The 56286-nt window shown below is 63.7% G+C and carries 52 protein-coding genes, 1 tRNA gene and 2 pseudogenes (2 of these 55 running past the window's edge); 28 read left to right on the top strand and 27 right to left on the bottom strand.

Annotated elements, in window-relative coordinates:
• A protein-coding gene (locus IVB42_RS23060; RefSeq protein ID WP_247299325.1) for an aldehyde dehydrogenase family protein crosses the window boundary here: on the bottom strand, positions 1 to 433 show its beginning. It extends 1064 nt beyond the left edge of the window; 433 of the gene's 1497 nt are visible here — the first part of the coding sequence; it begins with the start codon at positions 431 to 433; its stop codon lies beyond the left edge, outside the window.
• A 194-nt stretch (positions 434 to 627) separates the two neighbouring features.
• On the opposite strand from IVB42_RS23060, the gene IVB42_RS23055 reads away from it, so the two are divergent.
• Complete coding sequence (locus IVB42_RS23055; protein WP_018453373.1) at positions 628 to 1473, top strand: SDR family NAD(P)-dependent oxidoreductase; 846 nt, start codon at positions 628 to 630, stop codon at positions 1471 to 1473.
• 164 nt (positions 1474 to 1637) lie between these two features.
• On the opposite strand, the gene IVB42_RS23050 is transcribed toward IVB42_RS23055, so the two are convergent.
• From IVB42_RS23050 to IVB42_RS23025, 6 genes and pseudogenes are all read right to left on the bottom strand, one after another.
• Positions 1638 to 1844: a hypothetical protein gene (locus IVB42_RS23050; protein ID WP_007615092.1), complete on the bottom strand. Its 207-nt coding sequence runs from the start codon at positions 1842 to 1844 to the stop codon at positions 1638 to 1640.
• Between the two features lie 71 nt (positions 1845 to 1915).
• Entirely contained in the window at positions 1916 to 2329 is a 414-nt protein-coding gene (locus IVB42_RS23045) for a Rieske (2Fe-2S) protein (protein WP_018453372.1), read from the bottom strand.
• A gap of 14 nt (positions 2330 to 2343) precedes the next feature.
• A pseudogene (locus IVB42_RS23040) lies at positions 2344 to 3455 on the bottom strand (amidohydrolase family protein).
• A 13-nt stretch (positions 3456 to 3468) separates the two neighbouring features.
• A complete protein-coding gene (locus IVB42_RS23035; RefSeq protein ID WP_018453370.1) occupies positions 3469 to 4533 on the bottom strand; it encodes an amidohydrolase family protein in 1065 nt (354 codons plus the stop codon).
• Between the two features lie 224 nt (positions 4534 to 4757).
• Positions 4758 to 5033, bottom strand: coding sequence for a YiaA/YiaB family inner membrane protein (locus tag IVB42_RS23030; protein WP_007615098.1), 276 nt, complete (start codon positions 5031 to 5033; stop codon positions 4758 to 4760).
• Between the two features lie 39 nt (positions 5034 to 5072).
• A complete protein-coding gene (locus tag IVB42_RS23025) occupies positions 5073 to 5768 on the bottom strand; it encodes a PspA/IM30 family protein (protein WP_018453369.1) in 696 nt (231 codons plus the stop codon).
• A gap of 103 nt (positions 5769 to 5871) precedes the next feature.
• On the opposite strand from IVB42_RS23025, the gene IVB42_RS23020 reads away from it, so the two are divergent.
• From IVB42_RS23020 to IVB42_RS23010, 3 genes and pseudogenes are all read left to right on the top strand, one after another.
• Positions 5872 to 6480 carry a TetR/AcrR family transcriptional regulator gene (locus IVB42_RS23020; protein ID WP_026232519.1) on the top strand — a complete coding sequence of 203 codons (609 nt, stop codon included), beginning with the start codon at positions 5872 to 5874 and terminating at the stop codon, positions 6478 to 6480.
• Positions 6481 to 6592: 112 nt separating this feature from the next.
• Positions 6593 to 8047, top strand: a complete 1455-nt coding sequence (hydA, locus tag IVB42_RS23015; RefSeq protein ID WP_018453367.1) for a dihydropyrimidinase — start codon at positions 6593 to 6595, stop codon at positions 8045 to 8047.
• Between the two features lie 10 nt (positions 8048 to 8057).
• Positions 8058 to 8732, top strand: a pseudogene (locus IVB42_RS23010) (HAMP domain-containing sensor histidine kinase); the annotation flags it as partial.
• On the opposite strand, the gene IVB42_RS23005 reads toward IVB42_RS23010, so the two are convergent.
• Positions 8689 to 8829: a hypothetical protein gene (locus IVB42_RS23005; protein WP_007597071.1), complete on the bottom strand. Its 141-nt coding sequence runs from the start codon at positions 8827 to 8829 to the stop codon at positions 8689 to 8691. The pseudogene IVB42_RS23010 and the gene IVB42_RS23005 overlap by 44 nt on opposite strands.
• Positions 8830 to 8908: 79 nt before the next feature.
• Between IVB42_RS23005 and IVB42_RS23000 the strand changes: the two genes are divergently transcribed.
• From IVB42_RS23000 to dctP, 4 genes are all read left to right on the top strand, one after another.
• Positions 8909 to 9478: an alpha-ketoglutarate-dependent dioxygenase AlkB gene (locus IVB42_RS23000; RefSeq protein WP_018453365.1), complete on the top strand. Its 570-nt coding sequence runs from the start codon at positions 8909 to 8911 to the stop codon at positions 9476 to 9478.
• A 230-nt stretch (positions 9479 to 9708) separates the two neighbouring features.
• Positions 9709 to 10203, top strand: coding sequence for a hypothetical protein (locus tag IVB42_RS22995; protein WP_018453364.1), 495 nt, complete (start codon positions 9709 to 9711; stop codon positions 10201 to 10203).
• A 134-nt stretch (positions 10204 to 10337) separates the two neighbouring features.
• Positions 10338 to 11267 carry a carboxylesterase family protein gene (locus IVB42_RS22990; protein WP_018453363.1) on the top strand — a complete coding sequence of 310 codons (930 nt, stop codon included), beginning with the start codon at positions 10338 to 10340 and terminating at the stop codon, positions 11265 to 11267.
• A 274-nt stretch (positions 11268 to 11541) separates the two neighbouring features.
• Complete coding sequence (dctP, locus tag IVB42_RS22985) at positions 11542 to 12519, top strand: TRAP transporter substrate-binding protein DctP (RefSeq protein WP_247299323.1); 978 nt, start codon at positions 11542 to 11544, stop codon at positions 12517 to 12519.
• Positions 12520 to 12530: 11 nt separating this feature from the next.
• Here the strand turns inward: dctP and IVB42_RS22980 are convergent, their stop codons facing one another.
• Both IVB42_RS22980 and IVB42_RS42305 read right to left on the bottom strand, forming a co-directional pair.
• Entirely contained in the window at positions 12531 to 12791 is a 261-nt protein-coding gene (locus tag IVB42_RS22980) for a hypothetical protein (RefSeq protein WP_240543323.1), read from the bottom strand.
• A gap of 99 nt (positions 12792 to 12890) precedes the next feature.
• The gene (locus tag IVB42_RS42305; protein WP_240543322.1) at positions 12891 to 13052 is read right to left on the bottom strand and encodes a hypothetical protein; all 162 of its coding nucleotides are present in this window, start codon (positions 13050 to 13052) and stop codon (positions 12891 to 12893) included.
• On the opposite strand from IVB42_RS42305, the gene IVB42_RS22970 reads away from it, so the two are divergent.
• The 4 genes from IVB42_RS22970 (at position 13020) to IVB42_RS22955 (ending at position 19992) form a co-directional block, all read left to right on the top strand.
• Complete coding sequence (locus tag IVB42_RS22970; protein ID WP_256469929.1) at positions 13020 to 14516, top strand: EAL domain-containing protein; 1497 nt, start codon at positions 13020 to 13022, stop codon at positions 14514 to 14516. The genes IVB42_RS42305 and IVB42_RS22970 overlap by 33 nt on opposite strands.
• A 152-nt stretch (positions 14517 to 14668) precedes the next feature.
• Positions 14669 to 16051: an HlyD family secretion protein gene (locus IVB42_RS22965; protein ID WP_143273909.1), complete on the top strand. Its 1383-nt coding sequence runs from the start codon at positions 14669 to 14671 to the stop codon at positions 16049 to 16051.
• Complete coding sequence (locus IVB42_RS22960; protein WP_247299319.1) at positions 16048 to 17991, top strand: glycosyltransferase; 1944 nt, start codon at positions 16048 to 16050, stop codon at positions 17989 to 17991. Before IVB42_RS22965 ends, IVB42_RS22960 begins: the two co-directional genes overlap by 4 nt.
• A gap of 777 nt (positions 17992 to 18768) precedes the next feature.
• Complete coding sequence (locus IVB42_RS22955) at positions 18769 to 19992, top strand: ABC transporter substrate-binding protein (RefSeq protein WP_018453357.1); 1224 nt, start codon at positions 18769 to 18771, stop codon at positions 19990 to 19992.
• 233 nt (positions 19993 to 20225) lie between these two features.
• Here the strand turns inward: IVB42_RS22955 and IVB42_RS22950 are convergent, their stop codons facing one another.
• Positions 20226 to 21788, bottom strand: coding sequence for an adenylate/guanylate cyclase domain-containing protein (locus IVB42_RS22950; protein ID WP_018453356.1), 1563 nt, complete (start codon positions 21786 to 21788; stop codon positions 20226 to 20228).
• A 178-nt stretch (positions 21789 to 21966) separates the two neighbouring features.
• On the opposite strand from IVB42_RS22950, the gene IVB42_RS22945 reads away from it, so the two are divergent.
• Positions 21967 to 23058: an enolase C-terminal domain-like protein gene (locus IVB42_RS22945; RefSeq protein WP_247395374.1), complete on the top strand. Its 1092-nt coding sequence runs from the start codon at positions 21967 to 21969 to the stop codon at positions 23056 to 23058.
• A gap of 68 nt (positions 23059 to 23126) precedes the next feature.
• On the opposite strand, the gene IVB42_RS22940 is transcribed toward IVB42_RS22945, so the two are convergent.
• Entirely contained in the window at positions 23127 to 23549 is a 423-nt protein-coding gene (locus IVB42_RS22940; protein WP_018453354.1) for a RidA family protein, read from the bottom strand.
• Positions 23550 to 23668: 119 nt separating this feature from the next.
• On the opposite strand from IVB42_RS22940, the gene IVB42_RS22935 reads away from it, so the two are divergent.
• Entirely contained in the window at positions 23669 to 23806 is a 138-nt protein-coding gene (locus IVB42_RS22935) for an NUDIX domain-containing protein (RefSeq protein ID WP_018453353.1), read from the top strand.
• Between the two features lie 135 nt (positions 23807 to 23941).
• Here IVB42_RS22935 and IVB42_RS22930 read toward each other — a convergent pair whose 3' ends face one another.
• On the bottom strand, positions 23942 to 24202 hold the full coding sequence (locus IVB42_RS22930; protein ID WP_018453352.1) for a hypothetical protein: 261 nt from the start codon (positions 24200 to 24202) through the stop codon (positions 23942 to 23944).
• Positions 24199 to 24684, bottom strand: coding sequence for an L-2-amino-thiazoline-4-carboxylic acid hydrolase (locus tag IVB42_RS22925; RefSeq protein ID WP_018453351.1), 486 nt, complete (start codon positions 24682 to 24684; stop codon positions 24199 to 24201). The genes IVB42_RS22930 and IVB42_RS22925 overlap by 4 nt, the downstream gene beginning before the upstream one ends.
• Positions 24685 to 24900: 216 nt before the next feature.
• Here IVB42_RS22925 and IVB42_RS22920 point away from each other — a divergent pair, with 216 nt between their 5' ends.
• A complete protein-coding gene (locus IVB42_RS22920) occupies positions 24901 to 25425 on the top strand; it encodes a nuclear transport factor 2 family protein (protein ID WP_026232516.1) in 525 nt (174 codons plus the stop codon).
• 189 nt (positions 25426 to 25614) lie between these two features.
• Here IVB42_RS22920 and IVB42_RS22915 read toward each other — a convergent pair.
• Both IVB42_RS22915 and IVB42_RS22910 read right to left on the bottom strand, forming a co-directional pair.
• Positions 25615 to 25689, bottom strand: a tRNA-Val gene (locus tag IVB42_RS22915).
• 73 nt (positions 25690 to 25762) lie between these two features.
• Positions 25763 to 26122 carry a response regulator gene (locus IVB42_RS22910; protein WP_007597092.1) on the bottom strand — a complete coding sequence of 120 codons (360 nt, stop codon included), beginning with the start codon at positions 26120 to 26122 and terminating at the stop codon, positions 25763 to 25765.
• Between the two features lie 363 nt (positions 26123 to 26485).
• Here IVB42_RS22910 and IVB42_RS22905 point away from each other — a divergent pair, with 363 nt between their 5' ends.
• The 3 genes from IVB42_RS22905 to IVB42_RS22895 all read left to right on the top strand — a co-directional run bounded on the left by IVB42_RS22905 (position 26486) and on the right by IVB42_RS22895 (position 29679).
• The gene (locus tag IVB42_RS22905) at positions 26486 to 27376 is read left to right on the top strand and encodes an N-formylglutamate amidohydrolase (protein WP_018453348.1); all 891 of its coding nucleotides are present in this window, start codon (positions 26486 to 26488) and stop codon (positions 27374 to 27376) included.
• 537 nt (positions 27377 to 27913) lie between these two features.
• Positions 27914 to 28696: a histidinol-phosphatase gene (gene hisN / locus IVB42_RS22900; RefSeq protein WP_018453346.1), complete on the top strand. Its 783-nt coding sequence runs from the start codon at positions 27914 to 27916 to the stop codon at positions 28694 to 28696.
• Between the two features lie 17 nt (positions 28697 to 28713).
• Positions 28714 to 29679 (top strand): tripartite tricarboxylate transporter substrate binding protein, encoded by a 966-nt coding sequence (locus IVB42_RS22895; protein WP_018453345.1) that lies wholly within the window; start codon positions 28714 to 28716, stop codon positions 29677 to 29679.
• 42 nt (positions 29680 to 29721) lie between these two features.
• On the opposite strand, the gene IVB42_RS22890 is transcribed toward IVB42_RS22895, so the two are convergent.
• Positions 29722 to 30612 carry a LysR substrate-binding domain-containing protein gene (locus tag IVB42_RS22890; RefSeq protein WP_018453344.1) on the bottom strand — a complete coding sequence of 297 codons (891 nt, stop codon included), beginning with the start codon at positions 30610 to 30612 and terminating at the stop codon, positions 29722 to 29724.
• Between the two features lie 89 nt (positions 30613 to 30701).
• Between IVB42_RS22890 and IVB42_RS22885 the strand changes: the two genes are divergently transcribed.
• Complete coding sequence (locus IVB42_RS22885) at positions 30702 to 31454, top strand: sulfite exporter TauE/SafE family protein (protein WP_018453343.1); 753 nt, start codon at positions 30702 to 30704, stop codon at positions 31452 to 31454.
• 6 nt (positions 31455 to 31460) lie between these two features.
• Here the strand turns inward: IVB42_RS22885 and IVB42_RS22880 are convergent, their stop codons facing one another.
• Positions 31461 to 32093 carry a LysE family translocator gene (locus tag IVB42_RS22880; protein ID WP_018453342.1) on the bottom strand — a complete coding sequence of 211 codons (633 nt, stop codon included), beginning with the start codon at positions 32091 to 32093 and terminating at the stop codon, positions 31461 to 31463.
• A gap of 245 nt (positions 32094 to 32338) precedes the next feature.
• Between IVB42_RS22880 and IVB42_RS22875 the strand changes: the two genes are divergently transcribed.
• Together IVB42_RS22875 and IVB42_RS22870 are read left to right on the top strand one after the other, a co-directional pair.
• Positions 32339 to 34135, top strand: a complete 1797-nt coding sequence (locus IVB42_RS22875; protein ID WP_162496403.1) for a tetratricopeptide repeat protein — start codon at positions 32339 to 32341, stop codon at positions 34133 to 34135.
• 174 nt (positions 34136 to 34309) lie between these two features.
• Positions 34310 to 37075: a di-heme-cytochrome C peroxidase gene (locus IVB42_RS22870; RefSeq protein WP_085350689.1), complete on the top strand. Its 2766-nt coding sequence runs from the start codon at positions 34310 to 34312 to the stop codon at positions 37073 to 37075.
• Between the two features lie 79 nt (positions 37076 to 37154).
• Here IVB42_RS22870 and IVB42_RS22865 read toward each other — a convergent pair whose 3' ends face one another.
• On the bottom strand, positions 37155 to 38102 hold the full coding sequence (locus IVB42_RS22865) for an alpha/beta hydrolase (protein WP_018453339.1): 948 nt from the start codon (positions 38100 to 38102) through the stop codon (positions 37155 to 37157).
• A gap of 219 nt (positions 38103 to 38321) precedes the next feature.
• Between IVB42_RS22865 and IVB42_RS22860 the strand changes: the two genes are divergently transcribed.
• Together IVB42_RS22860 and IVB42_RS22855 are read left to right on the top strand one after the other, a co-directional pair.
• Positions 38322 to 38783: an Hsp20 family protein gene (locus IVB42_RS22860; protein WP_026232515.1), complete on the top strand. Its 462-nt coding sequence runs from the start codon at positions 38322 to 38324 to the stop codon at positions 38781 to 38783.
• 316 nt (positions 38784 to 39099) lie between these two features.
• Positions 39100 to 39870, top strand: a complete 771-nt coding sequence (locus tag IVB42_RS22855) for an alpha/beta hydrolase (protein ID WP_018453337.1) — start codon at positions 39100 to 39102, stop codon at positions 39868 to 39870.
• Positions 39871 to 40111: 241 nt separating this feature from the next.
• Here the strand turns inward: IVB42_RS22855 and IVB42_RS22850 are convergent, their stop codons facing one another.
• On the bottom strand, positions 40112 to 40861 hold the full coding sequence (locus IVB42_RS22850; protein ID WP_018453336.1) for a hypothetical protein: 750 nt from the start codon (positions 40859 to 40861) through the stop codon (positions 40112 to 40114).
• A gap of 492 nt (positions 40862 to 41353) precedes the next feature.
• Between IVB42_RS22850 and gltB the strand changes: the two genes are divergently transcribed.
• Both gltB and IVB42_RS22840 read left to right on the top strand, forming a co-directional pair.
• Entirely contained in the window at positions 41354 to 46087 is a 4734-nt protein-coding gene (gene gltB, locus IVB42_RS22845; RefSeq protein ID WP_026232514.1) for a glutamate synthase large subunit, read from the top strand.
• Between the two features lie 148 nt (positions 46088 to 46235).
• A complete protein-coding gene (locus tag IVB42_RS22840) occupies positions 46236 to 47687 on the top strand; it encodes a glutamate synthase subunit beta (protein WP_018453334.1) in 1452 nt (483 codons plus the stop codon).
• Positions 47688 to 47848: 161 nt separating this feature from the next.
• Here the strand turns inward: IVB42_RS22840 and IVB42_RS22835 are convergent, their stop codons facing one another.
• Together IVB42_RS22835 and IVB42_RS22830 are read right to left on the bottom strand one after the other, a co-directional pair.
• The gene (locus IVB42_RS22835) at positions 47849 to 48115 is read right to left on the bottom strand and encodes a hypothetical protein (RefSeq protein ID WP_018453333.1); all 267 of its coding nucleotides are present in this window, start codon (positions 48113 to 48115) and stop codon (positions 47849 to 47851) included.
• Between the two features lie 12 nt (positions 48116 to 48127).
• Complete coding sequence (locus IVB42_RS22830) at positions 48128 to 49897, bottom strand: outer membrane beta-barrel protein (protein WP_247299314.1); 1770 nt, start codon at positions 49895 to 49897, stop codon at positions 48128 to 48130.
• Positions 49898 to 50087: 190 nt separating this feature from the next.
• On the opposite strand from IVB42_RS22830, the gene IVB42_RS22825 reads away from it, so the two are divergent.
• Positions 50088 to 51095: a KpsF/GutQ family sugar-phosphate isomerase gene (locus IVB42_RS22825; protein WP_247395376.1), complete on the top strand. Its 1008-nt coding sequence runs from the start codon at positions 50088 to 50090 to the stop codon at positions 51093 to 51095.
• A 95-nt stretch (positions 51096 to 51190) separates the two neighbouring features.
• Here IVB42_RS22825 and IVB42_RS22820 read toward each other — a convergent pair whose 3' ends face one another.
• Complete coding sequence (locus tag IVB42_RS22820; protein WP_018453330.1) at positions 51191 to 51748, bottom strand: carboxymuconolactone decarboxylase family protein; 558 nt, start codon at positions 51746 to 51748, stop codon at positions 51191 to 51193.
• 72 nt (positions 51749 to 51820) lie between these two features.
• Between IVB42_RS22820 and IVB42_RS22815 the strand changes: the two genes are divergently transcribed.
• Positions 51821 to 52159: a helix-turn-helix domain-containing protein gene (locus IVB42_RS22815; RefSeq protein WP_204512442.1), complete on the top strand. Its 339-nt coding sequence runs from the start codon at positions 51821 to 51823 to the stop codon at positions 52157 to 52159.
• A gap of 112 nt (positions 52160 to 52271) precedes the next feature.
• Here the strand turns inward: IVB42_RS22815 and IVB42_RS22810 are convergent, their stop codons facing one another.
• From IVB42_RS22810 to hemH, 4 genes are all read right to left on the bottom strand, one after another.
• Complete coding sequence (locus IVB42_RS22810; protein WP_007597152.1) at positions 52272 to 52718, bottom strand: NfeD family protein; 447 nt, start codon at positions 52716 to 52718, stop codon at positions 52272 to 52274.
• A 70-nt stretch (positions 52719 to 52788) separates the two neighbouring features.
• Positions 52789 to 53790, bottom strand: a complete 1002-nt coding sequence (locus IVB42_RS22805) for an SPFH domain-containing protein (RefSeq protein ID WP_007615156.1) — start codon at positions 53788 to 53790, stop codon at positions 52789 to 52791.
• Between the two features lie 274 nt (positions 53791 to 54064).
• Positions 54065 to 55039 carry an ABC transporter substrate-binding protein gene (locus IVB42_RS22800; protein WP_018453328.1) on the bottom strand — a complete coding sequence of 325 codons (975 nt, stop codon included), beginning with the start codon at positions 55037 to 55039 and terminating at the stop codon, positions 54065 to 54067.
• 25 nt (positions 55040 to 55064) lie between these two features.
• Complete coding sequence (gene hemH / locus IVB42_RS22795; RefSeq protein ID WP_018453327.1) at positions 55065 to 56102, bottom strand: ferrochelatase; 1038 nt, start codon at positions 56100 to 56102, stop codon at positions 55065 to 55067.
• Positions 56103 to 56183: 81 nt separating this feature from the next.
• On the opposite strand from hemH, the gene IVB42_RS22790 reads away from it, so the two are divergent.
• Positions 56184 to 56286: the beginning of an MAPEG family protein gene (locus IVB42_RS22790; RefSeq protein WP_018453326.1), read on the top strand. The gene runs 296 nt beyond the window's last position; 103 of the gene's 399 nt are visible here — the first part of the coding sequence; its start codon is at positions 56184 to 56186; the stop codon falls past the right edge of the window.

Raw genomic sequence — 56286 nt, 5'->3', positions numbered from 1 at the left:
GCGAGTTCTCGATGGTCTCGCCATGGATCGCGGTGGTCTGGCCGGCATAATAGCGCAGCATGCCGACGGCGCGCAGGCGATAGGCACGGGTACGGCTGAGCGGCGCGCCCATGTCGAGCGTGTCGAGCTGCGACAATTCGTCGAAATTCTTCTCGACGAGGTCGGCAAGCTTCAGGAGCAGATTCTGCCGCTCGAACGGCTTGACCTTGCTCCAGGGCCCTTCGAAGGCGCGGCGAGCGGCAGCAACTGCGCGATCGATATCTTCCTTGTCGCCCTCGGCCACTGTTGCGAGCAGTTCGCCGGTCGCGGGGTTGTGGGTCTCGAAGCGCTTGCCTGAGGCAGCATCGACCCACTTCCCGTCGATCAGCATCTGCTTGTAGGATCCGTTGGCGAATGGATGGCGCGTGATCGGAATAGCCTGCGACACAGCCATGGCTGAACTCCCTGTCAATGATTGATTGGTTCGATCTGGGTGGGATCGTTGATCGATAGAATACTGCGATGCCGGACAGGCGTAAAGTAGAGGCGTAGAGTCGGCGCGGAACGAACACCTCCCATGCCGACTTGTGCGGGGTCGCGCGAGTGCCATGTTATAGCACGACCGAGCCCCTCCCCGGAGACCGATCCATGCCACATCCCGCGATCATCAAAGACAATGTTGCCGTGATCACCGGTGGCGCGTCCGGCATCGGATTCGCCGCCGCCGCAGCCTTCGCGCGAAACGGCGTGAAGGTGTGTATCGCCGATGTGGATCAGGCGCGGCTGGCGGACGCCGCGACAAGACTCTCATCCCTCACGTCCGCCGCACATGTGATGACCTTCGCGATTGACGTCAGCAAGGCCGAGAGCGTGATGGAACTGGAGCGCGCCGTCCACGAGCGCTTCGGCGGCACCGACATCCTCATGAACAATGCGGGCATCCAGCCCGGCAGCACGCTGTTCGGCGAACCCAACAACTGGCAGCGCATCATCGGCGTCAACATGTGGGGCATCATCAACGGCTCGCGCACCTTCGCGCCCAACATGATCGCGCGCGGCAGCGCGGGGCTCATCATCAACACCGGGTCGAAGCAGGGCATCACCACCCCGCCCGGCGATCCCGCCTACAACGTCTCCAAGGCAGGCGTGAAAGCTTTTACGGAAGCGCTCCAGCACGAGCTGCGCAACACTGCGGGTTGCCGCATCACCGCGCATCTGCTGATTCCCGGCTTCGTCTTTACGGGCCTTACCGCGAAGGGCCGCACAGAGAAGCCGGCCGGCGCCTGGACGGCCGAGCAGACCGTGAATTTCATGTTGGCGCGGCTGGAGGCCGGGGATTTCTACATTCTGTGCCCGGACAACGATGTCCCGCGCGCGCTCGATGAAAAGCGCATGCTGTGGGCCGCCGGCGACATCGTGGAGAACCGCCCGCCGCTGTCACGCTGGCACCCGGACCATGCGGATGCATTCGCGAAGTTCGTGAAGGGGGATTAGGCGTTTTTCCTTCTCCCCTTGTGGGAGAAGGTGGCGCGAAGCGCCGGATGAGGGGTTGCATCCGCAAATTCAGGAGCAGTGTCTCTCGCAGAGAGAAACCCCTCGCCCGTCTCGCCGCTATGCGGCGAGCCACCCTCTCCCACAGGGGGAGAGGGCGAAGAAACCTACAGCGTCTCTTGCTGATGCCCGCAATTCTTGCAGGCGAACTTGATGCGGGTCTGGCCCTTTGGCGCCTGCACACGGTTCGGGGCGCCGCATTTACCACAGACGGCCTCGATGCGAGTATCGCCCTGCTTGACGACGACGGTTTTCTTTTCCATCGATTCGCGGATCAGGCGCTCGGCCTCCTCACGCAGTGATTGTTTCGACAAAGCTCGTCTCCGCCATAAATGCGGGCGAGGCTTATCCCACCTGCGGCGAAATCACAATCCGAAACGGCTGCTCAGACCTCGACAATCACGTAGCTGTCCTCGACATGCACCGGAAAGGTCTCGGCAACATACGGGCCTTTCTGGAGTTCCTCGCCTCGCTCCACCGCGACCGGATATGACTTAATCTTGACGCGCTTCGGGTCGAACCAGGATTGGCCGTTGCGCATGTCGAACTCCCAGCCATGCCAGGGACAGCGCAGCATCTCGCCGACGCGCGAGCGCTGATAGATGCCGGGCTCGGGCGAGGTCAGTCGCGCGACACAGGCCGCTTTCTCCAGCGGCGCGCCTTCGTGCGGGCAGCGGTTCAGCAAAGCGAAGAACTCGCCATTGACGTGGAACACGACAATGTCGCGGCCGGCGACATCGACGACCTTGTTGCCACCGGGTGGGATCTCCGAGGTGGACGCGACGATGTGACGGGCCATCCGTGCAGACCTTCTCAGAACTTGTAGACCGCGCGGGCATTGGTGCTGAAGATCTTCCTTCGCTCGGCCTCCGTCAGTGGCGTCTTGAACGCAAAGCGCGGATCGTCAAAATCCCAGTGCGGATAGTCCGACGAGAACAGGAGACGGTCGATGCCGACCCATTCGATCAACGAGCGCAGGTGCCGGGCTTCGTCAGGTTCGTCGATCGGTTGCGTCGTGAACCAGAAATGCTCGCGGACATATTCCGACGGCTTGCCTTGAGATGCGGCACCTCGCTGCGAAACCGCTCAAAATGCTGGTCCATTCGCCACACCGCGGACGGGATCCAGCCGAAGCCGCCCTCGATAAAGACAAACTTCAATTTCGGAAAACGCTCCGGCACACCCTCGATCACGAGGCTGGCAAGCTGCGCCGCAATGGTGTGCGCGTTGGACTGGTGCTCCTCGACATAATAGGACGGCCAGCCGCCACCGGTCGGCGCATGCCCGCCATAGCCGCCGACATGGATGCCGAGCGGCAGGTCCAGTTCTTGGGCACGCTCGTAGATCGGCCAGTAGCGGCGGCGGCCCAACGGCTCGTTGGCGCGCGGCGAGACGTTGATCTGGACGTATTCGCCGATTTTCGCGCAGCGTTCGATCTCGGCAATGGCGAGATCGACGCCGTCCTGCCCGACCAGGATCGAAGCCTTCAGGCGCGGGTCGCGATGCGACCAGAACGCCAGTTGCCAGTCGTTGATGGCACGCTGGATCGCGGCGCCGAATTCGAGGTTCTGCTGCGAGAAGATGAAGAGATCGAGCACCTGCAAAATCCCGAACTCGACATCGAGCGGATCGAGATGCTGCTTCTGCATGAAGGCGAGATCCGAACCGGGCGGCCCGCCGGTCGGCGGCCAGGCATCGCGCCGCGCGATCAGCGGCGAAGAGCGCGGATAGGGCGTGGTGAACAGATAGGGCGTGCGCAAATGGCTGCCATATTCCTTCAGATGCTGCTGCCAGCGCTTTGGCAGAAACTCGTTGAGATCGTCGAACGAATGCAGGCTCGGATGAACGTCGCAATCGACGATGCGCAGCCGCGAAGCGGCAGGCTTTTCGTCTTCTCGTAGTGGGCGGTCGATGACGTCACTCATGCGAAACTCCGGTCTAGTTGGCGAGCGACAGCCGCGGAAACGTCTCCAGCGGGTTGTCGACGCACATCTTCGAGATGATGCTGTTCGGCAGGTCCGGCGGGATCGGATCGTCGCCGTCGAACTGCCAGTGCGGATAGTCGGACGCGAACAGGAACATCTTGTCCGAGCCGATCTGGTCGATGATCTCCTCGACGCTTTTGGCGTCGCCCGGCGCGTCGAACGGCTGCATTGTGACACGAAAACTGTCGCGGATGATCGCTGCCGGCTCGCGCTCGACCCAGGGCACCTCGACGCGCACGCCGCGCCAGGTCTTGTTGGCGCGCCACATGAAAGCCGGGAGCCAGCTCACGCCGGATTCCATCAGCACGACCTTGAGGTCCGGAAACTTGCCGAACACGCCCTCATAGATCAGGCTCAGGATCTGCGCCTGAAATGCCTGCGCCTCGACGAAGTAATATTCGTAGCGGTGCGACGGCCATCCGGCCGAGCTCGGCGCCTGCCGATATTGCGTGCCGGCGTGGATCGCGAGCGGCAGCTTGTACTTTTCCGCGAGCCGATAGACCGGCCAGAAATGCCGGCGTCCCAGCAGCGTCTCGCCCTGCGCCAGCACGAGGATCGACACGAAGCGGTGATCGCCGGCGCGGCGCTCGATCTCCTCGACCGCCAGATCCGGATCCTGCATCGGCACCACGATCGAGGCACGCAAGCGCGCATCGCGCGACAGCCACTCAGTCGCGATCCAGTCGTTGATCGCCCTGCAGAAGTCGGCCGCCATGTAGGGATCGAACACGGCCTGAGCGCCGTAGAGCACGTTGAGAATCGCGTGGCTGGCACCCAACTGCTCGAATGCGCCCTTCTGTACCATCGCAAGATCGGAACCAGGCTTTGCGCCGTTCGCCGGACGCCAGTCGGCGCGGCCCGCCAGCGGCATGCTGGGCGGATAGGAGGTGAGATCGAGCCCGTCGATGGCGCGGCTCACGACCTGCTCTTTCCAGTGATCGCTGAGATACGGCAGCAGCGTCGTGCGCGTGCCACCAACCGCCGGGTGGATGTCGCAGTCGATCCGCGTCACCGCCATGAAGTTCCTCGCCGAGATCTTGTAAGCACATCTTTTTGGCGGCATTCTTTGTGTGCCGCTCGTGCAGAGTGCTCCGGCCGCTGCCGGTGCGCAAGAGCGCACGCCCGCGCGATCCGTCATGGCTCGGTTGCATTTCGCTGGCGCGATAAGGTTTGACGGAATGCATCCGGCGCGAAGCAGCGGAACAAATTGCTCCGCTGCTTCCTTGCGTATTGTCATGCCTCTCAGGCCGCCTTGGAGACTTCCATCAGCAGACGTTCCGCCTTGGCATCCTCGATGCGGTTCACCATCCGGCTACTTTCATGGTTGTCCCGGACCGTCTTGGTCAGGGTGATGCAAGTCTGGATCAACATGACGATGCCCATGGTGAGATAACCCTTCATCCAGAGGTCGATCGGCAGGAAGAAGATGCCGATGGCGATGAGGAAGGCGGAGGCTGCGAAGGACACGTAAGTGAAAGTCACCCAGGCGCCGCTGTGGGGCTGGCCATTCTGGTTCATGATGGTCTCCTGTTGGTTCGAATGATGATGGGTTTGGGATCAGACCGTCGGCGTGCGCTTGGACTTCAACCGTGCCAGCACGTCGTCCGCGGTCGTCTTGAGCCTGGGGCCAAAACCCTGCTCGGCGAGTTTTTCGGCGGTGGCGAGCGGACCGGTGGCCGCATCGAGCTCGACCAGCGCGTCGTCGGCGGCCTGGGCTTCCATCTGCCGCTCACGAAGACGCCTCAAAGTGCTCTCCGCCTCCGGCAGCGTGGATTCGTAGGGGCGTGCCGCCTCGATGCCGCTGCGGCGAAGCGAGCGCACCGCTTCCGAGGCACGGGCGACGCGGCGGCCGCGGTCGAGCTCGGTGATGCGGGCCTGCGCGCTTGCGACGTGCCGCTTCAGCCGCGCGATTTCGGTTGCGAACAGTGCGCGGGCCGTCAGCGCCGCATCGCGATCGGCCTCCAGGCCCGCGATGGCTTCGGCAGCATCGTTGGCGAGATCCTCGCGGTCCCCGTCGAGCGCCGCGACCGCGCGCATCTCGAGATCAGCGATGCGGGCGACGGTCGCCTCGAGCTTGCGAGCTTCCTGCTGGTCCTGCGCAATCGCCAGCGCAAGGGTCCGTTTGCCGCGCTCGACGGCCGCGGCCGCGTCGCGCATCTGTTGATCGAGGATCAGAAGGGCCGTCCGGTCTTCCAGCTCCTCGCTGGCGGCGGCCACGCTGCCGCGGAAAAGTGTCACTACGGTCTTGAACATCTGAAGCTCCCTGTTATGAGCGTTGCTCACGGATGGTTTGTAGCAAGAAACTTGAACATCGTTCAAGGAATATTTGAGCGACGCTCAAGAATTTGGTTTGCAGATGACTAAGCCATTGGAACGCCGAGAGAAACTTCGATCCGATTTGATCCTGGCGGCGGAACGAATGATCGCCGACAGGGGATTGGCGGGTTTAAAGACCCGCGATCTCGCCCGCGAGATCGGCTGCGCCAACGGCGCGGTCTACAATCTCGTCGCCGATGTCGATGAACTGATCCTGCGCGTGGGCTCGCGCACTTTGCTTCGGCTCGACCGGGCCCTGAGCGCGGCGGAAAGCGCGCGCGAGCCGTCGCCGCAGGAGACCCTGGTCCGCATTGCTCTCGCCTATTGCGATTTCGCCGCGGAGAATCTCGAACTGTGGCGCGCTCTGTTCGAGCACCGCATGGCAGCCGACAAGCCCCTCCCCGACTGGTCCATCGACGACCAGCTGCAGCTGTTTCGCCACGTCTACCAGCCGCTGGCCGCGCTATTTCCAAAACGCAGTCGGGAGGAGCTCGGCATCACCGCGCGCAGCCTGTTCTCGGCGGTGCATGGCATGGTGGCGCTGGGACTGGAGCAGAAACTGGTCGCGGTGCCGCTGCCGGCGCTCCGGAAGGAAATCGCGGGCCTGGTGCGCGCGATGATTGACGGGCTGATCGCGCGGGCGGCGTAGGGGCCGAGAGAGCACGGCTCAACTGTCGGCGTGCCTGACTAAAATTTCACCTGTCGCGTCGTGTGCCGCGCGCTTAGCTTCGCGAGGTCCACTTTCCTCTCCGGAGCATCCAATGCCCCTCCTCATCCGCGGCGGCACCGTCGTCAATCATGATCATTCGCGCCGCGCGGACGTGCTGATCGACGGCGAGACCATCGTCGCGGTCGGGCAATCGCTCGATGCGCCGACGGGGTGCGAGGTCATCGATGCCGGCGGCGCCTACGTCATCCCGGGCGGCATCGATCCGCACACTCATCTCGAAATGCCGTTCATGGGCACTGTCACCGCCGACGATTTCGAATCGGGGACCAAGGCGGCGCTGGCCGGCGGCACCACCATGGTGGTGGATTTCTGCCTGCCCGATCCAGGCCAGCCGATGCTCGCGGCCTATCAGGAGTGGCGACACAAATCCGAGAAGGCGGCCTCCGACTACGGCTTCCACATGGCGGTAACGTCGTGGTCGAAGCAGATCCATGACGAGATGGAGACCGTGGTCAAAACCTACGGCATCAACACCTTCAAGCACTTCATGGCCTACAAGGGCGCGCTCATGGTGAACGACGACGAGCTCTACAACTCGTTCGCCCGCTGCGCCCATCTCGGCGCCATGCCTGTCGTGCATGCGGAGAACGGCGACGTCGTCGCCCTGATGCAGGAGGCGCTGATCGCGGGCGGCGTCACCGGGCCCGAGGGACACGCTTATTCACGGCCGCCGGAGGTCGAGGGCGAAGCCACCAACCGCGCCATCATGATCGCCGACATGACGGGGACGCCGGTCTATATCGTGCACACGAGCTGCCGCGAAGCGCATGAGGCGATCGCGCGCGCACGTGCGGCGGGCAAGCGCGTCTATGGCGAGCCGTTGATCCAGCACTTGTTGCTGGACGCCGGTGAATATCAGAACAAGGACTGGGATCATGCCGCGCAGCGCGTGATGTCGCCGCCGTTCCGCGACAGGTCGCATCAGGATAGTCTTTGGGCCGGTCTGCAAGCCGGCTCGCTGCAGGTGGTCGCGACCGACCACTGCGCCTTCACCACCGAGCAGAAGCGGTTCGGGTTCGGCGATTTCAGAAAGATCCCGAACGGCACCGGCGGCCTCGAAGATCGCCTCGCCCTGCTGTGGACCGCGGGCGTCGCCACGGGACGGTTGACGAAGGAAGAATTCGTCGCAGTCACCTCGGCGAATATCGCCCGCATCCTCAACATCTATCCGCGCAAGGGCGCGGTCGCCGTCGGCTCGGATGCAGATATCGTGGTTTGGGATCCCAAGGCGAGCAAGACCATCAGCGCGAAGCGGCAGATGAGCCGGATCGATTACAACGTGTTCGAGGGGTTTTCCTGCACCGGCGGACCGGCGGCGACGCTGTCGCGCGGCCGAATCGTCTGGAAAGACGGCGATCTGCGCGCCGAGGCCGGCGACGGCCGTTATGTCGAGCGCCCGGCGTTCTCGCCCGTGCATGTCGCCAATTCGACGTGGAAGGAGCTGACCGCCCCACGCGCCGTGCCCCGCGGAGCGGTGACGCCGTAGAATTGATGGCCGCGGCCTCGGCGTCCACGTGTTTTCGGCAATGCCTGTCATCGTCAACAACCACGTCGCGGGGGTGATCTACACGACGCGGACGCTTCAGGGCAAAGCGGGCAGCCTGACGCCGGCCGAGCAGGAGACGTTCATCGCCAACATCCTGTCCGACACAAAGCGGCTGGAAGCGATGGCGCAGCGGCTGCGCGAACTCGCGCGTGCCGAAAGCCTGCCGCAAAACGAGCGCACGGAATTGGCGCCGGTGATTGCCGACCTCAGGAGCCGATTTCCGGCGAGCTCGATAGAGGCCAGCGGCAGCCTCGACCTGATGATCGGCATGTCGGCCGAGAAGGCGCTCATCGTGCTGTCGCATCTCGCCGATAATGCGATGCGACACAAGGCTGGGACAATCAGGCTGAAAGCGATCGACGAGCGTACGACCCTGCGTGTGACGGTAAGCAATGACGGCGAGCCGATCTCGACGCCGAACCGTGACAGGATCTTCGACGCGTTCTTCACCACGCGCCGCGACCAGGGCGGCACCGGGATGGGGCTGGCGATCGCGCGCGCGGTGATGGCGAGCCATGGCGGCTCGATCAGGCTCACGCCGACCGATCAGGGCGCGGCGTTCGAGCTGCAGTTTCCAATGGCTAGATCGCGAACACCCAGGCGGCGACGATGGTGCCGATGGTGACCAGACCGGCGATGGTCCAGCCGGCTGCGTATTCCAGCTCAGGATGACCGGTCGCCCGCATGATCTCTGCCGGATCGGCGGTATGCTTCTCTGCCATGACAGCCTCGCATGTTACTTTCCGCGTCATATGTAAGTCGCATCAGCCACCATTAGGTTCCATCACGGAAATGCGAGGAATGACGCAGCTTGGCTTGTTCGACGATCCGCACGCAGGGCCCGCCGGCCTTCGCTATGCCGATGACTTCGTCGAGACCGCCGTCGAGCAGGCGCTCATCGGCCGCATCGCAGCATTGCCGCTCCAGCGCTTCCAGTTCGGCGCCTTCGAGGGCAACCGCCGGGTGGCGTCCTTCGGCTATCGCTATGACTATTCGCTGCAGCGGCTGGCCGAGGCCGAGCCGATCCCGGACTGGGTCCTGCCCGTCGCGCGGCAGGTCGAGGCATGGGCTGGGCTTGCCGGCGGCAGCGTGCGGCAGGTGCTCTGCACCGAATACGAGGCCGGCGTCGGCATCGGCTGGCATCGCGACAAGCCGCATTTCGACAAAATCCTCGGCATGTCGCTGGGCTCGTCCTGCAAATTCCGTTTCCGCCGCCGTAGCGGCGACAAATGGGAGCGCCACACGCTCGAAGCCCGGCCGCGCTCGCTTTACATGATGGACGGCGAGGCGCGGTCGCAATGGGAGCACAGCATCCCGCCGGTCGAGGCGCGCCGCTATTCCATCACCTTCCGGACGATGAAGCAGGCCTGACAGGTCGGCCAAACAAAAAAACGCGAAAACAACCCCATGCACAGTAGAACGGCCGTCTCGGCGCGGGGCTCGGCCCCGCGGCGTAACCGTTTGACACCTCGGAGCAAAACAGCCGTAGCGCGCGAAGGCGCGAGGCGAGGCGAACTTGCCTTCCAATTCGGATTTACATGCTAATCTGGTTCCGCGCGCTTCTCGGAGGGAAGCCGCGATTGCAGGTCCAGGGAGGGAAGATGAAAGCCGGTCGATTGATCTTCGCCTGCACCCTCGTCCTCGCAGCCGCCTCCGGCGTCGCGGGAGCCTCCGACGCGACGCCCGCAAAAGTCTCGGGCGCGACGGCGCTGGCGCTCGCGGGGGTGATCGCGCCGCTGTCGTCGGTCCTGTCTGGCGCCGAGAAGAAGGCAATGGCGATGCTGTTCGCCGCCAACAGCGACATTCCCTACAAGAAGCCGATCATGGTGACCGCCGATCGAATCGTCTGTCGCGCCGGCAATGTCGACATCACCGTCCGGAACTGCGAGGTCACCTTCGGCAAGAAGACCCGGACGGTGAATGGCTCCACGGCCAACGAGATCTTCGCCACCGAAGCTCTGGCCGGCATTCCGGCCGACGGCGCCGCAGGATCGAATTTCGAGAGCCTGACCAAGCTGAGCTGCACGATCGACCCCAATGCCATCCGCCGGAAGGACGGCAGCGGGGCGGATTGCACGTTCCAGCCGGGGAATTGAACCACGCGTGGAGGACGAGCCGAGAGAACCATGGGTGCCGCGAAATCGCCTCATGACCAACTAACTAATAAGGCGAATTGAAAAGACGGGCCAAACGCGCGAGCCCATATCGGGCACGCAGGGCCACCACCGACATGAAGAATTTTCTCGCATTTTTTCTGATTCTGGGCCTGACGGCAGCCTCCGCGCACGGCCCCTTGCCGCCGCGGCCGGCTGCGCCGTCCGATCTTGTCCAGGTCGGCCTCACAGATAGCGACACCACCGCAGGCGGCACCGCGCGGCTATGCGAGCAGGTCACCTTCTCGCGCGGCCTGCGCTACGGCGAGAGCGAAGCCAATGTGCTCGATGTCGCCACCGCCACGACCAAGGCGGATACGCCGCGGCCGGTGCTGCTGTTCGTGACCGGCGACACCTTCACTGGCGACCGCGCCGCGCCGGAGCTGTCGCGCCAGATCCAGGACCAGGCCATGTGCTTTGCCGCGCGCAACGACATGATCGGCGTGCGCGTCAACTACCGGCTGGCGCCCTCGGCGACGTGGCCGGCGGGTGCGAGCGACGTGGCGGCGGCGCTGTCCTGGGTCTACGGCAATATCGACCTATTCAACGGCGATGCCCGCGAGATCGTCGCAGTCGGCTACGGCGCCGGCGCCTTCCACGTCGCCACCCTGCTGGCCCATCCCGAACTCCAGACCGACCGCGCCGATGTCGCGGCGGTCGTGCTGGTGTCCGGGATCTACCGCGCCGGCAAGGACGCCAGCGACAGCGAGAAGGCCTATCTCGGCAGGGACGCCAGCCAGTACAACAAGCGCTCGGTCTTCCCCGGCATCCTCAATGTGGACGTCCCGATCGTGCTGGCCTGGGCCGCGGATGATTCCGCCGGCATCACGGCGCAGGGCGAAACCCTGAAGAAGACGCTCTGCGGCGCCGGCCATTGTCCGCGTAGCGCGCTGCTGCGCAGCCGCGACGGCATCGCGAGCGCCTTCGGCCTCGACGGCTCCGGCGACAGCCTCGCCGAGCCGACACTGCTGCTGGTGCATCAGCTCGAGGCGCGCGGTCTGCCGTAGCGGCGTGTTGCCGGCAGCGCGCTGATAACGTCCACCTTTAGCTGGGTTGCCCTCTCGCGGCCGCGCGCTCTCAGACAATTGTCTCGCCGGCGTTAGCACGCTTCAAACTACGATTCGCGATCTGGTCGCCGCCCGGATCGCCGCGTGCTATCTAGGAGAGTTCTCTGAAGCATTTCTATCTATGGGGGTTCGTTAGGGACCGAGCAAATCGGCGTTTCGACGCGCCGCCGCCACGATCGGAAAACCGATGCTTAGTTTGCTTGCACGATGCGCGGTGATCTCTTTTGCGTTGATTTCGGCCTCCGCCGCCGAACCGGTCAAGCTCAAATTGGCCTTCCCCAGTTCCGACCGCTCGACGAGTTATCTCGCTGCGGTCAAGCCATTCGTCGACGCGGTCAACGCCGAGGCAAGAGGCCAGATCGAAATCGAGACCTATTTCAGCGGCGTGCTTGGAAAGGATCCGGCTGAGCAACCCCAGCTCGTGCTCGATGGTACGGCCGACATCGCCTACGTCGTGACGGGACTGACTCGCAACCGGTTCGCAGACAATGCAATCATCGAGATGCCCGGCCTGTTTACGAACATGCGGGAGTCCGTTGCGGTGTTCAACCGGCTTATGGCCGCCGGCGCGCTGCAAGGATACGACGACTACGTGGTGATCGGCGCCTATGTCACCGAGCCCGAGACGATCCACAGCAACATTCCGATCACGTCGCTGAATGATCTGAAGGACAAGAGAATTCGCGTCAACAATCCGGGCGAAGCCGCAGCGCTCGAAAAGCTCGGAGCGCGGCCCGTATTTCTGCCGGTCACCAAGATCTCCGAAGCCATTGGCAGCGGCAGCATCGATGGCGCCCTGGTACCACCATCTCCATTGGTCGATTACGGCATCAAACGCGTTGCGACCTATCATTACCTTCTTGGCATCAGCGGCGCACCGCTGATGGTTTTGATGAACCGGAAAATATTCAACCGGCTGCCGAAACCTGCACAGGCGACCATCCTCAAATACAGCGGTGCGTGGTCTGCCGGACGTTTCATGGATACCTACGAAGCCGTTGAAAACAGCATTATGGGGGAGCTGAAGTCCGATCCCAAACGCCAGGTGACCATACCCACGCCGTCGGACCTCGATGCGGCCAATGCCGTGTTCGCGGCCGTTGCCGACGATTGGGCTTCGAAAAGTGAGCGCAATGCCGAACTGCTAAAAACGGTTCGGGCCGAGCTCACGAAAATGCGATCGACCCGGTAGCACTGATGCCGTCACTCGCCAGTATCTGGCCTCAGCGAAACATCGTCACCATCGTCGCCGCGCTTGCCATTCTGTTGCTGGGCGCCGGGACGACCCTGAAGATCACGACCGATCATCTTCTCCGTCAAGATGCGACGTCGACCGCTCGTAGCTGGGCGAGGTTCCTGGCGGCCAGTGTCACCGATCTCGAGCAGATCGCCGGCGGCGAGCAGCCTTCCGCCGCGAGCATGGCGTTCTTCCTGTCGGCGCGAAATTCCGGCGAGGTCTTTCACTACGAAATATTCAACCGTAATGGCTACTCCCAGTTCGTTTCGACCCGCGAAAAGATCGCGCTCGTCGACTTGTCTGAATATAGCCCCGATGCGGCGCGATCAGCGGTTGACGGTCTCCCGATCGTCGACGTCAGGGAGGGAAATTCGCCCGACCGACCGGCATTCTTCGCCCGCGCCTATGTCCCGGTCCAGACCGACGGTCGCCTCACCGCTGTCGTTGCGGCCTACGTGGATGAAACCGAGCAACGCAAGAATGTCCACAATACGTTCCTGACCGCGGCCGTGTTCCTTTGCCTGCTGTCAGGTCTCGCCTTCTCCATTCCCGCAATTGCCTGGTATCGGGAAACAAAGGTGAAGCACGCTGACCGGCGCATCCGGTTTCTCGCCCATCATGACGCGTTGACCGGGCTGACCAATCGCCCGCAGCTGATCGAAAAACTGGAGAGCGCCATCGCTCGCCTGCCGATGCGGGGCGGCAGCCTTGCCGTACACTTCATCGACATCGACCGTTTCAAGGAGGTCAACGATTCGCTTGGTCACGACAGTGGCGATTTTCTGCTCAAGTCCATCGCCAAGCGTCTTCGCGCCGCGGCCAGGATCGACGACGTGGTGGCGCGGCTCGGCGGCGACGAATTCGTGGTCGTGCAGAGCGGGATCGCCGGCAAAGCTCAGGCCGAGTCGTTTGCGAGCCATCTCGCCGCCGCGGTAAATGCGACCGTGAAATTCAAGCAGCACGAGATCCTCACCACCGCTAGCATCGGCGTGGCGCTGGCGACGGGGGAAGACACCACCGCCGAGCGGTTGCTCAAGAGTGCCGACCTCGCGCTCTACGCGGCCAAGGCAGCCGGCCGCAACTGCATCCGGTTTTTCCTGCCTGAAATGGACACTGAGCTACAAGCGCGCATCGAGCTCGAGAGGGCGATTCGCGACGCGGTACTGAATGATCGCTTCGAATTGCATTATCAGCCGCTCTTCGAAATATCCCAGCGCCGCCTTGCCGGCTTCGAAGCGCTGATCCGGATGCCCGCGGCGGACGGAACCCTCATTCCGCCATTGACCTTCATTCCGGTCGCCGAGGACTTGCGGCTTATCGACAAGATCGGGGCGTGGGTGTTGCGGGAGGCATGCCGCACGGCCGCGACCTGGCCGGCGCACCTGACCGTTGCAGTGAACCTGTCACCCGTGCAGTTCGTGGCGGGCAACATCGGTGACATCGTCGCCGCCGCACTAAAAGACGCCGGACTCGCGGCGCACCGACTCGAACTGGAGATCACCGAAAGCCTGCTGCTCGGCAACACCGAAACGATCATGGCTCAGCTCCGGACGCTCAAGACGATGGGCGTTGCCATCGTGATGGACGATTTCGGGGCTGGCTATTCGAGCCTCAGCTATCTGTGGCGCTTTCCGTTCGACAAGATCAAGATCGATCGAGCCTTCATGCAGAGCCTCGACGGCCCTCATTGTCAGGTCGGGACAGTAGTAAAAGCGATCATCGCGCTCGGACGGGAACTGCGCATGCGGGTGACGGTCGAAGGCGTCGAGACCGCCAACCAGGCAGCTTTCCTCGACGCGGCCAACGGTGATCAGGTCCAGGGCTTCTTCTTCGGCCGGCCGATCCCCGCCTCAGAGCTCGGCGCCAGCATTCTCGCGGAGTTTGAGAAAGCAATGCCGCGGGCTTCGCCCGCGACCAAGCTGCACCTCGTCAACACATCGGCTGAACGGTAGCACGGACCCGTGCCTCTATCGGCCCAATGCGACTCTTGGCGATATCGCAGACAATTCTCATGTTTCAGTTAGCCTTTGCAACACCAACATCGCATTTGGATTCGGCCGGCCGTATCTCGCGCGGAGGTTGCGCGTTGACTCTCAGGTGTATGATGCAAAACAAAACGCGTTTCGATTCGACATTCGAAGGCGGCGGCGGTCCAGATATCGCAAAACCTCTCGCGGTGGACGGAAACCATGACGCGCACGGTTTGCAACGCGCGTTGGATGCGCGTCTCAGTCCCGGCAATGCCGATGCCCCCGCAACCGGCGGCGATGCCGCCGCGGATGTAGCGCAATCCAAGCCGAGCCGGACGCTTCTCCGATTTGTGAAGGCCGCGGCGGGCATCGCCATCGTCGCAGTATTCGGCTGGCTGCCGCTCAGAGCGCTTTTCCAGACGTCAAGCGTCGAAGCCGTCGTCAATTCGAGGCTCGTGACGTTGAGGTCGCCGATTGACGGGAAGATTTCAGCCGGGGCCAGTCTGTCAGGCGATTTAGGCACCGTCGGTGAGGGCACTTTCATCCTCCGTGTCGTCAATCCGCGCGGCGACCGCGTGCGGCTCGATGACCTGCGCAGTCAGATGTCTCGCCTCGAAAACGAAAGGCCGAGCCTCGTTTCGAAGATAGCTTCAGCCCAGGCGGGGCAGAAGGATCTGGCGCGTCAGGCGGCCCTGTTCACAGCGGGGCGCATTCGTCAGCTCGAGGCGCGCATCGCAGAAATCCAAACATCAATCGAAGCGGCCGCAGCGCGTCGTGAAGAGGCGGCAGCCGCGGTGGAACGAGCATCATCGCTCATCAAATCGGGCAGCGTTTCGTCTGTCGAGCTTGGGCGCCTGACGCGGGATCAAACCATTGCTCAGCAGACCGAAATCGGCGCGCGACGCCGTCTGGATGCAACCCAGGTCGAGCTCACCGCCGCGCGCGAGGGCACTTTCCTCGGCGACAGCTACAACGATCGTCCGAGCTCGGTGCAGCGTGAGGAGGAAATGCGGCAGCGGGCTGAAGGCCTCACCGCGGACGTAGCGCACGCCGATGCGCAAATCTCGTGGCTCGTCGGCGAGATAGAATCAGAGCGATCTCGTTACATCGGCCGCTCCGAGGCGGACATCAAGTTCCCCGTCGCCGGCCGAATATGGGAGGTCATGACGGCACCTGGAGAGGACGTCCGGGCCGGACAACCGCTCATTCGTCTACTCGATTGTTCCGGCGCCGTAGTGACGGCGAACGTCACTGAGAGCGTGTATAACGGGCTGCAACTGGGATCTCTCGCACATTTCCGGCCGAGCGCCGGCGGCCCCGAATTGACTGGCACCGTCGTCAATCTCACCGGCTCCGCAGGGGTCGCAGCGAACCTCGCCATTAATCCCGATGCGCTGAGCAAGGAACCGTATCGTGCGACGATTTCGGTCCCCGACCTCAACGATGGCTCCAACGATTGTCCAGTCGGGCGAACCGGACGCGTCATCTTCTCGCCAGACACTGCGAGAAAGCCATGATCGCCGCGCTGACACCGGGCCTTATTGCGCTCGGGTTCTGCGTTGCCGTCCTTCCCTGGTTGCGGCACGAGAACTCCACGGCGCGCTCGCTGATGATCTCAATCGCATTGCTGCTCATGATCCGCTATTTTGGATGGCGCATGACAGCCACGGTGCCGCCCGTCGGCTGGACCGCCGACTTCGCCGTGGGATCCGTGTTCCTCTTCGTCGAGGCTGTATCGCTTGCGGCGGGTGCACTGACACTGGTGTTTCTCAGCCGCTCGACCAATCGAACGCCGCAAGTCGAAGTCAACAGGCGGTGGCTTGCCGGACGGCAAGCTCCGCTGATCGACGTATTCATTTGCACCTACAACGAGGAAACGTCGATTCTGGAGCGCACAATCATCGGCGCCACGGGAATGAACTATCCCAACTACCGCGTCTGGGTTCTGGACGACGGACGGCGTGACTGGCTCGAAAAGCTTGCCGGCCAGCTCGGCTGCCGGTATCTGGCGCGCCCGGACAACAAGGACGCCAAGGCCGGCAACATCAATCACGCCCTGTGGCATGTGGCGGAGCTCGCCGATCCCCCAGATTTCATTTCGATTCTCGACGCCGATTTCGTGCCTATGCCCGAATTTCTCAGCCGCGCGACGTGCCTGTTCCGCGACCAGGGCGTAGGCGTGGTACAGACACCTCAGCATTTCATCAATGCGGATCCGATCCAAACCAATTTGGCCGCGACCAAGGTCTGGCCGGACGAGCAGCGCTTTTTCTTCGATATCCTGATGCCATCGAAGGACGCTTGGGGCGTGGCGTTTTGTTGCGGCACGTCGTCGGTCATCCGATTCTCGTCCCTCGTGAAGATCGGCGGCTTTCCGACCGATTCCGTGACGGAGGACTACTTGCTGACGCTGCGGCTGACGGAAATTGGATCACGCACGGTGTACCTGAACGAGCGTCTGACCTTGGGGCTGGCCCCGGAGGGACTCAAGGAGTACATCACTCAGCGCAGCCGATGGTGTCTTGGCTTCATGCAAATCTTTCGGGGGCGCAGTGGTCCCTTTTCCCGAAGATCGCAGCTGGACGTTGTCGACAGGCTTTCTCTCATCGAAGCATTCATGAGTTGGACCTCGACCTATGTCGTCAAGGTCTTCGGTCTCGTCGTTCCAAGCCTTTATCTTCTCTTCGGCATCAAAGCGGTCCAGGCCGATCTTTTCGAACTCCTCGGATATTTCCTGCCTTTTTATGTCTGGTATTCGCTCACCATGGCCTGGATTTCCCGCGGACGCTCCATGGCGGTGATGTCGGATGTCGCTCAATACATTGCACTGCCGGCGGTTCTCAAGGCCGTGGCGGCGGGACTGCTCCAGACGCAGGGACACACATTCAAGGTCACGGCGAAGGGCGGGGATCGCGACCAACGCTTCGTCGAATGGCCACTGCTCAGGATATACGGCACCGCATTGGCGATTACGCTCGCGGGTATCGTCTATGCCTTCGTGCTTCATGTGCAAGGTGACATGATCGCCTATGGCGGTCTGGCGCTCGCCTGGAGTTTGTACAACGCCATCATTCTGTTGATCGTCTGCCTGGTGTCCATCGAGCAGCCGCGGCGACGGAAGGCCGAGCGGTTCGAGCGAGATGAGCCTGTCCTTTTCAATATCGGTTCCCGGCAGTGCATCTACCGTTTGGCAGACATGTCGATCACGGGCGCTCGCTTCGTGAGCGACAATCCACCACCTGTCGGGACCGCGGTTCGCTGCACCCTCCAGGAGAGAAACGTCGCGGCCCTGGTCGTGCGACGCACGGGGAATGGCTTTGCAATCCGGTTTGATGAAACCCTCAACACCCGCATCGCTCTCATTCGCGCTTTCTATTCCGGTGACTACGTCAGCGCATTCAGCGGCATCCACGCCGCCCCGATCGGCAAAGCATTAATGATGCGGATTTTCGGGTGACTACCTCTGCTGATGAAGCGCAGCACCAAGCTCGCTGAACGTCACCGTCGTTGCCAAGCCGAGCGCTGCAACCGGTTCTTCTCGACCAATGCCTACGTCCAGGCCTTCGGCGCTCGATCGTTCCAGGTAGCGCGCGCCCTATGTAGGCGCCCGCAATTCGCCCTGAAACCAAGCCAAGGTATCAGACGATCTCATTGGGTCGACCAGCACGACCGCGATCTGGTCGACGAAATCGCAAGCGGGACATTCGAAGGTCCAAATCTCAGAACCGGCGGAGCTTGGCGTGATGCGCGCCAGCGTCGTTGTTATCCGGCATGTAGGACAAGGTGGTCGCTGAATGGCCATGAGGCTCGCCTGAATCCGGCGGGAGCGCGATACTCTCAGTCACCGATGGGCGCCGATGCGGGCGGTGATGGACCATCATGGAACCGAGAGCTCTGCCGCCACCGGTCAATATAGACCACCATCCAAATTACGGCCCGCTATCCCAAACATGATCTTTCACAGATCGATTCATTTTTCATCGGACGAGTGCGGAACAGCGAGCGCACCCGGGCTATATCGCCCGATTTCACGACCGCCGGGTCGAGATGGAGTTCAAAGTCCGCGGGCTGCCCTAGCGGCGCGCCCCAGTCGGCGCGTCAGCACGCCTGCCGTTTCGTCCGGCCCTCCAGCTGCGCACCGCGCCACAGCTTTGACAAACGCTTGACCTAGATCAAGCAGCCTTGGTGCGGATTGAGCCGACCTCGATGAGGGGCCAACGTCAAGGTATCGGGCATGCGCGTCTCCGGCAGGATGCTGTTCGTGTTGATGGTTGCCCTGGCATCGCTCGGGGCGATGTCGCAGGAGCGCGCCGATCAACCCACCGCCGACAACGAAATCCGTATCGGCAATGTCATGCCGTATTCGGGACCGCTGTCCGAATTCGGCGCCATCGGCCAGGCGGAAGCGGCCTATTTCGACATGGTCAACGCGCGCGGCGGCATCAACGGCCGCAAGATCCGCTTCATCACGCGCGATGACAATTCCGATCCGACGACCGCGCTGGAGCTGACGCGCAATCTGGTCGAGACGGACGACGTGCATTTGATGTTCGGATCGTTCGGCACGCCCGGTAATCTCGCCACGCGCTGGTATCTGAACGCGAAGAAGATCCCACAACTGTTCGTCGCCTCCGGCGACGAGGAGCTGAGCCAGGCCAAGGCGTTTCCCTGGACCATGGGCTGGCAGCCGTCGTTCCGGTCGGAGGGGCGCATCTACGCCAACTATCTCCAGGCCTATTATCCCAGGAAGAAGATCGTGGTGCTCTGGCAGAACGACCAGTTCGGGCGTGCGCTTCTCAAGGGCCTGGAGGAAGGTCTTGGCGATCTGAACCGTCTCGTCCTCGTCGACATCGCCTTCGACATTGCCGATGAGCATCTCGACGGACACGTCTCGATCCTCAAGCGCGCCGGCGCCGATATCTTCGTCTTTCTCGGTGTACCGTCGACGGCGTCCAAGGTGATCAAGCTGGCGGCGTCGCTCAAGTGGCGCCCGGTCTTCATCGTCAACGACGCCTCCGCCTCAATCGCCAATGCGATGGCGCCCGCAGGCCTGGAGAATTCCTCCGGCGTGATCTCGGCGGCCTTTCTGAAGGACCCGAGCGATCCCGCATGGAAGGACGATCCCGCCATGAAGGACTGGTTCACTTTCATGGACAAATACCATCACGACGAAAGCACCAACAGCAGCGCCGCGCTCTATGGCTACGCCGCGGCAGAGGCGCTGACGCAGGTGCTGAAGCAATGCGGCGACGACCTCTCGCGCGAGAACATCATGCGTCAGGCGGCTTCGCTGAGGAATTATCAGCCTTCGGTCGCCCTGCCCAACATCAGGATGAACACCTCGCCGAACAGCTACCTGCCGATCCGGCAGATGCGGCTGGTCCAGTTCGACGGCCGCTCCTGGCAACCCTTCGGCGACGTGATCGACACCGCCTTCACGGAAGGCGCGGCGCGGTGAGTTGACTCGGGCCCACCTATTGCTGGGCTACCCCTCTCCCCCGCCCTCTCCCACAAGGGGGGGAGGGAGCCGAGCGGAGAACGGAGCAGCGTCGCACCATGATCGACTTTCCGCGAAGTTGGACAACGTCGCCACGTTAAAGATGTGTTTCCCTCCCTCCTTGTGGGGGAGGGCTAGGGAGGGGGTGCCACACGGCACACTCTCTCGATGGGAGACGGCAACGCGCGTGCTCCTCACGCCGGGTTCAGCGAGGCCAGCGCATTCTCCAGCAGCGAGCGCACCCGCGCCGCGTCGCCGGATTTGACCACGGCGGGGTCGAGATAGAGCTCCAGCCCCGGCGCTCGCTCGGTGATGATCCCGCTCCTTTCGGCGGCCGCGTCGTTCAGCGCGTCGACCGAATAGGGAATGATTTCGCGGCTGATGCCCTTCATCGTGATCGCGGGCAGCGCGTGGGCGCGGACGATGTCGCTGACCAGCGCGAAGGTCTCGTAGCTCAGCACGATGCCGCCGGGCTCGGCGATCGATTGCAGGCGCGCGGCGAGGTTCGCCTCCGCACCGATGATGGTGTAGTCCATGCGATCGCTGCTGCCGAAATTGCCGACATTGCAATAGCCGGAATTGACGCCCATGCGGGCCTTGAACGGCAGCTCGATGCCGGAGGCGCGCCATTTCGCATTGAGCTCGGTGAGCCGGTGCTGCATGCGCCAGGCCATCTGAAGGCAGGCCTGCGCGTCGGCGCGGTCGCCTTTGGTCTCGGGGTCGCCGAAGAAGATCAGCATGGCATCGCCGATGAACTTGTCGATGGTGCCGCCAAATTCGTGGGCGACCGCCGACATCTCGGTGAAATATTCGTTGAGGAGCTGGGTCAGCAACTCCGGCTGGAGCCGCTCCGCCGTCGCGGTGAAATTCTGGATGTCGGAGAAGAAGATGGTGAGCTTCTTGCGCTCGGTGTGGATGGTGACGTCCTTCTGGCCGGAGAAGATGCTCTTGTAGACCTGCGGCGGGATGTAGCGCGAGATCTTCATCGACAGCGAAGCCAGGAAGTCGTTGGCGGATTCGAGCTCCTTGTTCATGCCCTTGATACGGCTCGCCTGGCGGCGCTGCAGCGAGAGAAACGACAGGCCGCTGCCGGCGGCGATCAGGAAATAGGCCAGCAGGAACTTGAACGAGAAGATGTTGGCGGCGATCGGCTGGGCGATGATCACCTCCTGGATGCCTCTGACGTCACCAACCTTCCAGTCCTTCTTCGGGCTCTCGGGGTGGCTGTTGTGGCAGCTGACGCAGGCCGGGCCCATCGTCACCGGAGCAATCAGCCGGACCTTGTCGTTGAACAGCGAGGTCTCGGTGTCGACGATCTTCTGCTCGGGATCGTTGCGAAGCGATTCGAGCGCGTCCTTCTCGAACTTGTCGAGCTGGTGCGGGGCGCGGTTCTGGAACGGGAAGTCCGAGACGAAACGGTAGGTGATGTTTTCCTGCTGCGCCCCGATCACCCGCCCTAGCTCCAGCGACAATGTCGCCGGGATCGGGATCGCGCCGGGGATGGATTCGTAGTTGTGAATCACCCTGGTCGTACCGTTCGGATTGGCGATGATGCGCCCGACCACGTTGGTCGCGTAGTAGCTGCGCACGCTCGTGATCACCGAATTCAGGTCGATCGCCTGCCGGCGCAGCGCGGTCTTGCTGAGTTCGGTCAGGTCCAGCCACACCGCGAGCGGCAAGGCGAGCAGCAGGAAGGCGATCGCGGCACCGGTCAGGATGCCGCTCTTGCGCTGTTCTTCGGAGATCTCTTGCTTCACTCTTTGGCTCCGTGATTGCGTTCCTGTCTCGAACTCGGGGCGATTTGCGGAACAGAGCCAATAAACGCGCTCCCGCGCAACCCCATTTTATGGTGGTCGCGCCAAGCGGCTTTTCGTTTCATGGCGAATGTTTAAGATCGGCATTTATCTGCATTCACTCCGCCAGGAGATCCACCAAATGGCCGAGACCATCCGCATCAAGCGCTTCAATGCGCGCTCCGTCATCGTGCCGATGAACCTCCCGCTCCAGACCTCGACCGGGGCTGTCGCAAAGGCACCGCTGGTGCTGATCGACTGCGAGACCGACCAGGGCGTCCAGGGGCACGCCTATCTGTTCTCGATCACGCCATCGGCCTTGAAGCCGCTGACGGCGATGGTCGCGGAAATGTCGGAGCTGCTTGCGGGCGACGAGCTGCTACCGTTCGAGATCGAGCGCAAGCTGACCCAGCGCTTCACCCTGCTGGGGCTCGCCGGCCTGCAGCGGCTGGCACAATCCGGCATCGACATGGCGGCATGGGACGCACTGGCGCGCGCACGCGGCCTGCCGCTAGCGCGGCTGCTCGGCGGCGCGCCAAGACCGGTCAGGGCCTACAATTCGAAGGGGCTCGGCATCATGCCGGCGGGTGCCGCGGTGGAGGAAGCCCACAAGCTGCTGGCCGAGGGCTTTCAGGCCGCAAAGATCCGCGTCGGCCGTCCCGATGCACGGGAAGACCTGAAGGTGGTGCGCGCGGTGCGCAAGGCCGTCGGCGACGACGTGACCTTGATGTGCGACTATAACCAGGCGCTGACGGCCACCGAGGCGATCCGCCGTGGCGAGATGCTCGACGATGAGGGCCTGACCTGGATCGAGGAGCCGATCCGTCACGACGATTATGAGGGTAACGCCCGCATCGCGGATGCGCTGCGCACGCCGGTCCAGATCGGCGAGAATTTCGACAGCGCCTTCGCGATGCAGACCGCGCTCTCAGCCGAAGCCTGCGACTACGTGATGCCCGACGTGCAGCGCATCGGCGGCGTCACCGGCTGGCTGCGCGCCGCCGCGCTGGCGCATGCCGCCGGGATCGAGATGTCGACGCATCTGTTCTCGGAAGTCAGCGCGCATCTTTTGTGCGTGACGCCGACCGCGCATTGGCTCGAATATGTCGACTGGGCCGACGCAATGCTTTCAACGCGGCTGATCATCAAGGACGGCTTTGCCCTGCCGAACGAGGAGCCCGGCAACGGGATCGCGTGGGACGAGGCTGCGGTGAAGAAGTATCTGGTCGAATAGACCGCGTGTCGTCGCGACGTATCGAAGTGCGAACGTCGAAGCTGACGATCAGCGAACGGCATGCCTTCCTACGACTGAACAGCGGCAATCATACTCAGCTCGACCGGTGCACCCCGCGGCAACTCGGCGACGCCGACAGATGTACGCGTGTGACGACCGCGATCGCCTAGGCGCTCGATCAACCGGTCGGAAGCGCCGTTCATGACTTGCGATTGCTGAGTGAATCCAGGGGCCGAGGCGATGTATCCAACGAGCTGCAAGACCTGGACGATCTTGTCCTCTCCACCTGTTGCGTGATTGATGGCCGAAATGCAGAGATCTGCGCAGAGGGCCGCCGCCCCCTGTGCGGCGGCGACATCGACACCTGCGCCGACTTTACCGGAGCACAGCAGGGCTTCGCCGCGACGCGGCAGCTGACCACTGACATACGCAATTCCACCATGGATGATCACCGGCAAGTAGTTGCCACCTGGTTTGTTCACGCTGCTCATATCGATAACCTGCCTTCATTTCTCGCTGGCGTGGTGGGCGGACAATGGCAGGCGGGGAGTCGCGGATCAAGCTGCGCATTGCACCGAGGTGGTGCACGATAACGATCCCCCATGACCACATGGCGCCTTCATTCGCACATCGCGTCGTCGCGATCGGCGGCGAGATCGAGTTCGGCGAGAGCTGGCAGGCCGCGCTGGTGCGTAAGTTCCACGAGGAGCTCGGTATCGGAATCTCCATCGTGAAGGCGATGAGCTGAACACGTTGCTGCTTCCACATCGTCATTGCGAGCGCGGCCAAGCAATCCAGAACCCCTCCGCGGAAACAGTCTGGATTGCTTCGTTGCGCTCGCGATGACGGAGTGTGAGACAGCAGCGCTGCATGACCAGCTACGCTACCAAACCTCCGCGCCGGGAATCTTCCTGCGCACCGCGATGCGCTGGATCCAGATGCAGCGGCGGATGGATCTGTTGGAGCGGCCGACGGCCGAGATGCCCTCGCCGGCCTGAAGCAGCGGCGCCACGCTTTCGCGCAATGCGCGGCAGCGCTGCAGTTCGGCCTGCCAGTCGATGACCGCAGCAGCGGCGCGCGACGACATCAGCGCCAGCACCATCAGGGCAACATAGCTCGCCCGCATCACCCGCATTCCCTTCATTTTGATCCGCGCTCGTCGCGCCAGTAGCGGAAATCGCAATGGGACGCGCCTTGCATGATGGTTTGCGTGCGCGTGAGCCTGACGTCGGCGCCAAATCCATCAGCGGTCGCGAAGTCGGCGGTGCAGACCAGCAGGAAACCGAGCTCCGGCTCGCCCAGCGCCTTGTAGAACTCGGCATAGGCGCATCGCGTCACGTCGAACGCAAAGGCGTCCTGGGTCTGCTCGATGATGTCATAGGCGAGCGCGTCGTCTCGGGCATAGGTCTTGAACGCCGACGCGACGGCCTTGCCGAGATCGGCTTCGTTGTTCGTGCTGTTCTTTGCCTTCCAGAATTCCTCGCCGAAGCCGCGATAGAGGTCGCCAAGCGCCTTGCGCACCAATGCATTGGCGCGCGCCTCGCCGAGTTCGGCCTGCAACGCCTTAACCAGGGGCACCAGCACCTGCGCCTGGATCTTTGCCTGCTCGATGACGGACACGCTCATGGGCAACCTTCATCCGGGTTACTTCACACCACAAGACGATAACTCAACTCGCTGCTCGCGGCGAGGGTTTGCTTGCCTGGTCCCGTGGCATCCGGAAGCCTACGTTTCCGTGATGTCGGGGTCATCGCCGATCGTGCAATCCTGAAAACATCGACCTGGCCACAATGGTATGACGCTCACCATTCAAATTCCGCCGGCAAATGACCAGAGGTGACCATGATCCGACCTAAAATGCCTTCAGGCAATTTCACGCCACGAGTGTTTTCACGGCGCCCTCAAGTTGCGGCGTTTGCCGCAGCGCTGTTTCTCGCCGCAACGTTCTGGCCGGCCGGAGGCGCGCAGGCTGCCGCAAATGATGCCGAAGCACGAACCATCTTCGAGAAATTCATCGCGGCGCAGAATGCGCATGATGCGGACGCCATGAAGGCCATGCTCCTGAATTCAGCCGGAACGCTGTTGTTTGCCAGAAACATCGAGACGCGCGGTCGCGATGAGGTCGCCGCGCGGTTCAAGACCTATTACGAGGGCACCTGGCACCTCGAACCCGACATGTCGAAATTCCGCGTCGCCGTGATCTCGAACGAGATCATGCAGATCCTCGTGCCGATCGTCTTTACGCGCGGCCTTCCGGGCAAGCCGCCACAACAAAATACGTTTCTGATCAGCCAGACCTACGTTCAGGATGCGGACGGCTGGCACGTCGCCTCCATCCTTCCGGTCGCAAACACGGAACTGAAATAGGGGATTTAGCGGCGGTGTGTCGGCGAAGGAGGCTGCCGCTCCAGTCCGTCTACGCTCTTCGAGCTACACCGGACACGCTTCGCCGAAATGAGATTGGTGGCTTGCCGAGCCGAACCTCGCGGCGGCAGCCCGCCTGCGCCCGTTGGGCTTCGGCGTGGCATCCTTCACTCGGCTATCGCGAGCGAAGGATGGTGGGCGCGACAGGGATCGAACCTGTGACCCCTACCATGTCAAGGTAGTGCTCTCCCGCTGAGCTACGCGCCCTAGATGTCTCTAGATCGGGTCGGGTCCCTATAACGGCTCACGGGAGCCGGTGCAAGGACGGAAGGGGGCCGATTTAGGCCGCCAGCATCTTGTTCACTTCGCTGACCAATTCGCGCAAATGCACGGGCTTGGACAGCACCTTGGCGTTCTTGGGGGCATCCGAATCGGAGTTCAGGGCGACCGCGGCGAAGCCCGTGATGAACATGATCTTGATGTCGGGGTCGAGTTCCGAGGCCCGGCGGGCGAGCTCGATGCCGTCCATCTCCGGCATCACGATGTCGGTGAGCAGCATCTCGAACGGCTCTTCCCGTAGCCGCTGATAGGCGGCCATGCCGTTATCGTGGGACGAGACCTGAAAACCGGCGTTTTCCAGCGCCTTGACCAGGAAACGGCGCATGTCGTTGTCGTCTTCGGCGAGCAGGATCTTTGGCATGGCGGAAATGTCGAATCCCCAGAGGATATCAGCGGAGGTCACTAAGCCCGACGGAGGGTAAATTTGGGGTGAAAATCTTTACCCTCCGCAGCTCGCGCTGCCGGACTCTTGTGAACCGGAATACGGCACGAAGCAATCGAGCCGTACCTGCCGGTCCCCACCTCGCTGCCCGCAGGGTTAAGACATGTTCCAGCGCAGATCTCATCTTTTCGCTTGGCAGGATGGTTGCGATTCCGGACAATGACGACACATAAGAGCCGCCCGATCGGCCGAATCAATGCGCCAAGGGCGAAGCCTGATACCGAGAGGCGGAGCCTGATTGCCAAGGGCGAAGCCTGACACCAAGGGACGAAGCCTGAGAAGATGACCCGGTTTGACGGCGACAAGTCGCCAGCCTTCGAGATCGTTGAGCCCGCGCAATGGCGCGCGCCGGTTATCTTCAACTCGCCCCATTCCGGCTCGACCTATCCGGACGAATTCCTCAGCGCCTCCAGGATCGACCTGCCGACGCTGCGGCGTTCCGAAGATTCCTTCATGGACGAGCTGATCGGCCATCTCAGCGAGCGCGGCTTTCCGACCGTGCGGGTCAACTTTCCGCGCTCCTATGTCGACGTCAACCGCGAGCCCTATGAGCTCGATCCCCGGATGTTCACCGGGCGCCTGCCGAGCTTTGCCAACACCCGCTCGATGCGGGTTGCCGGCGGACTTGGCACCATTCCGCGCGTGGTCGGCGACGGCCAGGAGATCTATCGCGAGCGCATCCTGGTCGACGACGCGCTGGGGCGGATCGAGACGCTGTACAAGCCGTATCATCGCGCGCTGCGCCGGCTGATCAACAAGGTGCACCAGATGTTCGGCACCGTCGTGCTGGTCGACTGCCATTCGATGCCCTCGGTCGGCGTCTCCCGCGACGAGCCGCGCCGGCCCGACATCGTCATCGGCGACCGCTACGGCACGAGCTGCACGCCGCTATTGCCCGACCGGGTCGAGGAGACCATGGCCGGCCTCGGCTATTCGATCGGCCGCAACAAGCCCTACGCCGGCGGCTTCATCACCGAGCATTACGGTAACCCGGCCAGTGGCCTGCATGCCGTGCAGCTCGAGCTCAACCGCGCAATCTACATGGACGAGCGGCGGCGCGAGCGCAGTCCGCGCTTTGCACAAGTGGCGTCGGACTTCGGCGTGCTCGCAGACGTGCTGGCGACCACGGTCCCGTTCGGCGATCTCGGCCCGTTCCAGGCCGCGGCTGAATAGGCGCGACGTTTTCTTCGAACAATTGTGTTGGGTGCGATCAGCGCGAATGCGTTTCGCGGCGAGCATCGAAATGAAAGCCGATGCCGAGAGAAAGCAGAGGCTGAAAGAAAAAAGGGCCGCTTCTAATGAAGAAGCGGCCCAAGTCTAGGGAGGAAACGCCCAAGGAGGGCAGCAGTAACGCGAGAAGCGCTACCGCACCGCAACAATATGCGGCCGCGACGCACAAAGTGCAAGGGCTTTCGACCGGTTTCCCATGCAATGAGGACATAGCTCGGTTGCTTCTAGAGAAACCCAGATTCAGTTCCTTTGATAAGGAAATTCAATGGGTTGATAGTCATTTGCATACGAACGAGGCAGATCCGGAACTAAGGTTTCAACTCAATGATCGATTTTTGGCCAGCCAAGTTCTTTGAAGGAGGGACGCATCCGGCATCCAAAATACCAGGGTGCAAAAGCAAGACAGCGCTGCACGATTCTTCCGATTTGAGCTAGGCAGGAGTGAGCTTCACCCGACTTTCGCTTTTTTGAGGATACGCCGTGACGGTGATCGATTTCTCCGCCTTCATCGGACGGCTCGCCACCGCCTCCGGCGAAACCATCCTACCGTTCTTCCGCACCTCGCTGTCGATCGAGGACAAGAGCAAGACCAAGGATTTCGACCCCGTGACCGAGGCCGATCGCGCCGCGGAGGCGGTGATGCGGCGTCTGATCAAGGCCAACTTTCCCCAGCACGGCATCGTCGGCGAGGAATTCGGCAACGAGCGCGAGGATTCGGATTATGTCTGGGTGCTCGACCCCATCGACGGCACCAAATCCTTCATCGGCGGCTTTCCGATCTGGGGCACGCTGATCGCGCTCCTGCACAAGGGCACGCCGGTCTACGGCATGATGCACCAGCCCTTCATCGGCGAACGCTTTTCCGGCGACAGCGGCTCGGCTCATTATAAAGGCCCGTCCGGCGAGCGCCGGCTCCAGGTCCGGCGCTGCGCCTTGCTGTCGGAGGCGACGACCTACACCACCAGCCCGCTGCTGATGAGCGAGCGCGACCGCGCCATCTTCGGCCGCATCGAAACGGGCGCGCGGCTGTCGCGCTATGGCGGCGACTGCTACTCCTATTGCATGCTGGCGGCAGGTCACGTCGATCTCGTGGTCGAGACCGAGCTGAAGCCTTACGACATCGCAGCCCTGATCCCGATCGTGACCGGTGCCGGCGGCGTCGTCACCACCTGGGAAGGCAAGCCGGCCCAGGGCGGCGGCCGCATCGTCGCGGCCGGCGACGCCAGGGTTCACGAAGAAGCACTGAAACTGCTCAACGGCTAGGCGATCTAGGAGCCTGCATGACCAACCGGCGTACGCTCCTTCTCGCGGCCTTGCTTCTTTTTCCGACGCTCGCCTCCGCCCAGAATTTCCCGGCCAAGCCGATCAAGCTGATCGTGCCGTTTCCGGCCGGCGGCCCCAACGATATCATCGCGCGGGTGATCGGCCAGCGCATGTCGGAACTGTCAGGGCAGCCGGTGCTGATCGACAATCGCGGCGGCCAGGGTGGCGTGCTCGGCACCGATGCCGTCTCCAAGGCTGCACCTGACGGCTACACCATCGCGATCTCCAGCGCCGGCGCGCTGGCGATCAGCCCGAGCATGGAAAGGGTCGCCTACGATACGCTCAACGACCTCACGCCCGTGACGTTGGTCGCAACCGTGCCGGAAATGTTGGTGGTCGCCACCAACGTCCCCGCAAAGGACATCGCGGAATTGATCGCGCTCGCCAAGGCGCAGCCGGGAAAACTCAACTTCGCCTCCTCCGGACCCGGCAGCCTGCCGCATCTCGCCGGTGAATTGTTCAAGCTGACGGCCAAGATCGACATCGTGCACGTGCCCTATCGCGGCGCGGCGCCCGCCGTGAACGATCTGCTGGGCCAGCAGGTGCAGATGACGTTCCTGGACCTCCCCGTGCTGCTGCCGCAGGTCAAGGCGGGCGCCCTGCGACCGATCGCGGTCGGCTCCGCCGAGCGTTCGCCGACGGCGCCTGACGTGCCGACCACCGCGGAAGCGGGCTTTGCGGATCTGCGCATCGAGAACTGGTACGGCATGGTCGCGCCGAAGGGCACGCCGAAGGAGATCGTCACCGCGCTACATGATCTGGCCACGAAGGCGATGGCGGATCCGGCGGTGAAGGAAAAGCTCGCTGCCCAGGGCGCGACGCTGGTCGGCGATGAGCCGGAGCATTTTCGCACATTCATCGCGGACGAGACGAAGAAATGGGCGAAGGTGATCAAGGACGCTGGCGTGGAGACGGCGAAGTAGCTGCGTCTTAACCTCTTCTAAAGGGAGGGGAAATCCCAGAACTCACACCGCCGCAGACCGCAAATGCTCCACCAGCATCTTCGCCGGGCGCGGTAGTGTCTTGAAGCTTCGCGCGCAGATCACGAGTTTGCGGTTGGCCCAGCTATCGCGCAGGCGGACCATGGCGAGCGGCATCAGTTTTGCGCAGCGGCGGGCCGCGGCTTCGGGCACCAGCGCGACGCCGACATCGGCGGCGACCATCTGGCAGATCGCATCGAAGTCGCGCAAGCGTGCGCGGTAATGCGGCCGCATGCCGAGCCGGGCGGCGTGCTTCGAAATATGCACCTGAAGCGCGGTGGCGCTGGTCAGCCCGACGAAGTCGCAAGCGCCCGCCTCCTGGAAATCGATCGCGCGGCGGCCGGCGAACGGGCCGCGCCTAGACGTCACCAGCGTCAGGCGATCCTCGCTGAAGGCGAATCGCTCGATATGATCGGGCAGCGCGTGCTCGGCGGCGAAGCCGAGATCGGCCGCGCCCGCAGTGATCGCGGCCGCGATGTCGGTGCTCTCGCGCTCCTCGATGTCGATGGCAACGTCGCGATGCTCGCGCAGGAAGCCGGCGAGCGCCTTCGGCAGATGCTCCGAAAGCCCCGAGGTATTGGCGAGGAAGTGCACGCTGGCGCGCACGCCGCTGGCAAAGCCGGCGAGATCGCCGCGCATGGCGTCGATCTGGTGAATGACGAGACGGGCGTGATCGAGCAGGCTCTCGCCGGCCGAGGTCAACTCAACGCCGCGGCGCCCGCGCTTGAGCAGCGCGACGCCGAGCGCATCCTCCAGCCCCTTGATGCGCGCGCTGGCTGAGGCCAGCGCCAGATGCGACCGCTCCGCGCCGCGGGTGATGCTGCGCTGGTCGGCGACCGCGATGAACAGCTGGAGGTCGACGAGGTCGAAGCGCATCGGGGGTCCCTTCAGCCTTCGTTCCAAACGAAGGCTTTCTCCGTAAGCTACAGATTGTGCCGGCGCGCTGCATCGGTCAATGTGCAGATATGATCGACCCGCTCCTCATTCTCATCGCCGCCGTTTTCCTGATCGCCGGATTCGTCAAGGGCGTGGTCGGGCTCGGCCTGCCGACTGTCTCCATGGGCCTGCTCGCGGTGAGCATGGCGCCGAGCCGCGCGATCGCCATCGTGATCGTCCCCGCCATCGTCACCAACATCTGGCAGACCTTCGTCGGCCCCCATTTGCGCGATATCCTGAGGCGGCTGTGGCCGCTGATGATCGGCACCGTGATCGGGTGCTGGCTCAATGCCGGCGCGCTCACCGGCCCGCATGCGCGCTACGGCACGATCGTGCTCGGCGTGCTCCTGGTCATCTACGCGATCATCGGGCTGAACAAATTCCAGTTTCATGTTGCGCCAAAGAACGAGAAATGGGTCGGCGGCGTGGTCGGCGTGGTCACCGGCGTGATCTCGGCCTCGACCGGCGTGCAGGTGATCCCCTCGATGCCGTTCATGCAGGCGATCGGCATGGAGAAGGACGAGCTGGTGCAGGCGCTCGGCGTGTTTTTCACGACAGCGACACTGGCGCTCGCCTTCAATCTCACCGCGGGGGGATTGCTGACGCCGGCCAACGCGGTGCCGGGCGCCGTGGGCATGGCCTGCGCGTTTGCCGGCATGTATATCGGCCAAACGGTGCGGGCGCGGATGCCGGCGGAAGCGTTTCGCCGCTGGTTCCTGATCGCGATGATCCTGCTCGGCCTCTATCTCGCCGGCAGCGCGCTGCTGAAGGAATTCGCGTAAAGGACGTTACCGCGTCTCCAGCATGGCGACGCGGATGCCGAGATAGATGAAGAGGCCGCCGAGGGTACGGTTGACCCAGGCGACCGCGCCTTCGGAGCTCCGCAAGCGGTGGGCGGCCCTTGCCGCGAACGCCGCCAGCACCAGGCACCACAGCGTTCCCGTGCAGATGAAGATCAGGCCCAGCATCAGGAAGGCGAGCGGCTTGTGCGCCGAGTCCGCTGCGACGAATTGCGGCAGGAAGGCAAGGAAGAACAGCGCGACCTTGGGATTGAGCGCGTTGGTGAAGACGCCCTGGAGGAAAACCCGCCGCAGCGAGCTCTGCACAGGCTCGTCGATGGCCGAGGCCAGCACCGGGCGCGACCACAGCATCTGAAGCCCGGTCACGACGAGATAGGCCGCTCCGACCAGCTTCAGGATCGAGAACGCGGTCGATGAGGCCATCAGCAGGGCCGAAAGGCCGATTGCCGCGCCCGCGACATGGAAAAAGCAGCCGCAACTGATGCCCAGCGCGGCCGCGGCGCCACCTCGCCAGCCCAGCTGCATGCTGCGGCCGATCACATAGACCGTATCAGGCCCCGGCGTGATGTTGAGCAGCACGCCCGACAGGACGAAGAGCCAGATTTCGTGAATGCCCAGCATGTGTGACGTGCCTCCGCCGCCCAACCGTAGCCCAAGAGGTCGGCTTAGTGCGTTCGCTCGTCCCCGTCCACTGCCGGATTGCCGAGGATTTACCTCGAATTTGCAATGCGGATCATACTTTCGCTCGGCCTCATCTGCTCTATAAGGAACGGGTTCTTTGAATGCGGGATTCGAGGCGACTGCCACGCCGTGGCCGGTCCTCGATCTCTTCCAAGTCTCTTGCAAGTCTCTTGGAGCTCCGGAATATGGAAAGACGTCTGGCTGCCATTGTCTGCGCCGATGTCGCCGGCTATTCGCGCATGATGGGCACCGATGAGGCCGGCACCCATGCCGCCTTCAAGGCCCATCGCAGCGCGATCCATCCCATCATCCTCAATCACGGCGGCCGCGTCGTCAAAAACACCGGCGACGGCTTCCTGCTGGAATTCCCCTCGATCGTCGGCGCCACCGAGGCCGCGATCGCGATGCAGACCCTGATGGCGGAGCGCAATCACCATCTGCCCGCCGATCGCGCCATGCAGTTCCGCCTCGGGATCCATATGGGTGACGTCATCGCCGACGAGGACGAGGTCTTCGGTGACGATGTCAACATTGCCGTCCGCCTCGAAGCCGTGGCGAGCCCCGGCGGCTTCGCCATCTCGGCCAAGGCCTACAAGGAGGCCAGCAAGCATCTCACCGTGCCGCTGGTCGATGCCGGCAACCACCGCTTCAAGAACATCAAGGATCCGATCGGGGTCTGGACCTGGACGCCTGAAGGTGCACCGGCGCTTGCGCCCGCGCTGAGGGAGGCATCCGCCCTCTCGCAGCAGTATCGCACCGCGATCGTCGGCGTGCTCCCTTTCGCCAATCTCAGCGACGCACAGGACGAGTATTTCTCCGACGGCCTGACCGAGGATCTGATCCACGCGCTGTCGCTGCAATCCTTCTATCGCGTGCTGAGCCGCAACTCGACGTTCGTGTTCAAGGGCAACAACGCCAGCACCCGCCTGATCGCGCGGGAGATCGACGCCACCTATCTGATCCAGGGTTCGGTGCGGCGTGCCGGAGCCAAGATCCGCGTGACCGCAGAGCTGATCGCGCCGGAGACCGGCGAGCAGCTCTGGACTGGCCGCTACGACCGCGACATCGGCGATCTCTTCGCGATGCAGGACGAGATCACCACCAACCTGTCCGCCGCCATCGCCACCGAGATCGTCCGGGCCGAAGCCTCGGCGCCGGCGCGGCTCTCGACCGACGTCACCGCCTGGGACCGCTTCCTCAAAGGACTGTCGCACTATTATCGGCAAACCAAGGAAGACCTGGCCATCGCCGTCGACCTGTTCCGGGAGGCCATCAGGCTCGAGCCCAAGCTGTCGATTGCGCACGCCTATCTCGCCACGATTCAGATCCAGAGCATCCAGTTCGGCTGGGTCAAGGGCACGCGCGAGATGTGGGCCGAGGCGATGAAGCTTGCCGAAACCAGCGTTCGGCTCGATCCGCGCTCGTCATTTGCGTTCTCGATCCTGTCCTGGACCCACGCGCTGGAGGGGCATTACGAGGCCGCGATGGACGCCGCCAAGCGCGCCGTCGCGCTCAACCCCTACGACAACGGCGCGCGCGGCGTGCTCGGCATCTGCCATTTCGTCATCGGCGAGCACCGCGAGGCGATCGAGCTGTTCTCGATGGCCGCACAGCGCGACAACAGCGATCCGCGCTACCAATGGGCCGCACTGAACGCCTTCAGCCATTATCTGCTGGGCCAATATGACGCGACTCTGTCATGGGCTCGAGAACAGCTCTACATCAACCCGAACCATTTGCAGGCGCTGGCAATCCGCGCCGCGGCGCTGGCGCAATTGGGACGCGGCGACGAGGCGGTCGAGGCGACCCGCGTGCTCATGGCTAACTACCCGACTCTCAATGTCGACCGCCATTTGCGCAATTTCCACTGGAAGCGGCCCGAGGACCTCGCCCATTACCGCGCCGGACTCTTGAATGCGGGCGTGCCGCTCGGCAAACTGACCCTGGTTTCGAGCGACGTCAAACGCGTCGCCGAATCCTGAGAGCCAGCCGCGGCCACGCGGCAATGTCCCCTCCGCCTTTATTGACACGACAGTGAATTCAGCCACACTCGGCTACACGCTGAAGTAGTATAACGTGTTGTCGGTTTGTCAGGACTTTCCGCGCTCTATCGCCGCGTCTGTATTTCACGATTCGCCGTTTTCAGGATTTGGGCCATGCATGACTCCGCTCCGAAGCCCTCCTTAGACCCTTCGATCCAGGTCTCCCCGAACAATCCCTGTCCATTCCTCCGCGGCCTCGTCGGCGAGGGGTTTGTTGACGGCAGAACCGTTCCGCTCGGCACGCTGTCGCAAACGATCGCGAATGCGAGCGGCGAGACCGGGCTGAAGAAGGTCTCGGCCCGCATCCAGGTCCGCGGCGTTGCGCTTATCGCCAACGGGCTCGGTCACATCCTGAAGAGCATATTTTCGGGCGCCCAGCTCGACGCGTTGCGTGGCGGCCCTCTCGACAAGCGCGGTGCCGGCTCGCGCGTCCTCGGCGTCGACGGCAAGGTCGATGAGGACGAGCTTGCGCGGTTTGCGAGCTTCGGCCGGGACTACCGGGATCCGAACGGCGGCGGCTCTGAGCCCGGTCTCAACGCCTCGGAAATCGGCGTCTTCATGCGCGACAACCTCAAGCGCGCCGGCAGCGCCGCGCGCTGGTACTACCCCCTGCTGATGAAGTTCGAGTGGCCGATCCTCCTGAAGATCATGGGCAAGGGCGCGGGTGAGGACCGCTATCTCAGCGTGGCCGACGTGCGCACTCTGTTCAACGAGCGGCAATTCCCTGCTCGCATCAACCAGCGGCTGGTATCGCAGCCGGTGCTGTCCACCTGCCAGCGTGTGGTGCGGGGCGCCCTCAAGGTTGCGGCCCTGCTGCTCGCCCTCGGTCTCGCCTTGCTCGTTGCGGTCGCCGAATTTCCCGACCAGGTGCGCGCCATGCTGCCGCAAAAGGGAATTCTCGTGAATCTCCTGCCGCCACCCTTGCCCACGGTCCCGGAGACGAAGGCGGCCTTTTGGCTCGAACAGAATTGGTCGCTGAAGGACAGGCACTGGTTTCACCATGCCAGCCAGGGCACAGCGACCTTCCCGGTGCCCTATGAATGGTTCATGGCCCTGGAGCAGCCGCGCCTGCATCTGTTCTCGGCGCCGGGCATGATGACGGACGGCACCTATCTCGAGCGCTTCGGGTTCATCCCGAGCCCGCAGTCGATCCAGACTGACGCGACGTCACTGCGCCGCTTCGGCTATGCCAATGTCTACGAGACGACACAGGTGCCGGACTGGTCGACCAGGTGGACGCCGGCGGAGAACGTCGACGGCCTGCCGGTCGGCTTCGCACGGATGACCGGTGTCGTCGATCCCGCGACCGGCCGTCGCGAAGAGGACAAGATCGGGCTGACCTGCGCGGCCTGCCATACCGGCCAGATCCACTACCAGGGCGTGGACGTGCGTTTCGACGGCGGCCCGGCCATGACCGACCTGAAGAAGCTCGAGGTCTCCACCGGCCTGTCGATCGCCTACACGCTTTACGTGCCGTTCCGCTTCCAGCGCTTCGCCGATCGCGTGCTCGGCCCCGATGCCAGCAAGGCTGACCGCGCCGCGCTCAAGCAGAAGCTCAGCGCGATCGGCAACTTCCTGATCGACTGGGCGCAAACCCAGCAAAAGACGATTGAAGGCAAGAAGACCTGGAACGGCAGGCAGCAGCAGGACACCGAGGAAGGGTTCGGTCGCCTCGACGCTCTCAATCGCATCGGCAATCAAGTTTTTTCGCAGGATCTCGCGCTGAGCGGGATCAAGGGATTCGAGAAGAACCTGCACGCCCAGGACGCGCCGGTCAGCTATCCCCCGATCTGGACCGTGCCCTGGTTCAAGTTCGCCCAGTACGACGCCTCGATCGAGCAGCCGCTGATCCGCAACGCCGGCGAAGCCCTCGGCGTGACGGCGCTGCTCAACCTGTCCGACGCCTACCCGGAGGACAGGCTGTGGCGCTCCTCGGTTCATATCAACACGCTCGGCTGGATCGAGGACATGCTCAGGGGGCCAGACCCGTTCAAGACGGCAGATCCCTCCACCGGCCCGAAGTTCGGCGGCCTGCTGGCGCCGAAATGGCCCTCGCAGATCCTTGGCGACAATTGGAGGCTCGATCAAAAGAAGGTCGACAATGGCCGCAAGATCTACGCCGAGATGTGCTCCGGATGCCATCTGCCGGCGATCGACACCCCGGCTTTCTGGTCGTCGGGACATTGGGAGCCGAGCGGCGACAGCAAGGTGCTGAACGCGGTGACGATCCCCCTCGACGAGATCAAGACGGATCCCGAACAGTCGCTCGTGCTCAGCAACAGGATCGTCGATCTGCCCGGCTTCCTGAAGGTGAATACGGCCGACCTCCAGAAATGGTGGCAATGCGACGTCTCGACCGCAAGCTCGCCGACCGAGATGGTTTATGCGCTCGGGTTGATGACGGTGGTGGATCTCGTCGCCCGCAAATGGATGGACGACGAGAAGACTCCGGACGCCGAGCGGTCGAAATTGTGGAATCTCGCGCGCAAGAACTGCCTCAATCCGGTGGGGGGAGCACGCTATCGGGCACGGCCGCTGAACGGCGTCTGGGCCACGGCACCCTATCTGCACAACGGTTCGGTGCCCTCTCTCTACTGGTTGCTGAAGCCTGCAAGCGAGCGCCCGCAAAAATTCTGCATGGGCCGCCGCGACTATGATCCCGTGACCGTCGGCTTTGCGGTCACCGCCAACGAGAAGTGCAAGACGGGTGAAACCGAGTTCTCGGCCGGGTCGGACAAGGATCCGATCCAGGGCAACAGCGTGCTCGGCCATTCCTTCGAGCGCAAGCCGGGCGAGGAAAAACGTCCCGGTGTCATCGGCCGCGTGTTCAAGGACGACAACGAGCGCTACGATCTGATCGAGTATCTGAAGACGCTGTAGTGGGTGATGCTACTTCCTCGTCATGGCCGGGCTTGTCCCGGCATGCCGGCGTGTGGTCGCAGGGCAGCATCGCCTCCCCTCACTTGAACAGCGGCGTGCCTGGCACGAAGGCGTCGAAGGCTGCCCAGAATTGGGAACGGTAGCGGTCCTGCTCCTGGAGAATCTCGTGCTTGGCACCGGCGATCACGAGATGGGAGCCTGCGCGCAAATGATAGGCGAACTCCTCGATCGCCGCGATCGAGACCACGGTGTCGCTGGAGGCCGCCAGCATCAGGATCGGCTGACGGATCTCGGACGGGTAGTTTTTGCCCTTGAAGGTGTTCATCGCGCGGAAGGCGGTATCGGCCCAGGCGACCGTCGGTGACGCGAGCCCGAGGGTCGGATCCTCCTCCAGGATTGCGGCATTGCGCGCATAGCGCACGGGGTCGCTGGTCAGCGGATTGTTGATGAAGGGATTGAGCCCGGTGATCTGGTCGCTGCCGCCGGGGACATAACGGCCGCCCATCCCCAGCACGCGCATCGTCTTCAGCAGAGCCCGCGCCGGAAACGAGGTGGCGCGGCCGGGGAGGTCGATCATCGGCGCAGACAGCACCATGCGGTCGAACCAGCGCTTGCCCGCATGCGCCACCCGCAGCATCACGGTGCCGCCCATGGAGTGGGCGAGCGCGAAGAAGGGCGGCGGGCAATCCGGCAGCACCACCTGCTGCACGAAGGTCTCGACGTCGATCTCGAAATCAGCGAAGTCGCGGACATAGCCCTTGCGCGGATCGCGCAGGCGGCGCGAGGAGTGGCCCTGCCCGCGCCAGTCGATCATCGCCACCGCAAAACCGCGGTCGCGCAGGTCGCGCACGGTCTCGAAATACTTCTCGATCTGCTCGCTGCGTCCGGTGAAGACGCAGACCGTGCCCTTGCGGTTCGCCGGCGGTGCCCAGCGCGCAAAGCGCAGCTCGACGCCATCAGGGGTCTTGATGGTGCCGCTGACGACGTCTTCGGGAACGGGATTGGACGGTATCGAGACCAGCGTCATGATGGGGAGGGCTTGGGCACGAAGAGCTGCAAATCAGGGGCGGGAGCGCCGAAAAGGCTGAGTATCCGCCCTCTTGAACGCCGTTCCCCTGAACCCATATCACCTTGGTGCAGGCCGCTACCAGTGTTTCGGAACCGGAACATCAGGCTGCACACAGACGAAAGCCCGGCCCGATTGGCGGGCGGGTTACTCAACAGTCGCTCAATGGAGGACTTGACCATGCGTACCTACGACCTGACCCCCTTCTACCGTTCCACCGTCGGCTTCGACCGTCTCTTCAACCTGCTCGACCAGGCCGGTTCGGACGGCAGCCCCGGTTATCCCCCCTACAATATCGAGCGTACCGGTGAGAACGACTACCGCATCACCGTTGCGGTTTCGGGCTTTGCCAAGGATGAGCTCTCCATTGTCGCGAAGGAAAACACGTTGACGATTAAGGGCGAGAAAGTCGCCAACGAGAACTCGAAGGCCGAAGTGCTGTACCGTGGCATCGCCGCGCGTGCCTTCGAGCGCGCCTTCCAGCTTGCCGACTTCGTGCAGGTGAAGAACGCCTCGCTCGAGAACGGGCTGCTTCACGTCGACCTCGTCCGTGAGATTCCCGAAGCGAAGAAGCCCCGCCACATCGCGATCAACACCGGTGCGCAAGGCGCACAGGTGATCGAGAACTCGGTAGCCGCGTAAATCACGTCGGCCGCTTCCAGGTTGCGAAAACGCCCCGGTGCCCCGGGGCGTTTTTTTGTTGGGCTCTCCTCGTCCCGGCGAGAGCCGGGGAATCCTGCCGCGAGATCGATCAATCGTGCACGGAAGAAATACCGAACGACGGATCTGCCATACCTTACCAGAGAGGATGGTCTCGGTCGTCGCCGGGACGTCACCGATTGCTGAACGGCCGTGCTGGACTGTTGCGCCGCATCACAGAGCGGTGAAATGGCGTAACACCGCCGCCCCGCGCATCGTCTTTTGGATATCGAACCCAAAAACAAGACGGAGAACAATCATGACTTTCTGGCGCAGCCTTTTCGTCGCCGCGAGCCTGCTGGCGGCCCCTCTCAGCCTCGCTCACGCGCAGACGCCGCAGACCGTAAAGGCCAAGAACGTTGTGCTGGTGCACGGCGCCTGGGCCGACGGCTCAAGCTGGTCGGAAGTGATCCCGATCCTCCAGGCCGCAGGGCTCAACGTAACTGCCGTGCAAAATCCGTTGTCGTCGCTTGCGGATTCCGTCGAGGCGACCAAGCGCGTGCTGGCCGAACAGGATGGTCCGACCGTGCTGGTCGCGCATTCCTGGGGCGGCACCGTGATCAGCCAGGTCGGCACCGACCCGAAGGTCACCGGCCTCGTCTATGTCGCCGCCCGTGCGCCCGATGCCAACGAGGATTTTGTCGCGCTGTCGAAGCAGTTTCCGGCGGGACCGGCACGCGCCGGCGTCGTCGAGCGCGACGGCTACACCAAGCTGTCAGAAGACGCCTTCCTGAAGTACTTCGCCAATGGCGTTAAGCCGGAGCAGGCCAAGGAGCTCTACGCCGTGCAATGGCCGACGGCCGCCTCGATCTTCGCCGGTCGCACCACGGAGGCGGCATGGCATTCCAAGCCGAGCTGGTACGCGGTGTCGAAGAACGACTACACCATCAATCCCGATCTCGAACGCTTCCTCGCCAAGCGCATGAACGCAACCACGATCGAGCTCGACGCCGGCCATCTGTCGCTGGTGTCGCATCCGAAGGAGGTGGCGAATTTGATCCTGGAAGCGGCGGGGTATGGCCGGAGCTGAGCCGCGCTCGTCATGGTTCAGAAGGCGCCTGAGTGCTGAGACGCCTTCTGTTTGCGCTAACTCTCTCCCCAACCTCGTCCTGGCGAAGGCCAGGACCCATCACCACAGGGAGGAGTTTGGCGAAGATTCGGAGTTCGGTACTCCCGCGTCACTCATATGATGCACCTCGCGGTATGGGTCCTGGCCTTCGCCAGGACGACACCGTTGGGGTGATGCGGGCCATCGCCTCAAACGCCCGCGCTTAGTCCAGCCCCTGTGCCGCCGGCATCTCCTGCGTAGGCAGGATAGTCGCGGCAGGCTTGACCTGACCTACGGTTGGCGCGGCGGCTTGCGGTGCGACCTCAGCGGGCTTGGACGGCACGGCGGCCGCGGTCTGCGTCACAGGTTGTGCCTGCGGCACCTGGGCCTGCGGCGTCGCAGGCTCGGCCGGCTTGGCGGGGACGCCCGGGGCCTCGCGCGGCGGAGCCGCCTTGGGCAGCGGCACGGAACGGCTGGCGACATGCGGGATCGGGGCCGGAGGGCGGGGCGGACCACTGCGGACCATGGTCGGCGGCGGCAGCGCGCTTTGCGGGCGGTAAGGTGCAACCGCAGGCTGCTCGTAGCCGGGTGCCATGCCGTAGGCGTCGGCAGCCGGCATGAAGCGCAAAATCCTTCCGTCGCGGGCATCGATCACGAGCCGGCCGTCCTCCCCCCGGCGGTCAATCACCGCGATGGTGTAGACGCCGCCGCGCAGGCGCGGGATGCCCAGTGGAGAGAAGCCGTTCTCGCGCAGCACCGCGTAGACCTCGGTCGATGGCAGCAGCACCGGGGCCGGCCCGCGTTCTTCGTAGCCATAGCCGTAGCGCGGCGGCGGCGCGGCCTCCGACGGCGCATAGGGGGCGTCGAAATCCGAGACCGCGATCATCGCCCCTCGCGCTGGAACCTGCGCTTGAGCCGCGGTCGCGGCCAGCGCCAGCGTGGCGGCGGCCACACATCCTGTGAAAAACTTCATGGTCGAGACGCTCCTGTCAGGCCCCCGGATGGATCGCGCTCTTTTGCTTCTTGCGGCGTGGCGGGTCTTCCAAAGGGTTGATCCGAAGCTTCATTGGGGATTCCGGCGTCGGCAGGGCCGGATCAGGGCGCGTTTGCTTCAAAACCGGGGCCGCGCAACTTTTGGAAAGCGATTGATTGACATATGGGGAATCGGGACTTGCGCGCGCTTGTGTGATAGACAAAAATTTGGCAAGGTGATGGTTAGGACAGGAAGACTGTCTCAATTTTGCTTGCGGTTCCGGCATAGGGATTGCAACGAAAGTCGGTGCTTTCGAGCGCCAAGAAGGCAACAGGCAAAGCCGTTCTCGGGGACGAAGAACGCCTTGGCCTGAATTTAAGAAAATGCGGCTCGCGAGCGGACGAGCGGTGACCCAGAAGCGGGTGCCGCGGGACGCCCAAGGTGCGCCGAAGATGGCGGTGAGGCAGCTTGCCGCATGGAGAGGACGAGAACATGAACGGGTCGCAAGTCGAGCGCGGAAACATCGTGGCAGAACAACTGTCGGCGACGGTCGCCTCGAAAACGACCGATCCGATTCAGGAACACAATTCACGGCCGCCGGCCGTAGGCCTGTACGATCCGAGCCTGGAAAAAGATTCCTGCGGCGTCGGCTTCATCGCCAACATCAAGGGCCAGAAGTCGCACGAGATCGTCGCGGACGCGCTCAGCATCCTCTGTAACCTCGAGCACCGCGGCGCCGTCGGCGCCGACCCGCGCGCCGGTGACGGCGCCGGCATTCTGGTGCAGATCCCGCATGCTTTCTTCAGCCGCAAGGCGAAGGAGCTCGGCTTCGTGCTGCCCAATCCGGGCGAATACGCCATCGGCGCGTTGTTCATGCCGCGCGACACTGCCTGGCGCAACGTCATCAAGAGCATCATCGCCGACCAGATCAAGGAAGAGGGCCTGACGCTGCTCGGCTGGCGCGACGTGCCAACCGACAATTCCTCGCTCGGCGTCACCGTAAAGCCGACCGAGCCCGCCTGCATGCAGGTGTTCATTGGCCGCAACGGCACCGCCAAGACCGAGGACGATTTCGAGCGCCGGCTTTACATCCTGCGCAAGTCGATCTCGCAAGCGATCTATCAGCGCCGCGACCGCGGCCTCGCCGGCTACTATCCGTGCTCGATGTCCTGCCGCACCGTGATCTACAAGGGCATGTTCCTCGCCGACCAGCTCGGCAAGTACTATCCCGATTTGCACGAGAAGGATTTCGAGAGCGCGCTGGCGCTCGTGCACCAGCGTTTCTCGACCAACACCTTCCCGGCGTGGTCGCTGGCGCATCCCTACCGCATGATCGCGCATAATGGCGAGATCAACACGCTGCGCGGCAACGTCAACTGGATGGCGGCGCGCCAGGCCTCGGTGAGCTCCGAGCTGTACGGCAAGGACATCAACCGGCTCTGGCCGATCTCCTACGAAGGCCAGTCGGACACCGCCTGCTTCGACAACGCACTCGAATTCCTGGTGCAGGGCGGCTACTCGCTGCCGCACGCCGTCATGATGATGATTCCGGAGGCGTGGGCCGGCAATCCCTTGATGGATGAGAAGCGCCGCGCCTTCTACGAATATCATGCAGCCCTGATGGAGCCGTGGGACGGCCCCGCCGCGATCGCCTTCACCGACGGCCGCCAGATCGGTGCCACGCTGGACCGCAACGGCCTTCGGCCGGCGCGCTATCTCGTCACCAAGGACGACCGCATCGTGATGGCGTCCGAGATGGGCGTGCTGACGATTCCCGAGGACCAGATCATCACCAAGTGGCGCTTGCAGCCCGGCAAGATGCTGCTGGTCGACCTCGAGCAGGGCCGCCTCATCCCCGACGACGAGATCAAGGCCGAGCTCGCAAGGAGCCATCCCTACACGGAGTGGCTGGAGCGGACCCAGATCGTGCTGGAAGAGCTGCCGAAGGTGCCGACCACCGGCGTGCGCTCCAACCTGTCGCTGCTCGATCGCCAGCAGGCGTTCGGCTACAGCCAGGAAGACATCACCATCCTGATGACGCCGATGGCCTCCACCGGCGAGGAAGCCGCAGGCTCGATGGGCAACGACACGCCGATCTCGGCGCTGTCGGCCAAGGCCAAGCCGCTGTTCACCTACTTCAAGCAGAACTTTGCGCAGGTCACCAATCCGCCGATCGATCCGATCCGCGAGGAGCTGGTGATGAGCCTCGTCTCCATCATCGGACCGCGGCCGAACCTGTTCGACCTGCAAGGCCTAGCCACTACCAAGCGCCTCGAAGCGCGCCAGCCGATCCTGACCGACGCGGACCTCGAAAAGATCCGCTCAATCTCCGAGGTCGCCGAGTCGCACTTCAAGTCGCGCACGCTGGACACCACCTTCCACGCCGGCCTCGGCGCGGCCGGCATGGACCAGGTGCTGGACGAGCTCTGCGCGCGCGCCGAGAGCGCGGTGCGCGAGGGCGTCAACATCATCATCCTGTCCGACCGCATGGTCGGCACCGACCGGGTTCCGATCCCGTCGCTGCTGGCCTGCGCCGCCGTGCATCATCATCTGATCCGCACCGGATTGCGCACTTCGGTCGGCCTCGTCGTCGAATCCGGCGAGCCGCGCGAAGTGCATCACTTCGCCTGTCTCGCCGGCTACGGCGCGGAAGCGATCAATCCGTATCTGGCGTTCGAGACCATCATCGCGATGAAGGACCGCCTGCCCGGCTCGCTCGACGACTACGAGATCGTCAAGCGCTACATCAAGTCGATCGGCAAGGGCCTGCTCAAGGTGATGTCCAAGATGGGCATCTCGACCTACCAGTCCTATTGCGGCGCGCAGATCTTTGACGCCATTGGCCTGAAGGCGGAATTCGTCGGAAAATTCTTCGCGGGCACGCACACCCGCGTCGAGGGCGTCGGTCTTGGCGAGATCGCCGAAGAGGCGGTGCGCCGTCATGCCGACGCGTTCGGCGACGCGCTCGTGTACAAGACCTCGCTCGATGTCGGCGGCGAATATGCCTATCGCAGCCGCGGCGAGGACCATGCATGGACCGCCGAGTCGGTGGGGCTGCTCCAGCACGCCGCGCGCGGCAATTCGCTGGAACGCTACCGCGCCTTCGCGAAGATCCTCAACGAGCAGTCGGAGCGTCTCCTGACGCTGCGCGGCCTGTTCCGGATCAAGAATGCGGACGAAGAGAAGCGCAAGCCGGTACCGCTCGACCAGGTCGAGCCGGCCAAGGACATCGTCAAGCGTTTCGCCACCGGCGCGATGAGCTTCGGCTCGATCTCGCGCGAGGCGCACACCACGCTCGCGATCGCCATGAACCGGATCGGCGGCAAGTCGAACACCGGCGAAGGCGGCGAGGAAGCCGACCGCTTCAAGCCGATGCCGAACGGTGACAGCATGCGCTCGGCAATCAAGCAGGTCGCCTCGGGCCGCTTCGGCGTCACCACGGAGTATCTCGTCAACTCCGACATGATGCAGATCAAGATGGCGCAGGGTGCAAAACCCGGCGAAGGCGGCCAGTTGCCCGGCCACAAGGTCGATGCCACCATCGCAAAGGTCCGGCATTCGACGCCGGGCGTCGGCCTGATCTCGCCGCCACCGCACCACGACATCTACTCGATCGAGGATCTGGCGCAGCTCATCTACGACCTCAAGAACGTCAACCCGGACGGCGCGGTCTCGGTCAAGCTCGTCTCGGAGATCGGCGTCGGAACCGTAGCCGCGGGCGTCGCCAAGGCGCGCGCCGACCATGTCACCATCGCGGGCTTCGAGGGCGGCACCGGCGCTTCGCCGCTGACCTCGATCAAGCACGCCGGCTCGCCGTGGGAGATCGGCCTCGCCGAAACCCACCAGACGCTGGTGCGCGAGCGGCTGCGCAGCCGCATCGTGGTCCAGGTCGACGGCGGTTTCCGCACCGGCCGCGACGTCGTGATCGGCGCGCTGCTCGGCGCCGACGAGTTCGGCTTCGCCACCGCGCCCCTGATCGCGGCCGGCTGCATCATGATGCGCAAGTGCCATCTCAACACCTGCCCGGTCGGCGTCGCGACCCAGGACCCCGTCCTGCGCAAGCGCTTCACCGGCCAGCCCGAGCATGTGATCAACTACTTCTTCTTCGTCGCCGAGGAGGTCCGCGAGATCATGGCCTCGCTCGGCTTCCGCAGCTTCAACGAGATGATCGGCCAGGTGCAGCTGCTCGACCAGACCAAGCTGGTCGCGCACTGGAAGGCCAAGGGGCTCGATTTCTCCAAGCTCTTCGTCAAGCAGAAGGAAGAGAAGGGCCAGAAGATCTATCACTCCGAGCGCCAGAACCATCATCTGGAAGCGGTGCTCGACCGCACGCTGATCGAGCAGGCGACGCCTGCGCTCGACCGCGGTGCGCCGGTGAAGATCGAGGCCAAGATCAACAGCACCAACCGCTCCGCGGGCGCGATGCTGTCGGGTGCGGTCGCCAAGATCTACGGCCATGCCGGCCTGCCGCATGAGACCATCCATGTCAGCCTCAAGGGCACCGCCGGCCAGGCCTTCGGCGCCTGGCTGGCGCAAGGCGTCACCTTCGAGCTCGAAGGCGAAGCCAACGACTATGTCGGCAAGGGCCTCTCGGGCGGCAAGATCATCGTCAAGCCGCCGGCCAACAGCGGCATCGTGCCGGAAGAGAGCATCATCGTCGGCAACACCGTGATGTACGGCGCCATTCAAGGCGAGTGCTACTTCCGAGGCATCGCCGGCGAGCGTTTTGCCGTGCGCAATTCCGGCGCCGTGGCGGTGGTCGAGGGCGCCGGCGACCATTGCTGCGAATACATGACCGGCGGCATCGTGGTCGTGCTCGGCAAGACCGGACGCAACTTCGCGGCCGGCATGTCCGGCGGCATCGCCTATGTGCTGGACGAGACCGGCGACTTCGACAGGCTGTGCAACATGGCGATGGTCGAGCTCGAGCCGGTGCTGTCGGAAGAGCTGATCAACGCCGGCACCTATCACCACTCCGGTGACCTCGAAGCGCACGGCCGGGTCGACGTGTTCAAGGACCTGCTCGCCTCCGACGTCGAGCGGCTGCACGTCCTGATCACGCGCCATGCGAAGGCGACAGGCTCCAGGCGCGCCGCCGACATCCTGGCCAACTGGAAGGACTGGCTGCCAAAATTCCGCAAGGTGATGCCGGTCGAATACCGGCGCGCGCTGCGCGAGATGGCCGCCAACGCGGACGCCGAGCCGAAAATCGCGATCGGGGCGTAAGAAATATCAGCGCCCGTCATTGCGAGCGTAGCGAAGCAATCCAGACTTTCTCCTCGGATGCAGACTGGATTGCTTCGAAGCTCACGCTCCTCGCAATGACGACGAGAGAGAAACACAACGAATTTAAGCGGCAGGGACTTCGGGTTTAATGGGCAAGATCACGGGTTTTCTCGAAATCGAACGGCATGACCGCAAGTACACCCCGGTCGCCGAGCGCGTGAAGCATTTCCACGAGTTCGTCGTTCCCCTCTCCGAGAAGGAAACGCGCGACCAGGCCGCGCGCTGCATGAATTGCGGCATTCCCTATTGCCACGGCACCGGCTCGGTCTCGCCCGGCACGCCCGGCTGCCCGGTCAACAACCAGATCCCGGACTGGAACGACCTCGTCTATCAGGGCAACTGGGAAGAAGCCTCGCGCAATCTGCACTCGACCAACAATTTCCCGGAGTTCACGGGGCGCATCTGCCCGGCGCCGTGTGAGGCGTCCTGCACGCTCAACATCGACGACAACCCCGTCACCATCAAGACCATCGAATGCGCGATCGTCGATCGCGCCTGGGACAATGGCTGGCTGAAGCCCGAAATCGCCGCCCATAAGACCGGCAAGAAGGTCGCGGTGATCGGCTCCGGTCCGGCCGGCATGGCCTGCGCGCAGCAGCTCGCGCGCGCCGGCCACGACGTGCATCTGTTCGAGAAGTTCGCCAAGGCCGGCGGCCTGCTGCGCTACGGCATCCCCGACTTCAAGATGGAGAAGGGCATCATCGACCGCCGCGTCGCGCAGATGGAAGGCGAAGGCGTCACCTTCCATTACAACAGCCATGTCGGCGCCGACGGCAATGTCGACCCACGCGAGATGCTCAACGAGTACGATGCCGTGGCGCTGACCGGCGGCGCCGAAGCCCCGCGCGACCTCCCGATTCCCGGCCGCGACCTTGCCGGCATCCACTATGCCATGGACTTTCTGCCGCAACAGAACCGCCGCGTGTCGGAGGAACCGTTGAACGGCGTCCAGGAGATTTTGGCCGGTGGCAAGCATGTCGTCGTCATCGGCGGCGGCGACACCGGATCCGATTGCATCGGCACCTCGCTGCGCCAGGGCGCGCTCTCCGTGACCCAGCTCGAGATCATGCCCGCCCCGCCGGAGCACGAGAACAAGGGCCTCACCTGGCCGAACTGGCCGCTGAAGATGCGGACGTCCTCCAGCCAGGCCGAAGGCGCGATCCGCGAATTCGCCGTGCTGACGCAGAAGTTCACCGGCGAGAACGGCAAGGTCAAGAAGCTGCACTGCGTGCGCGTCGACGACAAGTTCAAGCCGATCGCCGGCACCGAGTTCGAACTCGACGCCGACCTCGTCCTGCTCGCGATGGGCTTCGTCCATCCCGTGCACGAGGGCCTGCTCAAGATGCTCTCGGTCGAGCTCGACCCCCGCGGCAACGTCAAGGCCAACACGCTGGACTATCAGACCTCACGCCCCAACGTGTTCACCGCCGGCGACATGCGCCGCGGCCAGTCGCTGGTGGTCTGGGCCATCCGCGAGGGCCGGCTGTGTGCCCGGTCGATCGATACGTTCCTGATGGGGAAGACGGATCTGCCGCGGTAGTTGCTTGGCTCGCTGTCAGATTTACAAACGGTGTCATCGCCCGCGAAAGCGGGCGATCCAGTATTCCGAAACAGTTGTGATTTACCGAGAAGCCGCGGCGTACTGGATGCCCCGCCTTCGCGGGGCATGACGGCGGAGTAGATGGCGAGAGCGACGGGGCCTTAGCCCAAGACGTGCGGAAAGTGCTGTGCGTCCCACTCGTCAAGCCGGAACAGCACCTTACCGTATTCGAGAAGCTTGTCGTTCGGCCGATAGGGACGCGCCGAAACTTCGACGTCCGAGGCTACTTCACTGGGCATCAGGTGAAAGTGGTCGTTGGTCTCGCTCAGGGCGAGCAGTTCCTTGACGAGAAGGTCTCGGCCTTCGGGATTGAGCCATAGCTCGAATACTCCAGCCGAGTTGATGTCCAAAGTAATCCGAGCCGCCACGGGGCCTCCCCTCTAATTCTGCAACCTCACCCCGACCATCACCACCGTCGCCTGCGAGCTTGACCCCGGCTGGTTCGAATCCAGGATGTCGTGGCGGAGCGTGCCCTTGATCCAGATGTTGCGGTTGAGCTTGTAGATCAGATTGCTTTCGAACGAGTAGGTCTTGTCGTTACGATTCTGGCCCTGATAGTCGTAGGTGCCGTAGGTGAATTTGCCCACTGCCGTAAGCCAGCGGCGGAAATCGTGATCGACTTCGACCCCGTAGGTGTGCACCAGCACGCCGGAGGAGCCGGGGACGGTGGTCTCGGCGATCTGGGTGTCGGTGGCGAATTTCACCGTGGTGAGGCCGCTTGCACTCCAGATCAGCGAGCCCGAGGTCAGGAAGCCCGCGAGCTGGCTCAGGCGCGGGTCGACATAGTTGCGCGCGGAATAGCCGACCGAGACCTCGCCGATGAGGATCCGCGAGAACTCGAAGGACGTGCCGACCTTGGCGTAGCCGCCGTTCGAATCGCGGAAATAGCCGTTGCGGTCGGCGGCCAGGTCATGGACGCGGGTGTCGCCCTGGATCTCGACGAATGGCTTCAGCCCCGGCTTGAGATCGTAGGAGAAGCGTCCGACGCCGCCATACTGGTTGAAGTCGCGATCGTCGTTGCTGAAGGTCGAGCCGTCGGTCAGTTTTGAGTTGGTGTAGGCGGTGCGATCGACAGTGGCGCCGGCCGCGATCTGGAAGCGGTTGAAGCTCTGGTCGAAGCCGACGGTCGTGCCATAGGCGGCATAAACAGGATATTTTTGCAGGCCGGCCTGCACGTTCGGGCTGCCGGGATTGTCGGTGGCGAGCCGCAGGCGCAGCTGCGTGGTCAGCTTGAGATCGCGATTGACGTCGAGGCGGCCGTCGACATGGCCGTTGAAGTCGGGGCGGTCGACCTCGACCGGCGAAGGCGAGGCAAAGCCGTCGATCGTCGCCGGCATGTTGTTGGTGTAGCCCGAGAACGAGCCGCGCAGATCCGCGACCAGCGCGTGGCGCTCCCAATCGGACGCCACGAGGAGATCGGGTGCAACCACATAGGCCGGCGAGCCGACCGGCTTGTTCAGACGCGCCGGATTGGTGTCGTAACCGGTGGAGAGCTCGAGCCCGCCCTTGATCAGGAAACTGCCGGCATAGTCGCCGACCGCGCCGAACGCATCGTCATCGGCCTTGAGGCGGCGGCGTAGCGGCTGGCCGGGCACGGTGCCCGCCATCGCCGCCGGCACGGGCGCCTTGTTGGCGGAGGCGGACGGGGGCGGCGCGATCTTCGGCGAACCGAGCGTGGATGGCGGCGGCGTAGTGGTCGGCGCCCGCGAGCCGGGACCAGCAGGGCGCTTCGGCTTGGGCTGACCCGGATAGAACTTCGGCTGCTGCCGCTTGCGGTTCAGCGAGTCGTAGCCGGAGCTGCTCGCACCGTTGGCGGCCGGCAGGCCATAGGTCGGGACCTGGCTGGTCGCGTTTTGGTTCGTCGGGTTCTGCCATGGGCGCGCCGGCGTCTGCTGGCGCTTGCGAAAGTCGGAGTTGGGATCGGGCAGCGCCGGCAGCGCATCCGACGGTGCCTGCGGAACGCCCGCGGTGCGGCGCGTCGGCAGCGTGTCGGGCGAAGCGAAGCCACCGCGGTTGGGACTGAACAGGTCGGGGGTGAGGCTCTGGGCGGCCACGGGGGCGCTTCCGAGGACCGTCAGCGCAAAGCACGGCAAAGCCGCGCGCAGGAAATGCGCGCGTTTGCTCCGGCTCGTGCCTGGAGACGACCCCACGATGGAAGAACTCCAACGAAATCAAACACTTTCGCGATTGTCCCCACCGATCGGCGGGAACTATCGTTAATGGAGTTAAAACAATTATGGTTAACGACCGGTTGAGGGTCGGGTCGGGCTCGTCGCCTCGAAGGCCGCGGCGTGTTAAGCAGGCGCCAACGGGCGAAGGCCCCTCCTCCTGGACCAGAACATGCCGAGTTCGAAACCGCTGATGACCCAATCATCCGGCCCCATTCCCGACAGCGTCGAATCCGCACTCCGCACGCTGGAAACGGAGAGCGGCGGTATCAACGCGCTCGCCGCCGCCCTGCGCGGCCCGCTTGGCGCGAGCTTCGCCCAGGCGGTCGATCTGATCCGCAACGCGAAGGGCCGCGTCATCGTCACCGGGCTCGGCAAGTCGGGCCATATGGGCCGCAAGATCGCGGCAACGTTGGCCTCGACCGGCACGCCCGCCTTCTTCGTGCACACCGCCGAAGCCGCCCATGGCGACCTCGGCATGATTACCACCGACGACGTCATCATGGCGCTGTCCTGGTCCGGCGAGCAGCCGGAGATGAAGACTCTCGTGAACTATTCCGCAAGATTCGCAATCCCGATGATCGCGGTGACGTCGAACGCGGCATCCTCGCTGGGACAAGCGGCCGACGTCGCGATCGAGCTGCCGAAGGCGCGCGAGGCCTGCCCGCACAATCTGGCGCCGACCACCTCGACCCTGATGCAGGCCGCGATAGGCGATGCGCTTGCGATCGCGCTGCTCGAAGGCCGCGGCTTCACCGCGCTGGAGTTCGCGCATTTCCACCCCGGCGGCAAGTTAGGGGCGATGCTGAAATTCGTCCGCGACTACATGCGCACCGGTGCGGAAATCCCGGTCAAGCCGCTCGGCACCAAGATGTCGGACGCGGTGATGGAGATGTCCGCCAAGGGTTTGGGGTGCGTCTGCATCGTCAACGAGGCGAACGAGGCTCTCGGCATCATCACCGACGGCGATCTGCGCCGCCACATGCGGCCCGACCTGCTGACGGCGTCGGTCGACGACGTCATGACCAGGCAGCCGAAAACCGTACCGCCCTCGATGCTGGCCACCGAGATGATCGAGGTGCTCAACACCCGCAAGATCACGACGCTGGTCGTGACCGAGGCGGACAAGGTGGTGGGCATCGTGCACCTGCACGATCTGCTGCGGGCAGGCGTGGCGTAGGGAGCCACTCACCGTCATTGCGAGCGCAGCGAAACATCCAGAGTGCCACCGCGGAAAGACTCTGGATTGCTTCGCTACGCTCGCAACGACGGCGGCTAGAGCGGCGCAGGAAATCTTGCCGCCGTCTCCTCCAGCGGCAACCGCAGTCCGTTCGCCAGATACGAGACCGTGCGGTAGAAGCCGCACAGCAGCATGATCTCCAGGATCTGCGCCTCGTCGTAATGCGCCGACAGCGCAGCGAACTCAGCGTCGTCAAACGTCGCGCTGTGATGCAGCGCGTCGACGGCGGCGATCAGCGTCTGCTCGGCCGGGGACCAGCACGACGACGCCGCATCACCCTGCACGGTGGCGCGCACTTCCTCCTCGGTGAGTTTCGCCGGCCCGGCAAAGACCGCGACATGCACGCCCCATTCATATTCGCATTTGTTCAGCGCGCAGGTGCGGTCGATCACGATCTCGCGCTGGCGCAGCGACAGCGGTCCGGGATCGAGCAAGCCGCCGGCGCGAAACTTGTCCCAGGCGCGGGTGTGGCCCGCCATGACCCGGAACAGCAGCAGTGGCGGCGCGCCGCGCATGATGCGGTCGAACTGGGCCTGGATCTCCGGGGGATAAGGCGGGGTGAGCGGGGCAATGCGCGCTGTGACCGGGGACATTGGCCGCCTCTCTTGCTACATTTAACGTAGCATGAAGCTACACTATTTGTAGCACCGCGCAAGGGGGCGACGATGGCGAAACAGACCACTTCGAGATCGCGCGGCGTCCGTGGCCCGCGCAGCGGGCGGCCGATCATGGTGCTGCTCGACCTCCTCGGACGACGCTGGAGCCTGCGAATCCTGTGGGAGCTGCGCGACGCCCCCCTCACCTCGCGCGCATTGCGCACCGCCTGCGACGAGGCCTCGCCGACGGTGCTGCAGGCGCGGCTGGACGATTTGCGCGAGGCCGGGTTCGTGGAGCTCGGCGAAGCCGGCGGTTACGCGCTGACGGCGCTCGGGCGGGACTTGTGCGAGACGTTCATGCCGCTGCATAGGTTTGCGGAGCGGTGGCGCAGCAAGAGCGGCGCGTAAGTCTGGCGATGCCGTCCCGACTAGCTCGTCATTGCGAGCGAAGCGAAGCAATCCAGAATCTTTCCACCGGCAGCAGTCTGGATTGCTTCGCTGCGCTCGCAATGACGGTGGACTAAGCCGCCGCCACCGTCAGATTCGCGCCGTCCACTTGCACCACCTTCACACGCGTGCCCGCCGGCGTATCGGGACCTGCGACGCGCCAGACGGTGTCGCCGATGCGCATGGTGCCGTTGCCGTCGACGATCGGCTTCTCCAGCGTGAACTCGCGGCCGAGCAGCGCATCCGCGCGCTTGTTGAGGAAGGGGCTGGCGGCAATTGCATCCGGCTTCGGCCGGGCGAGCCGACGCCAAACCGGCACGGCGGCGGCGGCGAAGATCGCGAACATCACGAGCTGGATCTGCCAGGATATCGCCACTCCGAACGAGATCAGCCCGACCAGCAGCGCGGCGAGCCCGAGCCAGAACAGGAAGACTCCCGGCGCCAGCACCTCCAGCGCCATCAGGATGAAGCCGAAGATCAGCCAGTTCCAGGTGCCGAGCGATACGAACATGTCGGTCATGACACGACCTCTTTGAAATGGCGCATGCCCTTGTCGGAAAACCGGTGTCCACTTTTCCGGGGCATGCGCTTTACCCCTGCCGCGGCGGCACCGCCGGGGGCGTGCTCCCAGTCGTCGGCACCGAACCGCGACGAGCGGCGGCAGCGGCGGATGCAGCACTCTCGCCGAACGTCGCCTTGGCGATCTCGCCGATGCCGGCGAGCGAGCCGAGCATGCTGGTGGCCTCGATCGGCAGCATGATGATCTTCTGGTTCGGCGAGTCCGCAAACTGCCCGAACGCCTTGATATATTTGTCGGCGATAAAGTAGTTCAGCGCCGCGACGTCGCCCTTGGCAATGGCTTCACTGACCATCTGCGTCGCCTTGGCCTCAGCTTCCGCCGACCGCTCGCGTGCTTCGGCGTCGCGGAAGGCGGCCTCGCGGCGACCTTCCGCCTGGAGGATCTGGCCCTGCTTGGCACCCTCTGCGCGCAGGATCTCGGACTGGCGTGCACCTTCGGCCTGAAGGATGTCGGCGCGTTTGACGCGCTCGGCCTTCATCTGTCGGCCCATGGCTTCGACGAGGTCCGCCGGCGGCACAATGTCCTTGATCTCGATACGATTGACCTTGAGGCCCCAGGGCGAGACGGCGGCATCGACTACACGCAGCAGGCGCTCGTTGATTTCGTCGCGGTGCGACAACACCTGGTCGAGATCCATCGAGCCCATCACCGAACGGATGTTGGTCATGGTCAGCACGGTGACGGCTTGGGTCAGGTTAGAGACCTCGTAGCTCGCCTTGGCGGCATCGAACACCTGAAAGAAGGCGACGCCGTCGACCGTCACGGTGGCGTTGTCCTTGGTGATCACCTCCTGCTCGGGAATGTCGATCACCTGCTCCATCATGTTGATCTTGCGTCCGACGCGATCGAAATAGGGCACGATCAGATTGAGCCCGGGGCTCAGCGTCTGGGTGTATTTGCCGAACCGCTCGATGGTCCAGTCATAGCCCTGCGGCACCGTCTTCACGCCGGCCACCAGCGTGACGATGACGAGCAAGACCAGAACAATCGCGAAAATGTCGAAACCGCTCATATTTCCTCCAAGGCGGAAAAGATTGGCGGGAAAAGGCCTTTTCCGCGCTGTCATTGGTCGGGATCACGACCCCAAGGGTTCAGTAAAGTATTCAGTAAAGAGTTCAGAAGGATTCAAGGCTCAGCGGTCGTGCCTGATTTCGGCATCGGTAGGATTCTACACAAGACACCGGGAGAGGGAATGGTCGCGATTATGTATTTGCGAGGCGCTCTTGAAAGCGTGCTGGCGCACACCTAGCGACGACGTTAACGAATCCGGCGGTCGCAGCCAAATCCTACTCGATGACCTCGTTCGCGGTTGCGAGCAGGCTTGGCGGAAGCGTGACGCCGATCGCCTTGGCCGTCTTCAAGTTGATCGCCAGCTCGAACGTGGTCGGATTCTGGACCGGCAAGTCGGCCGCTCGCGCACCCTTCAGGATGCGATCGATATAGGTGGCGGCGCGGCGGAGCTGCTCGGCGCTGTCGGTGCTGTAGGACATCAAGCCACCCTCGTCGACGAAGGTCCGGCTCCAGAACACCGCCGGCACGCGCGCTTCATTGATGGCTGCCAGGAGAAGCGCACGGTTGGACATGGTGAAGAAATCCGGCAGCACCAGCAGGCCGCCGTCTTTCCGCAAGGCCAGGGCGGCGATCGAGGCCGTGTCATGGACCGGCGCGGGCACCACCGTCACATCGAGCGCGCGGCCGGCGTCTTCGATCGTCCGCAGCATCAGCGGCGCGAACGGCGCGGTGGCGGGATTGTAGACGACGGAAACGCGTGACGGCTTTGGCACGACCTGCGTAAGCATCTCCAGCCATTTGCCGGCCAGCGGGCCGTCGTAATCGGTGAAGCCGGTGATATTGCCGCCGGGATGGGCGAGATTCTGGACAAAGCCCTGGCTGACAGGATCGGTGACGACGGCGAAAACGATCGGGATCGTCGTCGTGCGCTGGCGCAGCTCCTCCACTGAGGGCGTGCCGACCGCAAGCAGGATGTCGGGCTTGAGCGCCACGAGTTCGTCGGCGAGTTGCGCGATCCGCGCGCGGTCGCCGCCGCCGTTGCGCCAATCGATCTCAAGGCTGCCGTCCTCCTTCCAGCCATGGCCGGCAAGCGCCTCGACCAGGACCGCGCTACGCGTCTGCCCGATCGCATCGTCCGCCGCAGTGACCGAGAGCACGCCGAGCCGGCGCGTCGCATTCGCTTGCGCCAGCACCGAGGCCGGCAGCATCGTGGTCACCCCAAGAAGCGCCAGAACCTCGCGGCGGTTCATGGGGCGCTCCTCGGATCCAGGCTCACTATATCCAGCCTTGGAGCTCGCGCAGCACCAGCGTTCGGATCACATCCATGCCGGGGTCGCTGTCGTTGAGGCAGGGGATCGCGGAAAACTGCTCCCCGCCATTGTGCTTGAAGATCTCGGCATTCTCCTGCGCGATCTCCTCCAGCGTCTCCAGGCAGTCGGCGGAAAAACCCGGCGTGATCACCGCGATACGGCGCACGCCCTCTTTCGCCAGACGCTCCATGGTCTTGTCAGTGTAGGGCTGCAGCCACTCGTCGAATCCGAAGCGCGACTGGAAGGTCAGCAGCAGCTTTGTCTCGTCCATGCCGAGCCGGCGCCGCAGCGCCTCGGTGGTCGCCACACATTGGTCCTGATAGGGGTCGCCCTTGTCGACATAGGCCTTCGGCATGCCGTGGAAGGAGGCGACGATCAGCTCTGGCTTGAACGACAGGCTCACCAGATGCGTCTCGATCGAGGTGGCGAGCGCCTCGATATAGGCTTCGTCCTCGTAGTAAGACGGCGTCACCCGCAGCGTCGGCTGCGCGCGCAGCCGCGCAAGCACGCGAAACACCTCATCGCAGACGGTGGCCGACGTCGCGGCGGAATATTGCGGATAGAGGGGGACGGCAAGAATGCGATCGCAGCCCTTCGCAATCAGCGCATCGACGCCCGACTTGATCGAGGGATTGCCGTAGCGCATAGCCCATTCCACCGTGACCTGGTCGCGGTCCGACAGCATGGCTCCGAGCTTGTCGCTCTGCGAGCGCGTGATGGTCTTGAGCGGCGACTCGTTCTTCTCGGTGTTCCAGATCTTGAGATAATCGCGCGCCTTGGCGCGGGGGCGGGTGCGCAGGATGATGCCGTTCAGCACCAGCTTCCAGATCAAGCCCTGATCCTCGATGACGCGGGCGTCCGAGAGGAACTCCTTCAGATAGACCCGCACGCCGCGCGCGTCGGCGGTATCGGGCGTGCCGAGATTGACCAGGAGTACGCCGACGCGCGGCTGGCCGGACTGAGGCAGCGGCTTCGTGGTCTTGAGAGGGGCTAGGGTTGTCATGCTCGTTGGGTCGCGCGTTGCCCCGAGCTTGTCAAGATCAGGCCGGTTTCGCTAGGGTCGCACCGAGGCGGGGGAGGAAAGATGACACTCGCGGAATGGTGCGTCTCCGGAGCGTTGCTGCTCTATTTGGTGACGATCGTCTCGGTCAAATGGATCAGGTTTCGCGGGTTCGACAATTCACGCC

Origin of the sequence: Bradyrhizobium sp. 45, from assembly GCF_023073155.1 — a bacterium.
GTDB lineage: Bacteria > Pseudomonadota > Alphaproteobacteria > Rhizobiales > Xanthobacteraceae > Bradyrhizobium > Bradyrhizobium canariense_D.
Note: the sequence above shows the minus strand (reverse complement) of the source record. Positions and strands in the feature narration are given on the sequence as shown.

Excerpts from the sequence above, each read along its gene's own strand:
- IVB42_RS22850 (WP_018453336.1), bottom strand. The coding sequence starts at position 40,861 with ATGAAGTTTTTCACAGGATGTGTGGCCGCCGCCACGCTGGCGCTGGCC.
- IVB42_RS22930 (WP_018453352.1), bottom strand. The coding sequence starts at position 24,202 with ATGAAGGGAATGCGGGTGATGCGGGCGAGCTATGTTGCCCTGATGGTG.
- IVB42_RS22860 (WP_026232515.1), top strand. The coding sequence starts at position 38,322 with ATGCGTACCTACGACCTGACCCCCTTCTACCGTTCCACCGTCGGCTTC.
- IVB42_RS22815 (WP_204512442.1), top strand. The coding sequence starts at position 51,821 with ATGGCGAAACAGACCACTTCGAGATCGCGCGGCGTCCGTGGCCCGCGC.
- IVB42_RS23055 (WP_018453373.1), top strand. The coding sequence starts at position 628 with ATGCCACATCCCGCGATCATCAAAGACAATGTTGCCGTGATCACCGGT.
- IVB42_RS22875 (WP_162496403.1), top strand. The coding sequence starts at position 32,339 with ATGGAAAGACGTCTGGCTGCCATTGTCTGCGCCGATGTCGCCGGCTAT.
- IVB42_RS22840 (WP_018453334.1), top strand. The coding sequence starts at position 46,236 with ATGGGCAAGATCACGGGTTTTCTCGAAATCGAACGGCATGACCGCAAG.
- IVB42_RS22890 (WP_018453344.1), bottom strand. The coding sequence starts at position 30,612 with ATGCGCTTCGACCTCGTCGACCTCCAGCTGTTCATCGCGGTCGCCGAC.
- IVB42_RS22995 (WP_018453364.1), top strand. The coding sequence starts at position 9,709 with ATGAAAGCCGGTCGATTGATCTTCGCCTGCACCCTCGTCCTCGCAGCC.
- IVB42_RS22865 (WP_018453339.1), bottom strand. The coding sequence starts at position 38,102 with ATGACGCTGGTCTCGATACCGTCCAATCCCGTTCCCGAAGACGTCGTC.
- IVB42_RS23030 (WP_007615098.1), bottom strand. The coding sequence starts at position 5,033 with ATGAACCAGAATGGCCAGCCCCACAGCGGCGCCTGGGTGACTTTCACT.
- IVB42_RS22925 (WP_018453351.1), bottom strand. The coding sequence starts at position 24,684 with ATGAGCGTGTCCGTCATCGAGCAGGCAAAGATCCAGGCGCAGGTGCTG.
- IVB42_RS22855 (WP_018453337.1), top strand. The coding sequence starts at position 39,100 with ATGACTTTCTGGCGCAGCCTTTTCGTCGCCGCGAGCCTGCTGGCGGCC.
- IVB42_RS22940 (WP_018453354.1), bottom strand. The coding sequence starts at position 23,549 with ATGAGCAGCGTGAACAAACCAGGTGGCAACTACTTGCCGGTGATCATC.
- IVB42_RS22965 (WP_143273909.1), top strand. The coding sequence starts at position 14,669 with ATGCAAAACAAAACGCGTTTCGATTCGACATTCGAAGGCGGCGGCGGT.
- IVB42_RS23045 (WP_018453372.1), bottom strand. The coding sequence starts at position 2,329 with ATGGCCCGTCACATCGTCGCGTCCACCTCGGAGATCCCACCCGGTGGC.
- hemH (WP_018453327.1), bottom strand. The coding sequence starts at position 56,102 with ATGACAACCCTAGCCCCTCTCAAGACCACGAAGCCGCTGCCTCAGTCC.
- IVB42_RS22800 (WP_018453328.1), bottom strand. The coding sequence starts at position 55,039 with ATGAACCGCCGCGAGGTTCTGGCGCTTCTTGGGGTGACCACGATGCTG.
- IVB42_RS23020 (WP_026232519.1), top strand. The coding sequence starts at position 5,872 with ATGACTAAGCCATTGGAACGCCGAGAGAAACTTCGATCCGATTTGATC.
- gltB (WP_026232514.1), top strand. The coding sequence starts at position 41,354 with ATGAACGGGTCGCAAGTCGAGCGCGGAAACATCGTGGCAGAACAACTG.
- IVB42_RS22910 (WP_007597092.1), bottom strand. The coding sequence starts at position 26,122 with ATGCCAAAGATCCTGCTCGCCGAAGACGACAACGACATGCGCCGTTTC.
- IVB42_RS22810 (WP_007597152.1), bottom strand. The coding sequence starts at position 52,718 with ATGACCGACATGTTCGTATCGCTCGGCACCTGGAACTGGCTGATCTTC.
- IVB42_RS22945 (WP_247395374.1), top strand. The coding sequence starts at position 21,967 with ATGGCCGAGACCATCCGCATCAAGCGCTTCAATGCGCGCTCCGTCATC.
- IVB42_RS23000 (WP_018453365.1), top strand. The coding sequence starts at position 8,909 with ATGACGCAGCTTGGCTTGTTCGACGATCCGCACGCAGGGCCCGCCGGC.
- IVB42_RS22990 (WP_018453363.1), top strand. The coding sequence starts at position 10,338 with ATGAAGAATTTTCTCGCATTTTTTCTGATTCTGGGCCTGACGGCAGCC.
- IVB42_RS22825 (WP_247395376.1), top strand. The coding sequence starts at position 50,088 with ATGCCGAGTTCGAAACCGCTGATGACCCAATCATCCGGCCCCATTCCC.
- IVB42_RS22805 (WP_007615156.1), bottom strand. The coding sequence starts at position 53,790 with ATGAGCGGTTTCGACATTTTCGCGATTGTTCTGGTCTTGCTCGTCATC.
- IVB42_RS23005 (WP_007597071.1), bottom strand. The coding sequence starts at position 8,829 with ATGGCAGAGAAGCATACCGCCGATCCGGCAGAGATCATGCGGGCGACC.
- IVB42_RS22905 (WP_018453348.1), top strand. The coding sequence starts at position 26,486 with ATGACCCGGTTTGACGGCGACAAGTCGCCAGCCTTCGAGATCGTTGAG.
- IVB42_RS22820 (WP_018453330.1), bottom strand. The coding sequence starts at position 51,748 with ATGTCCCCGGTCACAGCGCGCATTGCCCCGCTCACCCCGCCTTATCCC.
- IVB42_RS22880 (WP_018453342.1), bottom strand. The coding sequence starts at position 32,093 with ATGCTGGGCATTCACGAAATCTGGCTCTTCGTCCTGTCGGGCGTGCTG.
- IVB42_RS22920 (WP_026232516.1), top strand. The coding sequence starts at position 24,901 with ATGATCCGACCTAAAATGCCTTCAGGCAATTTCACGCCACGAGTGTTT.
- IVB42_RS22895 (WP_018453345.1), top strand. The coding sequence starts at position 28,714 with ATGACCAACCGGCGTACGCTCCTTCTCGCGGCCTTGCTTCTTTTTCCG.
- IVB42_RS22870 (WP_085350689.1), top strand. The coding sequence starts at position 34,310 with ATGCATGACTCCGCTCCGAAGCCCTCCTTAGACCCTTCGATCCAGGTC.
- hydA (WP_018453367.1), top strand. The coding sequence starts at position 6,593 with ATGCCCCTCCTCATCCGCGGCGGCACCGTCGTCAATCATGATCATTCG.
- IVB42_RS22960 (WP_247299319.1), top strand. The coding sequence starts at position 16,048 with ATGATCGCCGCGCTGACACCGGGCCTTATTGCGCTCGGGTTCTGCGTT.
- IVB42_RS22955 (WP_018453357.1), top strand. The coding sequence starts at position 18,769 with ATGCGCGTCTCCGGCAGGATGCTGTTCGTGTTGATGGTTGCCCTGGCA.
- IVB42_RS22885 (WP_018453343.1), top strand. The coding sequence starts at position 30,702 with ATGATCGACCCGCTCCTCATTCTCATCGCCGCCGTTTTCCTGATCGCC.
- IVB42_RS23025 (WP_018453369.1), bottom strand. The coding sequence starts at position 5,768 with ATGTTCAAGACCGTAGTGACACTTTTCCGCGGCAGCGTGGCCGCCGCC.
- IVB42_RS22935 (WP_018453353.1), top strand. The coding sequence starts at position 23,669 with ATGGCGCCTTCATTCGCACATCGCGTCGTCGCGATCGGCGGCGAGATC.
- IVB42_RS23035 (WP_018453370.1), bottom strand. The coding sequence starts at position 4,533 with ATGGCGGTGACGCGGATCGACTGCGACATCCACCCGGCGGTTGGTGGC.